The 57,671-nt window shown below is 44.4% G+C and carries 60 protein-coding genes and 1 other annotated feature (1 of these 61 running past the window's edge); of the genes, 54 read left to right on the forward strand and 6 right to left on the reverse strand.

The window, feature by feature from the left end; all coding sequences use genetic code 11:
* From hisD to ACEYCN_RS02525, 35 genes are all read left to right on the forward strand, one after another.
* On the forward strand, positions 1-956 hold a 956-nt coding region (gene hisD / locus ACEYCN_RS02355; protein ID WP_373712699.1), incomplete at its 5' end, for a histidinol dehydrogenase.
* Positions 943-1,587 (forward strand): phosphoserine phosphatase SerB, encoded by a 645-nt coding sequence (gene serB / locus ACEYCN_RS02360; RefSeq protein ID WP_373712700.1) that lies wholly within the window; start codon positions 943-945, stop codon positions 1,585-1,587. The genes hisD and serB, both read left to right, overlap by 14 nt.
* Positions 1,588-1,642: 55 nt before the next feature.
* Complete coding sequence (gene hisB, locus ACEYCN_RS02365; protein ID WP_018030091.1) at positions 1,643-2,227, forward strand: imidazoleglycerol-phosphate dehydratase HisB; 585 nt, start codon at positions 1,643-1,645, stop codon at positions 2,225-2,227.
* Position 2,228: 1 nt separating this feature from the next.
* Positions 2,229-2,834: an imidazole glycerol phosphate synthase subunit HisH gene (gene hisH / locus ACEYCN_RS02370; RefSeq protein ID WP_373712701.1), complete on the forward strand. Its 606-nt coding sequence runs from the start codon at positions 2,229-2,231 to the stop codon at positions 2,832-2,834.
* A gap of 54 nt (positions 2,835-2,888) precedes the next feature.
* Entirely contained in the window at positions 2,889-3,608 is a 720-nt protein-coding gene (gene hisA / locus ACEYCN_RS02375; protein WP_373712702.1) for a 1-(5-phosphoribosyl)-5-[(5-phosphoribosylamino)methylideneamino]imidazole-4-carboxamide isomerase, read from the forward strand.
* 3 nt (positions 3,609-3,611) lie between these two features.
* The gene (hisF, locus tag ACEYCN_RS02380) at positions 3,612-4,370 is read left to right on the forward strand and encodes an imidazole glycerol phosphate synthase subunit HisF (RefSeq protein WP_373712703.1); all 759 of its coding nucleotides are present in this window, start codon (positions 3,612-3,614) and stop codon (positions 4,368-4,370) included.
* Positions 4,367-4,696, forward strand: a complete 330-nt coding sequence (gene hisI / locus ACEYCN_RS02385; protein WP_373712704.1) for a phosphoribosyl-AMP cyclohydrolase — start codon at positions 4,367-4,369, stop codon at positions 4,694-4,696. Before hisF ends, hisI begins: the two co-directional genes overlap by 4 nt.
* A gap of 16 nt (positions 4,697-4,712) precedes the next feature.
* A complete protein-coding gene (gene hisE / locus ACEYCN_RS02390; RefSeq protein ID WP_373712705.1) occupies positions 4,713-5,027 on the forward strand; it encodes a phosphoribosyl-ATP diphosphatase in 315 nt (104 codons plus the stop codon).
* 100 nt (positions 5,028-5,127) lie between these two features.
* A complete protein-coding gene (gene cls, locus ACEYCN_RS02395) occupies positions 5,128-6,675 on the forward strand; it encodes a cardiolipin synthase (protein WP_373712706.1) in 1,548 nt (515 codons plus the stop codon).
* Positions 6,676-6,755: 80 nt separating this feature from the next.
* Positions 6,756-8,954, forward strand: a complete 2,199-nt coding sequence (recJ, locus tag ACEYCN_RS02400) for a single-stranded-DNA-specific exonuclease RecJ (protein WP_373712707.1) — start codon at positions 6,756-6,758, stop codon at positions 8,952-8,954.
* 19 nt (positions 8,955-8,973) lie between these two features.
* A complete protein-coding gene (locus ACEYCN_RS02405; protein ID WP_373712708.1) occupies positions 8,974-10,272 on the forward strand; it encodes a DUF3114 domain-containing protein in 1,299 nt (432 codons plus the stop codon).
* The gene (locus ACEYCN_RS02410; RefSeq protein WP_373712709.1) at positions 10,265-10,915 is read left to right on the forward strand and encodes a hypothetical protein; all 651 of its coding nucleotides are present in this window, start codon (positions 10,265-10,267) and stop codon (positions 10,913-10,915) included. Before ACEYCN_RS02405 ends, ACEYCN_RS02410 begins: the two co-directional genes overlap by 8 nt.
* 70 nt (positions 10,916-10,985) lie before the next feature.
* Positions 10,986-11,504: an adenine phosphoribosyltransferase gene (locus ACEYCN_RS02415; protein ID WP_373712710.1), complete on the forward strand. Its 519-nt coding sequence runs from the start codon at positions 10,986-10,988 to the stop codon at positions 11,502-11,504.
* 123 nt (positions 11,505-11,627) lie between these two features.
* On the forward strand, positions 11,628-12,569 hold the full coding sequence (gene metA / locus ACEYCN_RS02420; protein WP_373712711.1) for a homoserine O-succinyltransferase: 942 nt from the start codon (positions 11,628-11,630) through the stop codon (positions 12,567-12,569).
* 8 nt (positions 12,570-12,577) lie between these two features.
* On the forward strand, positions 12,578-13,252 hold the full coding sequence (locus ACEYCN_RS02425; RefSeq protein WP_373712712.1) for a DnaD domain-containing protein: 675 nt from the start codon (positions 12,578-12,580) through the stop codon (positions 13,250-13,252).
* Position 13,253: 1 nt separating this feature from the next.
* Positions 13,254-13,937 carry a tRNA (adenine(22)-N(1))-methyltransferase TrmK gene (locus ACEYCN_RS02430; RefSeq protein ID WP_373712713.1) on the forward strand — a complete coding sequence of 228 codons (684 nt, stop codon included), beginning with the start codon at positions 13,254-13,256 and terminating at the stop codon, positions 13,935-13,937.
* Positions 13,927-14,721 carry a Nif3-like dinuclear metal center hexameric protein gene (locus tag ACEYCN_RS02435; protein WP_373712714.1) on the forward strand — a complete coding sequence of 265 codons (795 nt, stop codon included), beginning with the start codon at positions 13,927-13,929 and terminating at the stop codon, positions 14,719-14,721. Before ACEYCN_RS02430 ends, ACEYCN_RS02435 begins: the two co-directional genes overlap by 11 nt.
* Before the next feature lie 39 nt (positions 14,722-14,760).
* The gene (locus ACEYCN_RS02440; RefSeq protein WP_373712715.1) at positions 14,761-15,585 is read left to right on the forward strand and encodes a ZIP family metal transporter; all 825 of its coding nucleotides are present in this window, start codon (positions 14,761-14,763) and stop codon (positions 15,583-15,585) included.
* Positions 15,586-15,888: 303 nt separating this feature from the next.
* Positions 15,889-16,758 carry a glucose-1-phosphate thymidylyltransferase RfbA gene (rfbA, locus tag ACEYCN_RS02445; RefSeq protein ID WP_373712716.1) on the forward strand — a complete coding sequence of 290 codons (870 nt, stop codon included), beginning with the start codon at positions 15,889-15,891 and terminating at the stop codon, positions 16,756-16,758.
* A complete protein-coding gene (locus ACEYCN_RS02450; RefSeq protein ID WP_373712717.1) occupies positions 16,758-17,351 on the forward strand; it encodes a dTDP-4-dehydrorhamnose 3,5-epimerase family protein in 594 nt (197 codons plus the stop codon). The genes rfbA and ACEYCN_RS02450 overlap by 1 nt, the downstream gene beginning before the upstream one ends.
* On the forward strand, positions 17,351-17,836 hold the full coding sequence (locus tag ACEYCN_RS02455) for a phosphoribosylanthranilate isomerase (protein ID WP_373712718.1): 486 nt from the start codon (positions 17,351-17,353) through the stop codon (positions 17,834-17,836). The genes ACEYCN_RS02450 and ACEYCN_RS02455 overlap by 1 nt, the downstream gene beginning before the upstream one ends.
* 191 nt (positions 17,837-18,027) lie before the next feature.
* Positions 18,028-19,074, forward strand: coding sequence for a dTDP-glucose 4,6-dehydratase (gene rfbB, locus ACEYCN_RS02460; RefSeq protein ID WP_373712719.1), 1,047 nt, complete (start codon positions 18,028-18,030; stop codon positions 19,072-19,074).
* 97 nt (positions 19,075-19,171) lie between these two features.
* Positions 19,172-20,128 (forward strand): glycosyltransferase family 2 protein, encoded by a 957-nt coding sequence (locus tag ACEYCN_RS02465; RefSeq protein ID WP_373712720.1) that lies wholly within the window; start codon positions 19,172-19,174, stop codon positions 20,126-20,128.
* 50 nt (positions 20,129-20,178) lie between these two features.
* Positions 20,179-21,030 carry a dTDP-4-dehydrorhamnose reductase gene (gene rfbD, locus ACEYCN_RS02470; RefSeq protein WP_373712721.1) on the forward strand — a complete coding sequence of 284 codons (852 nt, stop codon included), beginning with the start codon at positions 20,179-20,181 and terminating at the stop codon, positions 21,028-21,030.
* A 119-nt stretch (positions 21,031-21,149) separates the two neighbouring features.
* Positions 21,150-21,764 (forward strand): TVP38/TMEM64 family protein, encoded by a 615-nt coding sequence (locus tag ACEYCN_RS02475; protein ID WP_373712722.1) that lies wholly within the window; start codon positions 21,150-21,152, stop codon positions 21,762-21,764.
* A gap of 127 nt (positions 21,765-21,891) precedes the next feature.
* A complete protein-coding gene (cps2T, locus tag ACEYCN_RS02480; protein ID WP_373712723.1) occupies positions 21,892-23,040 on the forward strand; it encodes a beta 1-4 rhamnosyltransferase Cps2T in 1,149 nt (382 codons plus the stop codon).
* On the forward strand, positions 23,037-23,969 hold the full coding sequence (locus ACEYCN_RS02485; RefSeq protein ID WP_373712724.1) for a glycosyltransferase family 2 protein: 933 nt from the start codon (positions 23,037-23,039) through the stop codon (positions 23,967-23,969). Before cps2T ends, ACEYCN_RS02485 begins: the two co-directional genes overlap by 4 nt.
* Positions 23,970-24,776 carry an ABC transporter permease gene (locus ACEYCN_RS02490; protein WP_373712725.1) on the forward strand — a complete coding sequence of 269 codons (807 nt, stop codon included), beginning with the start codon at positions 23,970-23,972 and terminating at the stop codon, positions 24,774-24,776. It begins immediately after the preceding gene.
* On the forward strand, positions 24,776-25,999 hold the full coding sequence (locus ACEYCN_RS02495) for an ABC transporter ATP-binding protein (RefSeq protein ID WP_373712726.1): 1,224 nt from the start codon (positions 24,776-24,778) through the stop codon (positions 25,997-25,999). The genes ACEYCN_RS02490 and ACEYCN_RS02495 overlap by 1 nt, the downstream gene beginning before the upstream one ends.
* Positions 26,000-26,014: 15 nt before the next feature.
* Positions 26,015-27,418 carry a glycosyltransferase family 2 protein gene (locus ACEYCN_RS02500; RefSeq protein ID WP_373712727.1) on the forward strand — a complete coding sequence of 468 codons (1,404 nt, stop codon included), beginning with the start codon at positions 26,015-26,017 and terminating at the stop codon, positions 27,416-27,418.
* Positions 27,415-29,187 (forward strand): rhamnan synthesis F family protein, encoded by a 1,773-nt coding sequence (locus ACEYCN_RS02505; RefSeq protein WP_373712728.1) that lies wholly within the window; start codon positions 27,415-27,417, stop codon positions 29,185-29,187. The genes ACEYCN_RS02500 and ACEYCN_RS02505 overlap by 4 nt, the downstream gene beginning before the upstream one ends.
* Positions 29,188-29,257: 70 nt before the next feature.
* Positions 29,258-30,790: a hypothetical protein gene (locus ACEYCN_RS02510; protein ID WP_373712729.1), complete on the forward strand. Its 1,533-nt coding sequence runs from the start codon at positions 29,258-29,260 to the stop codon at positions 30,788-30,790.
* A gap of 37 nt (positions 30,791-30,827) precedes the next feature.
* A complete protein-coding gene (locus tag ACEYCN_RS02515; RefSeq protein WP_373712730.1) occupies positions 30,828-33,470 on the forward strand; it encodes an LTA synthase family protein in 2,643 nt (880 codons plus the stop codon).
* An 85-nt stretch (positions 33,471-33,555) separates the two neighbouring features.
* The gene (locus tag ACEYCN_RS02520) at positions 33,556-34,485 is read left to right on the forward strand and encodes a glycosyltransferase family 2 protein (protein ID WP_373712731.1); all 930 of its coding nucleotides are present in this window, start codon (positions 33,556-33,558) and stop codon (positions 34,483-34,485) included.
* 178 nt (positions 34,486-34,663) lie between these two features.
* A complete protein-coding gene (locus tag ACEYCN_RS02525; protein WP_373712732.1) occupies positions 34,664-35,152 on the forward strand; it encodes an EbsA family protein in 489 nt (162 codons plus the stop codon).
* Here ACEYCN_RS02525 and ACEYCN_RS02530 read toward each other — a convergent pair.
* Positions 35,141-35,335, reverse strand: a complete 195-nt coding sequence (locus ACEYCN_RS02530) for a ferredoxin (protein WP_373712733.1) — start codon at positions 35,333-35,335, stop codon at positions 35,141-35,143. The genes ACEYCN_RS02525 and ACEYCN_RS02530 overlap by 12 nt on opposite strands.
* Positions 35,336-35,385: 50 nt before the next feature.
* Here ACEYCN_RS02530 and ACEYCN_RS02535 point away from each other — a divergent pair, with 50 nt between their 5' ends.
* The 5 genes from ACEYCN_RS02535 to rplT all read left to right on the forward strand — a co-directional run bounded on the left by ACEYCN_RS02535 (position 35,386) and on the right by rplT (position 37,880).
* On the forward strand, positions 35,386-35,850 hold the full coding sequence (locus ACEYCN_RS02535) for an SAG1386/EF1546 family surface-associated protein (protein WP_373712734.1): 465 nt from the start codon (positions 35,386-35,388) through the stop codon (positions 35,848-35,850).
* 11 nt (positions 35,851-35,861) lie between these two features.
* Positions 35,862-36,539, forward strand: coding sequence for a (d)CMP kinase (gene cmk, locus ACEYCN_RS02540; RefSeq protein WP_373712735.1), 678 nt, complete (start codon positions 35,862-35,864; stop codon positions 36,537-36,539).
* Between the two features lie 26 nt (positions 36,540-36,565).
* Positions 36,566-36,690: a sequence feature (ribosomal protein L20 leader region), on the forward strand.
* Between the two features lie 16 nt (positions 36,691-36,706).
* Positions 36,707-37,237 carry a translation initiation factor IF-3 gene (gene infC / locus ACEYCN_RS02545; protein WP_018166500.1) on the forward strand — a complete coding sequence of 177 codons (531 nt, stop codon included), beginning with the start codon at positions 36,707-36,709 and terminating at the stop codon, positions 37,235-37,237.
* A 26-nt stretch (positions 37,238-37,263) separates the two neighbouring features.
* Positions 37,264-37,464, forward strand: coding sequence for a 50S ribosomal protein L35 (gene rpmI / locus ACEYCN_RS02550; RefSeq protein WP_027974444.1), 201 nt, complete (start codon positions 37,264-37,266; stop codon positions 37,462-37,464).
* Positions 37,465-37,520: 56 nt separating this feature from the next.
* A complete protein-coding gene (gene rplT / locus ACEYCN_RS02555; protein ID WP_373712736.1) occupies positions 37,521-37,880 on the forward strand; it encodes a 50S ribosomal protein L20 in 360 nt (119 codons plus the stop codon).
* 71 nt (positions 37,881-37,951) lie between these two features.
* Here the strand turns inward: rplT and ACEYCN_RS02560 are convergent, their stop codons facing one another.
* Positions 37,952-40,120 (reverse strand): LTA synthase family protein, encoded by a 2,169-nt coding sequence (locus ACEYCN_RS02560; RefSeq protein WP_373712737.1) that lies wholly within the window; start codon positions 40,118-40,120, stop codon positions 37,952-37,954.
* Positions 40,121-40,240: 120 nt separating this feature from the next.
* On the opposite strand from ACEYCN_RS02560, the gene ACEYCN_RS02565 reads away from it, so the two are divergent.
* The 9 genes from ACEYCN_RS02565 to ACEYCN_RS02605 all read left to right on the forward strand — a co-directional run bounded on the left by ACEYCN_RS02565 (position 40,241) and on the right by ACEYCN_RS02605 (position 48,915).
* Positions 40,241-41,404 carry a class I SAM-dependent rRNA methyltransferase gene (locus ACEYCN_RS02565; RefSeq protein ID WP_373712738.1) on the forward strand — a complete coding sequence of 388 codons (1,164 nt, stop codon included), beginning with the start codon at positions 40,241-40,243 and terminating at the stop codon, positions 41,402-41,404.
* Positions 41,401-42,072, forward strand: coding sequence for a type I 3-dehydroquinate dehydratase (gene aroD / locus ACEYCN_RS02570; protein WP_373712739.1), 672 nt, complete (start codon positions 41,401-41,403; stop codon positions 42,070-42,072). The genes ACEYCN_RS02565 and aroD overlap by 4 nt, the downstream gene beginning before the upstream one ends.
* 4 nt (positions 42,073-42,076) lie before the next feature.
* Entirely contained in the window at positions 42,077-43,243 is a 1,167-nt protein-coding gene (gene aroC / locus ACEYCN_RS02575) for a chorismate synthase (RefSeq protein ID WP_373712740.1), read from the forward strand.
* A 31-nt stretch (positions 43,244-43,274) separates the two neighbouring features.
* Positions 43,275-44,381, forward strand: coding sequence for a prephenate dehydrogenase (locus tag ACEYCN_RS02580; RefSeq protein ID WP_373712741.1), 1,107 nt, complete (start codon positions 43,275-43,277; stop codon positions 44,379-44,381).
* A gap of 20 nt (positions 44,382-44,401) precedes the next feature.
* Entirely contained in the window at positions 44,402-44,740 is a 339-nt protein-coding gene (locus tag ACEYCN_RS02585) for a YlbF/YmcA family competence regulator (RefSeq protein ID WP_373712742.1), read from the forward strand.
* 454 nt (positions 44,741-45,194) lie between these two features.
* Positions 45,195-46,160, forward strand: coding sequence for an ABC transporter substrate-binding protein (locus ACEYCN_RS02590; protein ID WP_373712743.1), 966 nt, complete (start codon positions 45,195-45,197; stop codon positions 46,158-46,160).
* 13 nt (positions 46,161-46,173) lie between these two features.
* A complete protein-coding gene (locus ACEYCN_RS02595) occupies positions 46,174-47,151 on the forward strand; it encodes an ABC transporter substrate binding protein (protein WP_373712744.1) in 978 nt (325 codons plus the stop codon).
* Positions 47,152-47,205: 54 nt separating this feature from the next.
* On the forward strand, positions 47,206-48,102 hold the full coding sequence (locus ACEYCN_RS02600; protein ID WP_373712745.1) for an ABC transporter permease: 897 nt from the start codon (positions 47,206-47,208) through the stop codon (positions 48,100-48,102).
* Between the two features lie 9 nt (positions 48,103-48,111).
* Entirely contained in the window at positions 48,112-48,915 is an 804-nt protein-coding gene (locus ACEYCN_RS02605; protein WP_373712746.1) for an ABC transporter ATP-binding protein, read from the forward strand.
* 51 nt (positions 48,916-48,966) lie between these two features.
* Here the strand turns inward: ACEYCN_RS02605 and aroB are convergent, their stop codons facing one another.
* Genes aroB through ACEYCN_RS02625 form a run of 4 tightly spaced genes read right to left on the reverse strand, consistent with a single transcriptional unit; the run spans position 48,967 to position 53,025 of the window.
* Positions 48,967-50,034 carry a 3-dehydroquinate synthase gene (gene aroB / locus ACEYCN_RS02610; RefSeq protein WP_373712747.1) on the reverse strand — a complete coding sequence of 356 codons (1,068 nt, stop codon included), beginning with the start codon at positions 50,032-50,034 and terminating at the stop codon, positions 48,967-48,969.
* 24 nt (positions 50,035-50,058) lie between these two features.
* Positions 50,059-50,934: a shikimate dehydrogenase gene (locus ACEYCN_RS02615; protein ID WP_373712748.1), complete on the reverse strand. Its 876-nt coding sequence runs from the start codon at positions 50,932-50,934 to the stop codon at positions 50,059-50,061.
* Positions 50,935-50,968: 34 nt separating this feature from the next.
* Positions 50,969-51,994 carry a 3-deoxy-7-phosphoheptulonate synthase gene (locus ACEYCN_RS02620; protein WP_373712749.1) on the reverse strand — a complete coding sequence of 342 codons (1,026 nt, stop codon included), beginning with the start codon at positions 51,992-51,994 and terminating at the stop codon, positions 50,969-50,971.
* 11 nt (positions 51,995-52,005) lie between these two features.
* Positions 52,006-53,025, reverse strand: a complete 1,020-nt coding sequence (locus ACEYCN_RS02625; protein ID WP_373712750.1) for a 3-deoxy-7-phosphoheptulonate synthase — start codon at positions 53,023-53,025, stop codon at positions 52,006-52,008.
* 188 nt (positions 53,026-53,213) lie between these two features.
* Here ACEYCN_RS02625 and ACEYCN_RS02630 point away from each other — a divergent pair, with 188 nt between their 5' ends.
* The 5 genes from ACEYCN_RS02630 to ACEYCN_RS02650 form a co-directional block, all read left to right on the forward strand.
* Positions 53,214-54,128 carry an L-lactate dehydrogenase gene (locus ACEYCN_RS02630; RefSeq protein WP_373712751.1) on the forward strand — a complete coding sequence of 305 codons (915 nt, stop codon included), beginning with the start codon at positions 53,214-53,216 and terminating at the stop codon, positions 54,126-54,128.
* A 95-nt stretch (positions 54,129-54,223) separates the two neighbouring features.
* Positions 54,224-55,507 (forward strand): 3-phosphoshikimate 1-carboxyvinyltransferase, encoded by a 1,284-nt coding sequence (gene aroA, locus ACEYCN_RS02635; RefSeq protein ID WP_373712752.1) that lies wholly within the window; start codon positions 54,224-54,226, stop codon positions 55,505-55,507.
* The gene (locus ACEYCN_RS02640; RefSeq protein ID WP_373712753.1) at positions 55,500-55,991 is read left to right on the forward strand and encodes a shikimate kinase; all 492 of its coding nucleotides are present in this window, start codon (positions 55,500-55,502) and stop codon (positions 55,989-55,991) included. Before aroA ends, ACEYCN_RS02640 begins: the two co-directional genes overlap by 8 nt.
* Positions 55,982-56,809 carry a prephenate dehydratase gene (gene pheA / locus ACEYCN_RS02645; RefSeq protein WP_373712754.1) on the forward strand — a complete coding sequence of 276 codons (828 nt, stop codon included), beginning with the start codon at positions 55,982-55,984 and terminating at the stop codon, positions 56,807-56,809. Before ACEYCN_RS02640 ends, pheA begins: the two co-directional genes overlap by 10 nt.
* Positions 56,810-56,829: 20 nt before the next feature.
* Positions 56,830-57,671, forward strand: the 5' portion of a protein-coding gene (locus ACEYCN_RS02650; protein ID WP_373712755.1) for an LCP family protein. Its footprint extends 514 nt past the window's final position; only the first 842 of its 1,356 coding nucleotides appear in the window; the start codon lies at positions 56,830-56,832; the stop codon falls past the right edge of the window.

Genomic DNA, 57,671 nt, shown 5'->3' on the forward strand with positions numbered 1-57,671 from the left:
AAGGTGTCATTCGTGGGCAGCTCATTCGGCCCATCGAGCGGGTTGGGGTCTATGTCCCAGGCGGAACGGCAGCCTATCCATCATCGGTCTTGATGAATGTGATTCCTGCTAAGATTGCGGGTGTTAAGGAAATCATCATGATTACGCCCCCGCAGAAGAAATTTGTGCCAGCTATTTTGGTCGCAGCCAGATTGGCAGGCGTTGATAAGATTTACCAAGTCGGTGGTGCTCAGGGCGTGGCTGCCCTGGCCTACGGAACGGAAACCATTCCCAAGGTGGACAAGATTACAGGGCCTGGCAATATCTATGTTGCGACAGCCAAAAAACAGGTCTTTGGACTTGTAGGCATCGATATGATTGCAGGACCTTCTGAGATTGGCATCATTGCGGATGAAACGGCCACTCCGGCCTATGTCGCGGCCGACCTTCTTTCCCAGGCCGAGCATGATGTTCTGGCTCGGGCCATTTTGGTCACCAATTCGGAGCAACTAGCAGATGCGGTGGAAGCAGAGATTGAAAAGCAGCTGCAAAGTCTGCCTCGAGAAGCGATTGCTAGGGCTTCTATTGAGGATAACGGCCGCATTATCCTGACCCAGGATGTGGACAGCATGTTTGAACTCATGAATTTGGTGGCACCGGAGCACTTGGAAATTGCCATGGAAAATGCCTATGACTACTTGGATAAGGTTGAAAATGCCGGTTCCATCTTCCTAGGTCATTATACCAGCGAGCCTATCGGGGACTACTATGCGGGGACCAACCATGTCCTGCCAACCACAGCCACCAGCCGCTTTTCTTCGGCCCTGGGGGTCCATGATTTTATCAAACGTATCCAGTATACGCAGTATAGCAAGGCTGCCATTCATGCAGCGGAAAAAGATATTACTAGCCTGGCTTATGCAGAAGGTCTGCAGGCCCATGCCAAGGCGATTGAGGTGAGAAATGACAAACGTTAAGGGACTCTTGGTCATGGATGTGGATTCCACCCTGGTTCAAGAAGAAGTGATTGATTTATTGGGAGAAGAAGCGGGTGTCGGCGAGCAGGTTGCTACCATCACCGATCGGGCCATGCGGGGCGAATTGGACTTTAAAGAGGCCTTGGAGGAGCGGGTGGCTACCCTTAAGGGCCTGCCCGAGTCCATTTTCGATAAGGTTTTTGCCCGCATTCATTTCAACAAGGGGGCCAAGGAATTGGTGGATGAACTCCATGCCCGTGGCTACAAGGTGGGCTTGGTTTCAGGTGGTTTTCATGAAACGGTAGACCGCTTAGCTAAGCAAATCGGCATTGATTATGTCAAGGCCAATCACCTGGAAGTAGTCGATGGATTTTTGACTGGAAAAACCTATGGCGACATCGTGACCAAGGATGTCAAAGTGGAAAAACTCTGTCAATGGGCGGAGGAAAATGGCTTGACCCTAGAGCAAACCATTGCCATGGGAGATGGGGCCAATGACCTGCCGATGATTCACAAGGCTGGCATCGGCATTGCCTTTTGTGCCAAACCAGTGGTCCGAGAGGAAGCTCCCTACCAAATCAATGAACCAGATTTGTATCAAGTGATTGAGATATTGGATGGACTTCAATAGAGTGGACGCTAATAGGCCATGCCAGTGACACCAGTAAAAAAGAAAAGGAAATACTATGAGAACAGCAAGCATTGAACGCAATACCTTTGAAACCAAGATTAAGCTGAGCATCAACCTGGATGCCCAGGAGCCTGTGGAAATTGATACGGGTGTCGGCTTTTTTGACCACATGCTGACCCTCTTTGCCCGACACAGCCGCCTTTCTTTGGTGGTCAAGGTGGATGGCGATCTCCATGTGGACAGCCATCACACCGTAGAAGATGTGGGCATTGTTTTGGGACAGGCCATCAAGGAAGCTCTAGGTGACAAGGCTGGTATCAACCGCTATGGAACCAGCTTTGTGCCCATGGATGAGACTCTGGGCATGGCTAGTTTGGACCTCTCAGGTCGCTCCTATCTCGTTTTTGATGCCAGCTTTGACAATCCAAAACTGGGGGCTTTCGACACCGAATTGGTGGAGGAATTTTTCCAGGCCTTAGCCTTCAATCTCCAAATGAATCTCCATCTTAAGATTCTCCATGGCAAGAACAGTCATCATAAGGCAGAAAGTCTCTTCAAGGCGACTGGCCGAGCTCTGCGCGAAGCCATTACCATCAACCCTGACATCAAGGGTGTCAACTCGACCAAAGGAATGCTCTAATATGCTGATTGTCATTGATTACGATGCTGGAAATACAGCTAATGTGTTACGGGCCTTGGAAAAAATCGGAGTGAGGGCAGAGCTGTCTGCGGACCCTGAAAAAGTCTTGTCGGCCACTGGCTTGATTTTGCCAGGCGTAGGGGCCTACCCTGCTGCCATGGCCGAGCTGGAAAAAAGAGGCTTGGTCTCTGTCATCAAGGAGGCTGTTGCCAAAGGTACGCCGCTTTTGGGGATTTGTCTAGGCATGCAGATTTTGACTGAAAAGGGCTTGGAGCATGAGGAAACTCAGGGTCTTGGCTTTATTCCTGGTGTCTGCAGGGCCATTCCTGCCAGCAAGAACAGGCCAGTTCCCCATATGGGCTGGAATAGTTTGCAGCTTGAGCAGGAAACCGCTCTGACGGCTGGTCTCTCGGGGCAGGATGTTTATTTTGTCCATTCCTATTTTACGGATGTGCCAAAAGAATACATAGATGTAACAGCTGATTATGGCCTGAAAATCCCTGCCATGATTCATAAGGATAAGGTCTTTGGTGCCCAGTTCCACCCAGAAAAATCGGGGGATGTCGGCCTAGGCATTCTGGGAAAATTTGTGGCCTTGTGTCAGTAGGTGACGGGCTCCGACTGAGTAGTGTAGAGAAGATTTTTGAAAAGGAGTAAGGAAATGAACATACTTCCTGCAATTGACATTCGGGATGGGCAGGCTGTCCGTCTCTTCAAAGGGGACTTTAACCAGCAGACGGTGGTCAATCCAGATGTTCTGGGACAGGCCCGTATTTTTGCGGATGCTGGGATTGCATTTATTCATGTGGTGGATTTGGATGGAGCATTGGATGGTAAGGCCACCAATCGGGATCTGATTGCGGCCCTCAAGGTGGCGACTGGTCTGGGCGTTGAGGTCGGAGGCGGTATTCGGACCCTGGAGCAGATTCAAGACTACCTCAATGTCGGCATTGACCGGGTCATCATCGGCTCCATGGCTGTGAAAAATCCATCTTTTGTCCAAGAAGCCATTGACCGCTTCGGGGCCGAAAAGATTGTGGTTGGCATTGATGCCAAAGATGGCTATGTGGCGACAGAAGGCTGGTTGGAAACCAGCAATGTGGACTTCATCAGCCTGGCCAAGGAAATGGAAAAAATGGGGGTTCAGCTCTTTGTCTACACCGATGTGGACCGGGATGGCACCCTGATCGGTCCAAACTTTGACCATTATGAGCAGCTGGTGTCTGAGCTGACCACGGCCAAGGTCATCGCATCTGGTGGCATTGCCCAACTATCTGACCTGACCAAGTTGGCGGAGATTGGAGTGGCTGGTACCATCGTCGGAAAGGCCTACTACAATGGCAATATCAGTTTGGATGAACTGAAAAGGTTTGGAGGCTAGGCCATGTTGAAAAAAAGGATTATTCCCTGCCTGGATGTCAAGGATGGTTGGGTGGTCAAGGGGGTCAATTTTGTCAATCTGACCGATGTTGGTGACCCTGTGGATGCAGCCCGTGCCTACTACGAGGCAGGATGTGATGAGTTGGTCTTCCTAGATATTACCGCAACACATGAGGAGCGGGATACCACGGTGGAGATGGTTCGCCATGTGGCAGACCAGGTCTTCATTCCCTTTACAGTCGGCGGCGGTATTCGCTCGGTGGAGGACATGAACAAGATGCTCAAGGCTGGGGCGGACAAGGTAGCGGTCAACTCATCTGCCGTGACCAATCCCCAGCTCATCAAAGACTGTGCGGAAAAATTTGGCAGCCAGTGCGTGGTTGTAGCCATTGATGGTCGCAGAGAAGCCGATGGCAGCTGGCATGTCTATGTGGCAGGCGGTCGAAAAGACACGGGCAAGGACTTGATCGAATGGGCTAGGGAAGCTGTCGATTTGGGGGCGGGGGAAATTCTTCTGACCTCCATGGACAAGGACGGAACCAAGTCAGGCTTTGATTTGGACATGCTCAATGCTGTCGCTAGCGTGGTGGATGTACCCATTATCGCCTCTGGCGGTGCTGGCAATAAGGAGCACATGGTCGAGGTCTTCCAAGAAACCCCAGCGACTGGTGCTCTTGCAGCCTCCATTTTCCACTTTGGGGAGGTTTCCATCGCTGATACCAAGCAGGCCATGAAAGAAGCCGGAATCGAGGTGCGTCTATGACAGCTATCCAACTAGATTTTGACAAGCAGGGAGGTCTGATTCCCGTCATCGTGACCGATCATGAAACAGGTCAGGTCCTCATGCTGGCTTATATGAATGAGGAAAGTTTTCAGCTGACCCTGGAAACAAAGACCATGCATTACTGGAGCAGGTCCCGAAAGGAACTCTGGCACAAGGGAGCCACCAGCGGCCACTATCAGTACGTCAAGTCCATCAAGACTGACTGTGATTGTGACACCCTGCTCATCTCAGTTGAACAAGTGGGAGCGGCCTGTCATACAGGGGCATACTCTTGTTTTTTTGAGGAAATTTACAGTGAAGAATAGGCAAAAAGGAGAAACTATGCTAGAAACCTTATACAAAGAAGCCTTGAACCGTAAGGAAAATCCCAAGGAAGGTTCGTATACCAACTACCTATTTGACAAAGGCTTGGATAAGATTTTGAAAAAGGTTGGTGAAGAGGCCACAGAAGTGGTCATCGGAGCCAAGAATGCGGACCAGGCAGAAATCGCCAATGAAACAGCAGACCTCCTCTACCACTTAGCCGTTATGCTGGTGGAAACAGGGGTCAGCCTGGATGAGGTGGAAGCAGTGCTTCAGGCCCGTCAAGGCAAGCAGAGCAAGGTTCAGGATCGGCCTGAAATTGCAGATTATTAAGCGCCACTAGGTGCTTTTTTCGCTTTCTTGGCTTTTTTTGGTCAAGCAGACTGAATTTTGGTATAATAGGCAAAATACACAAATCAAGTGGGAGGTTTTTGTGAAAAAGATTTGGAGACTGATATATAGCCGGGCCTTTATTGTCCTGCTCTTAATGTTGGTGACCATTGTGACCATTCTTTGGGTCGTAACTTCGGTAACAACTTACTTCCCAGCCTTTTTAGTATTTTTACAGTTGTTTTCAATCATTGTTGCTATCTCCATCGTCAACCGCCCCATGAATGCCAGTTTCAAGCTGACCTGGATTCTCTTTGTCATGGGAATACCCATCTTCGGAGCCCTTTTCTATTTTATCCTTCAGTCCAACATTGAAACCAGACGCTACCGCAAAAATTTCCATAGGCAGGCCCAGATATTGAAAGAGTATGGTCACACTTCCTATAAGGTTATGAGTGGTTTGGGCGAGAAGGACAAGGAGCAACTTAAGCTGGCCCATTACATGAGTGAGCATGTGGGCTACGCCCTTCATGTCAACAGCGATGCCAAGTATTATCCATCTGGAGAAGCCTGGTTTGAAGACCTCTTGCATGACTTACGCCAGGCTGAAAAGTATATCTTCATGGAATACTACATTGTCGATTTTGGCTATATGTGGGACTCCATCTTGGAAATTTTGAAGGAAAAGGCTGCCCAGGGTGTGGAAGTTCGTTTCATGTATGATGGCATGAATTCCCTCAATACCCTGCCTTATAGTTACTACAAGCAGTTGCAGAAAATGGGCATCAAGGCCAAGGTTTTCTCCCAGATTATCCCAGCCCTGTCCACTGTTCAAAATAATCGCGACCACCGCAAGATTACGGTCATTGATGGCCGCATCGCCTACACAGGCGGAGCCAATCTGGCTGACGAGTACATCAATCGTATCGTGCGTTTTGGCTACTGGAAAGATGCCAATATCAAGGTTACAGGTGAAGCTGTTGCTAACTTTACCCTCATGTTCCTGCAGATGTGGAACTTTGATGAAAAAGCTGAAAATAGGGATTTAACCTATCTGGAAGAACATTACCACCGTGAAAGCGAAGTGGTCGAATCAGATTCCTATTTCTTACCTTACGGTGAAAGTCCATTTGATAATGACGCGGTAGCTAAGCGTGTCTATCTTGATATGTTCCAGTCAGCTCAAGAATCGATAAATATCATGACCCCTTACCTGGTCTTGGACGACGAAATGCAGGAGTCGCTCATCTATGCAGCTAAACGTGGCGTTAAAGTTCGTATTCTCCTACCCCATATTTACGACAAGCAAATGCCCTACTTGGTAGCTCGGACAGATTTTGAAATCTACCTGAGAGCGGGCATTGAGATTTACGAATTTTTACCTGGCTTTGTGCATTCCAAGGTGGTTCTGGTCGATGATAAGAAGGCCTCAGTGGGGACAGTCAATTTAGATTTCAGAAGTTTCTATCTCAACTTCGAATGCGGACTCTATGTCTACAATCACAGACAGGTCATGGCTGATATTTCCAGAGACTTTGAACAATCCTTTGCTCAGTCCCAACGCATTACCCTGGCAGGATTTAGGAAATACTATCCTTGGTACAAACGGGCTGCTGGTGCAGTGATTGCCATGATTGCACCTCTCCTATAGATTATGAAGACAGGTTCTTTGCCTGTCTTTTTCTTGCTTTCATGATATAATGGAAGGTGACGTTTTAAAGGAGTGAAGCTGTGATTTCATCAAAATATAGCTGGGAATTGTTGCCTGGTTTTTCAGATCAAACATTTACAAAGGCTGCTAAAAAAGAAGGTTTGGATAGTTTAGCAGCGGAGATATTATACGAGAGGGGGATTCAGACGCCAGCGGCTCTGAGCGCCTTTTTAAATCCCTCTTTGGACCACCTGCATGATCCTTATTTGCTACATGATATGAAGAAGGCTGTGGAGCGGATTCGCAGGGCTATTGAGAACTATGAGCAGATTTTAATTTACGGAGACTATGATGCTGACGGCATGACCTCTGCCTCTATCTTGAAAGAAACCTTGGAGGAGCTGGGAGCAGAATGTCAGGTTTATCTGCCCAATCGTTTTACTGATGGCTATGGGCCTAATAAATCTGTGTACAAGTATTTCATTGAGCAGCAGGCAATATCCTTGATTGTCACAGTGGACAATGGGGTAGCAGGTCATGAAGCTATCTCTTATGCTCGGGAAATGGGGGTTGATGTGATTGTCACAGACCACCATTCTCTGCCTGACCAGTTGCCCAATGCCTTTGCCATCATTCACCCAGAGCACCCGTCAGGCAACTATCCTTTCAAGCATTTGGCTGGATGTGGGGTTGCCTTTAAGCTGGCTACTGCCCTCTTAGAACGGGTTCAGCCAGAATTGCTGGATCTGGTTGCTATTGGGACCATTGCGGATATGGTCTCCCTGACCGATGAAAACCGCATCATGGTTCAATATGGTCTTTCCTTGCTCAAACAGAGTGAGCGGATGGGTCTGCAGGAATTGATGAAATTAGCTGCTGTTGAAGCGAGCCAAGTCAATGAAGAAACGGTCGGATTCCAACTTGCGCCCCGCCTCAACGCCCTAGGAAGATTAGATGATCCTAACCCCGCTATCGAGCTTTTGACCGGCTTTGATGAGGAAGAAGTGGCTGCAATTGCTGTCATGATTGATGAAAAGAATGCTGAGCGTAAGGATATCGTTCAGACTATTTACAAAGAAGCAAAAAGTAGAATTCAGCCAGATAAACCTGTCCAAGTTTTGGCAGCTGAATGTTGGAATCCAGGGGTCTTGGGCATTGTAGCTGGCCGCCTTTTGGAAGAATTGCAACAACCCGTTATTGTTTTATCGATTCAGGATGGCTTGGCCAAGGGATCAGCTAGATCAGTGGAGGCAGTTGATATTTTTCAAGCGCTCAATGACCATCGCGAACTCTTTGAGGCCTTCGGTGGCCACAGCGGAGCGGCAGGGGTGACTCTGAAGGTTGAGAATTTGGAAGCCTTGTCTGAGGTTCTTACAACCTTTATCCAAGAAAACCAACTGGATTTGACCCAAAAACCCAAATTGATCCTCGATGAGGAATTAAATCTGTCTGATTTGACCTTGGAGACAGTAAAATCCTTAGAAAAATTGGCTCCTTTTGGCATGGATTTCACCAAACCAACCTTTTATCTTAGAAATTTTCAGGTAGAATCCACCCGCACCATGGGTCAGGACAATCCCCATCTCAAACTACGGATTATAAAGGATGCTGTCAGTGTGGATGTTGTGGCCTTTGGTCAAGGAAGATTGGCCCAGGAATTTAGTCAGGTAAAAAATCTGGAATTGGCTGTTCAACTTTCTGTCAACCAGTGGAATGGCAATACGACAATCCAATTGATGTTGGTGGATGCCCGTGTGCAAGGTGTGCAGCTCTTCGATATTCGAGGCAAGAACCATTCGCTACCAGAAGCAGTACCTGTCTTGACTTCAGAAGTCAAGAGTAACAGTGTAGTTCTGCTAGACATCCCTGAGAGTCCTCAAGAATTGCAGGAGCTATTTGCTCATCAAGATTTTGAGGCAATATATTTCAAAAATCATATCAAGCAGGCATACTATCTGACGGGCTATGGCAGTCGTGAGCAGTTTGCCAACTTTTATAAGGCCATCTACCAATTTCCTGAATTTGATGTTCGCTATAAGCTCAAGGATTTGGCGGATTATCTCAAAATTCCGTACATCTTGCTAGTGAAAATGGTTCAGATTTTTCAAGAATTGGGTTTTGTAACTATTACCGACGGTGTCATGACCGTCAACAAAGAAGCTCAAAAACGTGAGATTGCCGAAAGTCAGATTTACCAAGAATTGAAAAAAACAGTCCAATTTCAAGAGTTGATGGCCTTGGGCACCCCACAAGAAATCTATGATTGGCTAAAAAAATAAGTTATTAAAGGAGTGACTGATGAAAAAGAGAAGAATCTTATTCATCCTAACCTTGCTCATTTCACTAGTAGGAATCTACTTTTATTGGTTTCAGACTTCTATTGGTCTGGAGACTGATAAATTCTACGAAGTAAAAATTCTCAGTCTAGACAAGCAGATTGCAGCTGTTTGTAAGGACTACCAAGAGAAATTATCCCAGCCGGACTTGCTGAAACTGGAGAAAACCCTGCAAGAACAGACGACAGCCCTAAAAACAAGCGGCTGGTCTGATAGGAGTATTGCAGGTGGTTATCTTATCTTTTTGGAACCACAGAAAGATGCTAATAAGCTTTTTACATACTTGGAGCAACGTTTTCAATCCTGCCAAGTATTTGGGAGCCCTGTCTTCCAAGATCTTTGGAATCTGGAAACAGATTCCTTGGACCGCACAGGAGCTAGAAAACTCTTGGCATATAGCCTCAAGCTGACCCATTTTCCCCAAGAATTGTCTGGTCAGCATGAAGAAACTGCCAAGTTGATTGCTAACTTTGATCAGGATTTGGAGCCAGATGCTTATTTCTGGGCTAGCTTTGCGCGGGTCGTACAGAAGGCTTTTCCTAAGAAGCAATTATCTCAAAAAGATGATTTGGCCAAGCGTATTCATCAATTTCGCTATCTGATTTCTGCCCAACAGGCCCAATGGGTCAGAGACCATTATCGTAAAAAAGGTCAGACAGACCGGGATGCATTGGTAGCCTATCTTGCCAGCAAATACAATAAGGAAGAAGCAAAAGATGAGTTTGGCTTGGACAATTACCGCTATTTTGTTGATTATGATTTGGAAGAATCCTCGCGCCTCCACAACAAGGCGGCCAGCCTTCCAGGACAATCGGGGTCTATTGTCATGCTCTATCCAGATTTTGAGCCTGTGGTCAATATTAAGATAGTTATGGGTTTTCATACAGAATTTATCCTAGCTAGCAATGGTCGTTTTGCCAACGAATTGGATTCAGAAGGTGTTGATGAAAATGGCTTGGTCAACGGTGCTTCCTTCAACTATGCCAATAAAAACAATAAACGGCACCGAACCCTAGATGTTCAACCTGTTGGGCCACATGACCCAGCCTATCGCAAGCAGGTGATTACGACAGAGGTCTTTGCTTTTCAAGCTCCCAACAATCGACGGCTTTCCTTCCAATCCTCCCAGTTTGACGATTGGATTCATTCTTATTTCAACAGTAAAGGTATTTTTTCAATGAGAGGTAAGAGTTCCTTTGAACGAATCAGGCTAGAAATTGAAAGTTTGAAAAAAGATATTCAGGAGAGGGCAAATGCGTAAGAAGAAAATCATTTTATGTATAGTCATCCTCCCTTTGCTTGCTATTGGTGCAATCACTGCCTATGGCTACTTTTTTCCAGAAGCATTATATCAATTGGTCTATCGAAGCATTCAGGATATAGCTGGAAATCGAGCCCAGCAACTTGAAGCTGGTCAGTCTTATCGGATAGATGATCGAGTTTTTCGATTTGTGGATGACAAACACTTTTTCTATCTCAAAGATTTTGCTGATTATGAGAATCAAGAAGAGTTAGAGGACTACCGTTGGGAGATGGAAGATGAGTCGATTGTCCCCTATCTCATAGTAGTAGAGGGTGATTATAGCCGTAAGGGAGATGCCATCTACATCAAGGAAACGAGAGGAGTACTATTGACCTTTGACCGAGTTCAAGATGTCAAGGATAGACATTATTCCTCGCTGGAAGAGATTGACTATGTGGAGACAGGTTATGTGACAGAACCTCAACTCGTCAAAACAGAAAAAGGCTACCAATTCAACCAGAGCCTCTACATCCCCAATTCCTCAAATACTTTCGAGAAAATAGGGCAACTAGACAGTTTTCCTGTTTATGAAACTAATGAGAAATTGCCTGACACTATTGAGCAATTTTTGAGCGACTATCAGGCTAAAAAGGATGGATAGACAGATTTTGCCAAATACCAATTTCGTGGTATAATGAAGAGTACATCAAAAATTTAAAAGTGAGAATAAAATGAACTTAGAAAACTACATCGCGTCCATTGAAAACTACCCACAAGAAGGTATCACCTTCCGTGACATTTCCCCTTTGATGGCCGATGGCAATGCATATAGTTATGCCATTCGTGAAATTGTGCAGTACGCTACCAACAAAGAGATTGATATGATTGTTGGTCCAGAAGCGCGTGGTTTTATCGTCGGTTGTCCAGTCGCTTTTGAGCTAGGGATTGGTTTTGCACCAGTTCGTAAGCCAGGCAAATTGCCACGTGAAGTCATTTCAGCGGACTACGAAAAAGAATACGGTCTAGACACCTTGACCATGCATGCAGATGCTATCAAACCTGGCCAACGCGTCCTGATTGTCGATGATTTGTTGGCAACAGGTGGTACCGTAAAGGCCACTATCGAAATGATTGAGCGCTTGGGCGGAGTGGTAGCAGGATGTGCCTTCCTCATTGAATTGGATGGACTGGGTGGCCGTGAAGCTATTGGTGATTATGACTTGAAAGTCTTGATGAATTTCCCAGGCTAAGCACTGCATCGTGTGTTTGGGTATAGTTTCAGATTATAACTTGTCCTAGTTTCTACCTCATTGAAATGACTGGTGGCCTGCTGTATAATGAAACTATAAATTGAGATAAAGGGGAATTAGTCTATGCCGATAAAAATTGAAAAATCCTTACCAGCAGTAGATATCTTGCGAACTGAGAACATCTTCGTGATGGACGACAGCCGGGCCCAGCACCAGGACATCCGTCCCTTGAATATCCTCATTCTCAATCTCATGCCCCAGAAAATTGTGACTGAAACCCAGCTTTTGCGGCTCTTGGCCAATACCCCCTTGCAGCTGGAAGTTGAATTTTTATATATGGCTAGTCATCGTTCCAAGACCACCCATGAGGGACATATGGAACAGTTCTATAAAACCTTTGACCAAGTCAAGGACAAGTTTTTCGATGGTTTGATTATTACAGGTGCCCCTGTTGAGAACCTTCCCTTTGAAGAAGTGGATTATTGGCAGGAATTGGCAACTGTTTTGGACTGGTCTAAGGAACATGTCTATTCCACCCTTCATATTTGCTGGGGAGCCCAAGCAGGTCTCTATGCCCGCTACGGCATCAGCAAGCACAGTATGCCAGCCAAATTATCTGGCGTATACCAACAGGAAGTGGTAAAAACGGACAGCCCCCTTATGCGCGGTTTCGATGATGTCTTTTCTGCCCCCCATTCTCGTTACACCGAAGTACTGGAGGAAGAACTGGCCACCGTTCCCCAACTAGAAATTTTGGCTAGTGGCCAAAAGGTGGGACTCTCCATCTTGGCCAGCAAGGACTTGAGAGAAGTATACAGCTTTGGCCATTTGGAGTATGACCGTGATACCCTGGCAAAAGAATATCACCGGGATGTGGAAGCTGGACTCAAGCCCCATCTCCCAGAACATTACTTCAAAAATGATGATCCGAGCTTACAGCCTCCCCTGACCTGGAACCTTCCTGCTGCCCAATTTTTTAACAACTGGGTCAATTATGCAGTCTATCAAGGAACCCCCTATGATTGGAACATGGTGGAGCTGTCATCCCTATCTGCGAGTTTATAAGAGGAACTATGAAACTTTCACAACAATATCAGTCTGGCAACTTGGTTCTACCAAGTGCTTTGCTGTTTCATTTCAAGGACTTATTTCCATCGGCAGATGATTTTTTGGTCTGGCAATTTTTCTTTTTCCAAAATACCAGCAAGCTGGACGAAATAGCCTCCAGTCAGATTTCTCAAGCCATTGGCAAAAGCACGGCTGAAGTCAATCGTTCCATTGAAAGTCTGCAGGAAGCAGGCTTGCTCCAGTTCAAAACCATTGAGTTAGCAGGTGAAATCGAAATGATTTGTGATGCCTGGCCAGCCCTGGAAAAACTAGATCAACTCTTACAGCCAACGCCTGCAGAAAAGCCTTTTTCAGAACCCAATGATTTCAAGGTCCTGATAGGCGAATTTGAGCGAGAGTTGGGCAGACTCCTGTCCCCCTTTGAAATTGAAGACCTGCAAAAAACCATACAGGAGGACAAGACCTCCATTGAGCTGGTTCGGATGGCCCTGCGTGAAGCTGTCTTTAGTAACAAGACCAACTGGCGCTATATCCAGGCCATTTTGCGGAACTGGCGCCGTGAGGGAATTACAAGTCCTAACCAGGTCGAAGCCAAAAATGCAGAGCGGGAATCCCAGCAACAGAAATCAGTTCAGCTATCCCAAGATTTTATGGATGCAATGAATCTCTGGAAAGATTAAGATGGAAACAAGATTATCAAAACGCTTAGGAGCTGTGGCGAGCTATGTTCAAAAGGGCAGCCGCCTGGCAGATGTGGGGAGTGACCATGCGTATCTCCCTCTTTTTTTAGTAGAAAATGGCATCATTGATTATGCTGTGGCTGGGGAGGTCGTTCAGGGCCCCTATCAATCAGCATTGACCAACGTGGTACAAGCAGGCAAGGAGGAACTGATTCAGGTTCGTCTAGCCAATGGTCTGGCTGCCATCGAAAGTTCGGACCGGATTGATACCATCACCATTGCGGGGATGGGCGGCCGTTTAATTGCGGATATCCTAGAATCAGACCGTGATAAGCTGGAGAAGGTCAAGCGCCTCATTTTACAGCCCAATAATCGGGAGGATGAACTCCGCATCTGGTTAGAAGCGCATGGTTTTCAGATTGTGGCAGAAGAAATGGTCACAGAAAATCAAAAATTCTATGAGATTTTGGTGGTTGAAGCTGGGACAATGGAGCTGACTCCGTTAGAGCAGCGATTTGGCCCCTATCTCTTGCAGGAAAAATCTACGGATTTTCTAGCCAAATGGCAGACCGAATTGGGTAAATTGACCCAATCCTTGGAAAAAATTCCTGCCCAGCATCAGGAGGATATTCGACTTCTCCAAGATAAAATTTCAGCTATCAAGGAGGTTTTAGATGTTAGCTAATCAACTCATCGAACGCTATCAGGCCTTTTGTCCGCCAGAATTAGCTATGGAAGGGGATGTGTCTGGTCTCCAAATCGGCACCCTCAACAAGGAAATTAAGCGGGTCCTGGTGGCCTTGGATATTCGTGAAACAACGGTAGCAGAAGCCATTGACAAGCAGGTGGATTTGATTATTGTCAAACATGCCCCAATTTTTCGGCCCCTAAAAAACTTGGTTGCTGATGATTTGCAGACCCAGATTTACCTCAATCTGGTCAAACATGACATCGCAGTCTATGTTAGCCATACCGATATTGATATTGTAGAAGGTGGGCTCAATGATTGGTTTTGTCAGCTCTTAGATATTGAAAAGACTGAGATTCTCCATGAAACTGCCCCGGGCCGAGGCTTAGGCCGAGTTGGAGAAGTGGCTGAGCAAACGCTGGAGGAATTGGCCTTGAAGGTCAAGACGGTTTTTGATCTCGATGCAGTCCGCCTGGTGACCTATGCCCACCAGGCCCAGCAGTATGTTCGTCGCGTGGCTATCTGTGGCGGTTCTGGTGATGATTTTTACAAGGATGCGCTTGCAAAAGGAGCGGATGTCTATATTACAGGTGATATTTACTACCATACAGGGCAAGAAATGTTGACCCATGGACTGTTGGGCATTGACCCTGGCCATCATATTGAAGTGCTTTTTGTCAAAAAAATAGCAGAAAAATTGCAGGAATGGAAAGACGAAAACAAGTGGGATGTGGAAATTCTGGCCTCAACCGTGTCCACCAATCCCTTTAGGCACCTGTAATACTGGATTTTCAAAAAAATGAGAAAGTGAGGAAGAAGTATGTCTTGGTTTGCGGAGCAATCCGTAGTCTTGCAGGCTTTTCTAGCGGGGCTCTTTACCTGGACCTGTACCATCATTGGTTCAGGCATTGTCTTCTTTTTTAAACATGTCAGTCGAAAATTACTAGATACCATGCAAGGTTTTGCGGCTGGAGTCATGATTGCAGCTTCCTTCTGGTCGCTTTTGGCGCCATCCATCTCCTATGCAGAACCAATCTACGGTTCCTGGTCTTGGGTGCCAGCGGCGGTTGGATTTTTGCTGGGTGGCTATTTTTTGCGCTTTATCGATGCCATTATTCCGCATCTGCATCTTGGTCATGATATCGCCAAGGCAGAAGGCGGTAGCAAGGAAGAACGCAAGAAACTTTCCAAAACAGCCCTGCTTTTTTTGGCCATTACCATCCACAATATTCCAGAAGGTTTGGCCGTAGGGGTTACATTCGGTGCTTTAGCCAATAATTTCAGTCAGGCTGCCTATGTTGGTGCCCTGGGTCTGGCCTTGGGGATCGGCTTGCAAAACATCCCTGAAGGGTCTGCCCTCTCCATTCCGATTCGGACGGATGGCAAAACCCGCCAACAGGCCTTTTTCTGGGGAGCTATGTCTGCGATTGTAGAGCCAATAGCAGCTGTTATTGGAGCGGTGGCGGTTATCTATATGACCCCGATTCTACCCTATGCCCTCTCTTTTGCAGCGGGTGCCATGATGTTCGTTGTAGTCGAAGAGCTGATTCCAGAATCGCAGACAAATGGCAATACAGACCGTGCAACTCTAGGCCTCATGATGGGCTTTGTCATTATGATGATCCTAGATGTGGCCCTGGGTTAAGACAGTACTACAAGCTAAACCCTGACTGTTGGTTTTTCCAAGATTTCTCCTGATCAAGTTCCAGCCACCTCATGGACAAGTGGCTTACATGAAGCTTTTACTAGAGAGGATTCCTTAGGACTGCCAAGACTTCCAGGCCAGGAATCGATTTTGCATTTGCACCAAGGTATTTGTGATGCAATAAAACCCTAAAAAAAGAGGAACTGATCCTCTTTTTTTGTATAGAAGCATCTAGATTGCAAGATGACAGTCATTTCAAAGTATGGTATAATGGAGTGATTATAATAATGGAAGGTATCATTTATGAAAGGTATTATTTTAGCAGGTGGTTCAGGTACTCGTCTGTACCCACTGACACGCGCTGCTTCAAAACAACTCATGCCCATCTATGACAAGCCGATGATTTACTATCCGCTGTCCATTTTGATGCTAGCTGGTATCAAAGAGATTTTGATTATTTCTACTCCTCAAGATCTACCCCGTTTTAAGGACATGTTGGGAGATGGGGATGAACTTGGCATTTCCCTTTCTTATGCTGAACAACCAAGTCCAGACGGCCTGGCACAAGCCTTCATTATCGGTGAAGACTTTATCGGTGATGACAATGTGGCCCTTGTTCTTGGAGACAATATTTTTCATGGAAATGGCCTGACCAAGATGTTGCAACGGGCCTCAGCCAAAGAAAAAGGGGCGACTGTTTTCGGATATCAAGTCAAGGACCCAGAACGCTTTGGTGTGGTTGAGTTTGATGAGAATATGAATGCTATCTCCATCGAAGAAAAACCAGAAGTACCTAAGTCAGACTTTGCTGTTACAGGTCTTTATTTCTATGACAATGACGTAGTAGAGATTGCCAAAAATATCAAGCCTTCTCCTCGTGGAGAATTGGAAATTACAGATGTCAATAAGGCTTACTTAGAGCGTGGGGATTTGTCTGTAGAACTCATGGGTCGTGGTTTTGCTTGGCTGGATACAGGAACGCACGAGAGTTTGCTGGAAGCGGCTCAGTACATCGAGACCGTTCAACGCTTACAGAACGTTCAAGTCGCAAACCTAGAAGAAATTGCCTACCGCATGGGCTATATCAGTAAGGAACAGGTGTATGAGCTGGCACAACCTTTAAAGAAAAATGAATACGGACAATACCTGCTCCGTTTGATTGGAGAAGCCTAATGACGGAACAATTTTTTGATAAAGAATTAGCTGCTCGTGAGATTGAAGCCATTCCTGGAATGCTAGAATTTGACATTCCAGTTCGTGGCGATAACCGTGGCTGGTTTAAGGAAAATTTCCAAAAGGAGAAAATGCTTCCGCTTGGCTTCCCAGAGAGCTTCTTTGCAGAAGGAAAATTACAAAATAACGTATCTTTCTCTCGTAAACATGTTCTTCGCGGCCTTCATGCAGAACCTTGGGATAAGTACATCTCAGTAGCCGATGGAGGTAAGGTCTTGGGGACCTGGGTTGACCTGCGTGAGGGTGAAAGTTTTGGTAATACCTACCAAACTGTTATTGATGCTAGCAAGGGAATCTTTGTTCCGCGTGGCGTAGCCAACGGTTTCCAAGTCCTGTCAGACTTCGTGTCATACAGCTACTTGGTCAACGACTACTGGGCTTTGGAGCTCAAGCCAAAATATGCCTTTGTCAACTACGCTGACCCAAGTCTCGACATCAAATGGGAAAACCTAGAAGAGGCAGAAGTCTCAGAAGCGGATAAAAACCACCCACTCTTGAAGGATGTCAAACCTTTGAGGAAAGAGGACCTCTAATGTTTCAAGCTTTTTTGGAAATCGCAGAGCAGTTAAACAAGCTAGAAATCACTCCTTTGTTAATGGGCTCTGTCGGCCTGGAAAGGCGAACAGGAAGAGATTGGCAGGCAAGGGACCTTGATATTCATGTGCCCAGTGATCCCAGAGGATGGGAAGCACCTGATGAAGAGCGGATTTACCGTGCGGATGAGTTGATTGCTATGATGAATCAACTGGGTTATGTCCTGGTCGACCGCCATGAGCATGAATTCCAAAAGGATGGCCTGTCTGTTGAATTTGGCGGCCTTCATTCACTCCCTGACTTTGCGGGTGTGGAGCTAGAGGATTTGGAAGAATTGGAGACTCAGGGTGTTCACTATTATTTGCCGACACTCGAGCAGTACTTGAAAATCTATCAAGCCTCCTCCAAAGATTCTTATCGAGCAGACAATAATAACCAAAAAGATTTTGCTAAGATTGATTACTTGAAAGAAATGTTGAAGTAGTCTGGCAATCAAAGAGGGCGAGCAGAGCGAGCCTCTTCTGTGTGTCATCGCCGTAGTGAGAAGCTCCTTGGCTTTGTTAAGGAGCGGGGAAACCCATGAGGCCCCTAGGCTTATAGGTTAGTAATGAAACACCTTCGGCCTACTACCTAAGACGACACACAAAAAAAGAAAGAAATTTTTCGGAGAAAAAAATGTCAGAATTTAAAAATATTATCGTAACTGGTGGCGCTGGTTTCATCGGTTCAAACTTCGTACACTATGTTTATAACAACCATCCAGATGTTCATGTAACAGTCTTGGACAAACTTACCTACGCAGGTAATAAGGCCAACTTGGAAGCCATTCTTGGTGATCGTGTCGAGCTGGTTGTGGGTGATATTGCAGATGCTGAATTGGTAGACAAATTGGCTTCCAAGGCAGATGTCATCGTTCACTACGCGGCAGAAAGCCACAATGACAACTCCCTCAACGATCCAAGCCCCTTCATCCATACCAACTTTATCGGTACTTACACCTTGCTGGAAGCGGCTCGTAAATATGACATCCGTTTCCACCATGTATCAACGGACGAAGTATACGGTGACCTTCCTTTGCGTGAAGATTTGCCAGGTCATGGTGAAGGCCCGGGTGAGAAATTCACTGCGGAAACCAACTACAACCCGTCATCACCTTACTCATCCACCAAGGCTGCCTCAGACTTGATTGTTAAGGCTTGGGTTCGTTCCTTTGGTGTCAAAGCAACCATTTCAAACTGTTCAAACAACTACGGTCCTTACCAACACATCGAGAAATTTATCCCACGCCAAATCACCAATATCCTGTCAGGCATCAAGCCGAAACTCTACGGTGAAGGTAAGAACGTCCGTGACTGGATCCATACCAATGACCACTCAACTGGTGTTTGGGCGATCTTGACCAAGGGCCGTATGGGTGAAACTTACCTCATCGGTGCTGACGGCGAGAAGAACAACAAGGAAGTCCTTGAACTCATCCTTGAAAAAATGGGTCAACCCAAAGATGCTTACGACCATGTGACAGACCGTGCAGGTCACGATCTACGTTATGCTATTGATTCAACTAAACTTCGTGAAGAATTAGGCTGGGTACCACAATTTACCGATTTCGAGCAAGGTTTGCAGGAGACCATCAACTGGTACACCGAAAACCAGGACTGGTGGAAGGCTGAAAAAGCAGCTGTCGAAGCTAATTACGCTAAGACACAAGAAGTTATCAAATAATCATGAAACGGCATCTCAGAGCTGAGGTGCAGTTTTTATGATACGGGCAAAAGATGGCTGAATTGTATGGAATTTGGGGTGAAAGAGGAAGAAAGAAATGAAAGAAAAACCAATCTTATACATTGTGATACCATGTTATAATGAAGAGGCTGTCTTGCCTGAAACCAATCCGATGTTCTTAGGAAAATTACATGAATTGATGGAAAAAGGGATGGTTTCAGAAAATAGCCGCATCATGTATGCTAATGATGGCAGTAAGGATCGGACTTGGGACTTGATTGAAGAGTATGCGCAGGATCCGCATATTGTAGGTATTTCTCAGTCCAGGAACCGTGGTCATCAAAGTACAGTTCTGGCTGGTATGATGGAAGCTAAAGACTTGGCTGATATTGTCATTACTATTGACTGTGACGGTCAAGATGATATCAATTGCATGGATGATATGGTTGAAGCCTACCAAAATGGAGCAGAAGTGGTTTATGGTGTCCGTAAAAAACGGACTACAGATACTTTTTTCAAGCGTTCTACTGCAGAAGGGTTTTACCATCTGATGGAAAAATTGGGGGTTGAGATTGTCTTTAATCATGCAGATTACCGCCTCATGTCTAAAAAAGCCCTGAACGCCATGGCTGAATTTACAGAGGTCAATCTTTTCTTACGCGGTCTAGTTCCCTTGGTTGGATTTAACTATGCAGTGGTAGAATACGACCGTTTTGAACGCATTGCAGGTGAAAGCCACTATCCATTGAAAAAAATGTTGGGGTTGGCTTTTGATGGTATTACCAGCCTCAGTATCAAGCCTATTCGTCTGATTACTGGTTTAGGGATTTTAACCTCCCTCATTTCCTTCCTCTTCATCATCTGGAGCTTGGTCAGTCATTTTGTGGGCAATACTGTTTCAGGTTGGTCCAGTACAGTGACCATCGTTGCTTTTATCGGTGGTATTCAGTTGATTTCCATCGGAATCATTGGCGAATACATCGGGAAGATTTACCTTGAAACCAAACGACGTCCGCGCTATATCATTGATAAGCGTACTTCAGACGAAAACTAAATTCATGCTCTATTGCTAAAATGGGCACATACATAACAAAGGAGTCAACTATGATTTTAATTACTGGCGCAAACGGCCAACTGGGAACTGAGCTACGCTATCTTTTGGATGAGCGTGGTGTTGAATATGTGGCTGCCGATGTGGCTGAAATGGACATCACAGATGCGGACAAGGTGGAAGCCTTCTTCGCAGAAGTGAAACCGAGCATCATCTACCATTGTGCAGCCTATACAGCGGTAGATGCTGCAGAAGATGAAGGCAAAGAACTCAACTACAAAATCAACGTAACGGGTACTGAAAATGTTGCGAAGGCCGCTGCTAAATACAATGCGACCTTGGTTTATATTTCCACTGATTATGTCTTTGAAGGTCAAAAACCTGTTGGTTTGGAATTAGAAGTCGATGAGCCTACTAATCCACAGACAGAATACGGTCGGGCCAAGCGTCTGGGTGAAGAAGCAGTGGAAAAATACGCTGGCAAGTTCTACACAGTTCGGACTGCTTGGGTCTTTGGAAATTACGGCAAGAACTTTGTCTTCACCATGCAAAACCTCGCAGAAACAAGAGATGCCCTTGGTGTGGTGAATGACCAATTTGGTCGTCCAACTTGGACTAGGACCCTGGCTGAGTTTATGACGTATCTGGTGGAAACCAAGCAGGAATTTGGCTACTATCATTTGTCCAATGATTCGGAAAAAGGTATTTCTTGGTATGATTTTGCCAAGGAAATCTTGAAAGATAAGCCTGTGACAGTCAATCCAGTATCGTCAGACCAATTCCCCGCCAAGGCCAAACGCCCACTCAATTCAACCATGAGTTTGGCAAAAGCCAAGGCTACAGGATTTGTTATCCCGACCTGGCAAGAGGCTCTAGAAGCCTTTTACAAACAGGGGCAGAAATAAAATATTCAAGAGGAGATTGATTCTTCTCTTTTTGCTATAATGAAAATTCATCCTCAAGACCTATGTCTTTGTACTAATTCAGTGGTACAATAAAGATAAATCAAGGAGGTGAATGTGATATGGTCCTAAAATTCCCTTTTAAATTAACCAACAAACAATGGATACAGATTGTGACAGTTCTGGGAATTTTATTTTCCATTTGGATGGCTGTTTATATTAAAACAAATCCCAGTGTCTTTGCTGTAGGCGGCAGTTTCCAGTCTTTCCTCAATGAGCTGGGAGTCTTTGGTCCCATCCTCTTCATTTGCATTCAAATCATTCAGGTTCTCTATCCTGTCATTCCAGGCGGGTTGACCTGCGTGGTTGGTCATGTGCTCTTTGGTCCACTCATGGGCTTTATCTACAATACTACTGGCATCTTTATCGGATCGGTCTTGGCCTTTCTCTTGGCGCGACGCTATGGCGAAGTTTTTGTCAAATCCTTTGTTTCTGACCAAGTATATGATAAATATATTGTTTATTTGGATAAGGGCAAGTTTTTTGAGCGTTTCCTAGCTATGGCTTTCATCTTGCCAGGCTTCCCGGATGATTTTCTCTGTATGGTTGCTGGGATGAGCAAGATGACCTTGAAAAAATTTATCTGGATTACCCTCTTGACCAAGCCAGCGACCCTCTATCTCTATACAGTATTGAGCTACCATGGGCTTCAAATGCTCAATCAATTCTTTTCTTAAAAGGCTGGGAATGCGCAGTTGTTTGACCAGCCATAAGGGCGGATGTTTATCCGCCCTTTTTCCATGAACTCTCTAGCTTTTTATGGTATAATAGCCTGATTAGACATTTTAGAGAACAGAAGAAGATATGAAACATGTTTTTATCATTGGTAGTCGTGGATTACCAGCAAAATATGGTGGTTTTGAGACCTTCGTCAACGAATTGGTTTCCCGCCAAGTATCCGATAACTTGCGGTATCATGTAGCTTGTTTATCGGATGACAGTCACCACCAGCATTCAAACTACAAACAAGTGGATTGTTTTACCATCAATCCGCCCAAACTAGGTCCAGCTCGGGTTATTGCCTATGATATGATGGCTATTTCTTATGCCCTTAAGCTGATCGAAAAAGAAGGCATTGAGAAGCCGGTTTTCTATATTCTAGGCAATACCATCGGTGCCTTTATTTCCCCCTTTGCTCGTCGTATTCACAAAATTGGCGGTCAGCTTTTTATCAATCCTGATGGTTTGGAGTGGAAACGATCTAAGTGGAGCAAGCCTGTCCAGACCTATCTCAAATATTCAGAGAAGGTGATGACCCAGTATGCAGATTTAGTGATTTCGGATAACGAGGGGATAGAGACCTATATCCAAGAAGCCTATCCTTGGTCTAAAACGACCTTTATTGCCTATGGAACGGACCTTGCTCCGACCAATTTTTCCAAAGACAGTGTGCAGGTTCGGTCTTTCTTTGACCAGTGGGGCATAGAGGAAAAGGGTTATTATTTAATTATTGGCCGCTTTGTTCCTGAAAACAATTATGCAGCCGCCATTCGAGAATTTATGGCCTCCAACACCAGAAGGGACCTGGTTATTGTCTGTAACCATGAGGGGTCTAGCTACTTTGAGCAGTTGAGGCAGGAAACCCGCTTTGATCAGGATAGCCGCATCAAGTTCGTGGGAACAGTCTATGATAAGGACTTGCTCAAATACCTGCGGCAGGAATGTCGGGCCTACATCCACGGTCATGAAGTGGGCGGGACCAATCCCAGCCTCCTGGAGGCCTTGGCGCAGACCAATGAAAATCTGGTCTTGGGTGTGGATTTTAACCGCAAAGTGGCCCTCAATACAGCTCATTACTGGTCTAAGGAGACAGGAAGTCTGACTAGCTTAATCCATCAAGTAGACAGTCAGCCAGAATCACTGAATCTTGGTCAGGCTGCCAAGCGTCACATGCAGGCACACTACACATGGGAGGAAATTGTCCGTCAGTACGAGGACTTGTTTTTGAAATGAAGGTAAATATTCTCCTGTCCACCTACAATGGTGAGCAGTTTCTAGCAGAACAAATTCAAAGTATCCAAGAACAGTCATTTCAAGACTGGAAACTCCTGATTCGTGACGATGGTTCCACAGATAAAACACAGGAAATCATCGCAGCATTTGTAGCTCAGGATAGTCGGATTCAGTGGGTAAATGAAAATGAGTCGATTAATCTGGGAGTGGTCAAGAGTTTTCATAGGCTAGTTCAGGAGGAGCAGGCAGATGTCTATTTCTTTAGTGACCAGGATGATGTCTGGCTTCCAAACAAACTAGAACAATCTCTAGCTGAAGCTAATAAATATCCTTCTGAGCTGCCGCTCATGGTCTATATGGATTTGACAGTGGTCAACCAGGACTTGCAGGTCCTGTCAGACAGTATGATTCGCAGCCAATCTGGTCATGCTAATACAGAATTGGTTCAGGAATTAACGGAAAACACGGTGACGGGTGGAGTGACCATGATAAATCATGCCTTAGCCCAACTATGGGACCAAACAGAAGACATCCTCATGCATGATTGGTACCTAGCTCTTTTAGCAGCATCCTTTGGGAAGTTAGTCTATATAGACCAGCCTGGGGAGCTCTATCGTCAACATGAAAACAATGTTCTGGGAGCCAGAACCTGGTCAAAACGCATCCAAAAATGGCTACGACCACGTTTACTCTTTCGTATGTATTGGGACTTGATTGAACACAGTCAGAAACAGGCATCCTTTTTACTGAATATGCCCTTGTCGGCTGAGAAGAGAGAGCTGGTTTCGGCATTTGTTACCATAATGGATCAGCCCATGCTTAAGCGCTGGCAGCTCCTCAGATACTATGGTCTGAAGAAAAACAAGGCCTTTCATACCTTGGTTTTCACCACACTTATTATTAGCAAGTTTGCTTATAGGAGAAAATAAATGAATATCTTTAACGGTAAAAATCGGATTTTGTTACGAGAAATGATTAAAACCGATTTTAAGTTGCGCTATCAAGGCAGCCTGATTGGCCATCTCTGGTCAATTTTAAAGCCGATGTTGCTCTTTACCATCATGTATTTAGTCTTTATTCGCTTTTTGAGAATTGATGATGGGACCCCTCATACCGCTATCGGAGTTCTGTTTTCCATGGTTACCTGGAATTTCTTTGCAGAAGCGACAAACATGGGAATGTTATCCATTGTCAGCCGAGGTGATCTGCTTAGAAAACTAAACTTTTCTAAGGAAATTATCGTGATTTCGTCTGTTGCCAGTGCAGGTATCAACTATTCGATCAACTTATTAGTGGTGCTCGCATTTGCCCTGATTAATGGTATTTCCTTCAACGTCAATTTTTTGATTCTAATTCCTCTATTTATTGAATTGGTCTTGTTGGCCTCAGGGATTGCCTTTATCCTATCTAGCCTTTTTGTCAAATACCGTGATATTGGACCAATTTGGGAAGTTATCATGCAGGCAGGGATGTACGGAACACCCATTATCTATTCCATTACCTATATTTTGCAAAAGGGGCAGGAGTCAGTCGCTAAGGCCTTGATGCTCAATCCGATGGCCCAGATTGTTCAAGATATTCGTCACTTCATTGTTTTTGACGGAAATGTTCGAGGATGGGATTTGATTAATAATAAACTGATTGCCTCCATTCCCTACATCTTGCCAATCATTGTCTTTGTGGTTGGACTCGCTATCTTTAAGAAAAATTCTAAGTACTTTGCGGAGATTTTATAATGTCAGATAAGAAAATTGCAGTAAAGGTTGATCATGTTAGCAAGTTTTTTAAGTTGCCAACCGAAGCAACTCAAAGTTTGCGCACAAGTCTGGTCAATCGGTTTAAGGGAATCAAAGGCTATAAAGAACAGCATGTATTGAAGGATATTTCCTTTGAAGTGGAAGAAGGGGATTTCTTTGGGATTGTTGGACGAAATGGTTCTGGAAAATCTACCCTCCTCAAAATTATTTCTCAAATCTATGTTCCTGAAAAAGGTTCTGTAACCGTAAATGGGAAATTGGTCTCTTTTATTGAGCTTGGGGTTGGTTTCAATCCAGAGTTGACTGGGCGTGAAAATGTCTACATGAATGGCGCAATGTTGGGATTTTCTCCCAAGGAAATCGATGAAATGTATGACGATATTGTCGAGTTTGCCGAGCTCTCAGAATTCATGAACCAGAAGCTTAAAAATTATTCCAGTGGGATGCAGGTGCGTTTGGCCTTTTCAGTAGCGATTAAAGCCCAAGGAGACATTTTGATCTTGGATGAAGTTCTGGCCGTTGGTGATGAGGCTTTCCAGCGCAAGTGTAATGACTATTTCATGGAGCGTAAAAAAAGTGGGAAGACCACCATTTTGGTTACCCACGATATGAGTGCGGTGAAGAAATATTGCAATAAGGCGGTCTTGATTGAGTATGGTTTGGTCAAGGCTCTGGGCAACCCAGAAAATGTGGCCAACCAGTATAGTTTTGACAATACAGCCCCCCTTCATCATGATAATTCTGAGGAAGGTCAGGCTGTTGAAGCTAAGGAGGAAGAAGTTTATGTTGAAAACTTCAACCTGCAACTCTTGACGCCAAACCGTATCAGCCCAGCAGATGAGATTCGTTTTCAAATTGATTTTGATGTTCTGGAAGATATCGATACCTATGTTGCCCTATCTTTAACAGATATTGACCGAAATATTTGGATTTACAATGACAATTCCATGGATGAGATGATGAGCGGTAAAGGCCATAAGACGGTATTCTATACTTGCTCTTTGCCGACTGTCAATGACTTGAAATTGAAATTGGAAGTAACGGTTCGGGATGAGGACGGGCGGATGCTGGCCTTTTCGGATGCCACTCAAACCCCCGTCATTCTCATCAACCGTGACGATATCGCCCAAGATGATAAGTCAGCCCGCGACTCGGCTACAGGCTTGATTCAACGCAATGGAAATTGGAAAATGAAAGACTAGTGAAAGGATGCTACTATGATGACAGAGCCTCTTGTATCGATCCTCTGTACCGTTTATAATAAGGAACCTTGGTTGGTGCAGACAATCGAGAGTTTTTTGGCGCAGGAGACAGATTTTTCTGTCGAAATTCTCTTGATTGATGATGCTTCGACAGATGGATCTAAATCGATTATTGAAGATTACCAAGCAAGATACCCTGAACGGATTCGCGCATTCTACAATGAAGAAAATTTGGGTATCGCGAAAACCTGGGTTGCAATCTGTCAAGAAGCACGCGGTTTTTATATTGCCCGTTGTGATGGGGATGATTTCTGGCTCGATCAGCATAAGTTGCAAAAGCAAGTAGCTCTCCTGAGAGACTATCCCCAGTCCCGTTGGTCAAATACCGACTTTGACCTTTACAACGAAAAAGGTCAACTGATTTCTCAGGCAGGTTTTGAGAACGGAACGATTCCTTTAGCAGATAGTTTTGAGAAGATGCTGGCAACACGCGGCTTTACCATGGCCTCTACATGGCTGGTGGAGCGGGACTTGATGTTAGAAGTCAATGCGGAATTAGATTTGACAACATCTGATGACACTTTCAACCTCCAAATGGATCTTTTCCAACGTACTGAATTGGCCTATTTGCCAGAAGCGACAGTTGCTTTTGTCATCAATCAGGGATCAGACTCCAGGCCCAAGGATTTTGAGCGTATTGCTCAGCGTTTCAACAGGCTGGTGGAGACGCAAAACCATTACTTGGACAAGTATCCCAATAGCAATTACCGAGAGATGCTGAGTTTGCTGCTGGAACGGGTCAATCGCTTTGAATTGGATTTGACGAGGAAAGAAGCAGGATTGGCTCAAATCGGTTTGCAGCTAGTGACAATCTATCTTGACCGTGCTGGAAAAGGGTTTAATGAGGAAGATATTTTACAATTTCCTCTGGCCAAAGCAGATTCCATTGTGTTGAACTTACCAGAAGATTGCACGACGATTCGGGTAGACTTGTCTGAAATTCCTAATTTCTTCCAGCAGGCTCGCTTGCTTGTCCGCGATTCACAAACAGAGATTCTACCAAGTTTCACCAACGGAATTATCTTAGGAGAAGCTGTTGTATTTCCGAATCCTGACCCTCAGCTGGTTTACACTATCCCAAGGGAAGTTGTTGGTCATCAACTGCAATTGGACTACCAACTCTTTGAGCTGGATAACCTATATTCGGATGCATACATCGGTAAAGTGCTTGCCCAGGATTTATCAGCTGCCAAGGCTAAACTAAATGAGCTACAGCGCGAAAGTATTGACGTACAGGAGCGGAATTCACGACTGCAAAAAGAGCTTGAAGACATCCATCACCTCTACAACTCTGTCATCCATTCGCGCCGTTGGACCATACCGACCAAAATCATCAATTTTCTCAGGAGAAAACAATGAGACGCCTATTATTATATGTTCACTTTAATAAACACGATCGCATTAGCCCACATGTCCACTATCAATTAGAAAAAATCAATTCAATTTTTTCAAAGGTGGTTTTTATTTCCAATAGCCAGCTAGTAGCAGAAGAAGTTGAGAAATTACAGAACCGTGGCTTGATTCACCATTTTATCCAAAGAGAAAATGCTGGTTTTGACTTTGCAGCTTGGCGAGATGGAATGGCCTTTGTTGGCTTTGAAGAACTCAAAGATTACGATTCTGTCACACTGATGAACGATACCTGTTTTGGTCCTCTCTGGGATTTGCAGGAACAGTATGACAAATTTGAATCTGATCCAGAAGTCGATTTCTGGGGAATGACCAACAATAGAAAAACGCATTTGTTTGCCGAGCACATTCAAAGTTATTTCATCAGTTTTTCCAAGAGAGTTGTCCAATCGGATGTTTTTCAAGATTTCTGGACTAGTGTACAGACAATCGAAGATGTTCAGTCGGTTATCTATACCTATGAGGCCCCTGTTACGACCCGATTGACAGATGCTGGCTTCAAGTACCAGGTTGTTTTTGATACGGTAAATGAGAGCTTGGACGGCATGCCACATCCAGATTTCTCCTTCTATAATCCTACAATGATTTTGAACAAACGGGTTCCATTGTTGAAAGTCAAAGCCTTTTTAGGTAATCAAGTCATAGCTCCCTTCCTATTTGGAGAAATTGAACGAGTGTCTGACTACCCTGTTGATTTGATTGTCAACCACATGTCTGCAATACATGGACCAACAGAGAATTATCTCTTGAGCAGAAAGTACATGAAGGCTGCAGAACTGGACTTAGAACTGGTTAAAGACAAGAAAATTGCCATCCATCTCCATACCTTCTATGTCGATTTGCTTGGGGATTTCTTGAGTATTTTCAAGACCTATCGTTTTGACTTCGACTTGTTCATTACGACCAATACGCAGGAAAAGGCAGCTGAAATCCAAGAGATTCTGGATCGTTATAACAGACCAGCTCTGGTCAAGGTAACGGGCAATATTGGACGTGATGTCCTGCCTATGTTGGAACTGAAAGACGAGTTGGAGAAATACGATTATGTCGGTCATTTCCATACGAAAAAGTCTAAAGAAGCGGATTACTGGGCTGGTCAGTCTTGGAGGACAGAGCTGATTGATATGTTGGTGAAGCCAGCCAATGAAATTATAGCGAACCTGTCTCAAAGAGATGACCTGGGTCTCGTTATTGCGGACATTCCAAGCTATTTCCGTTTTGTCAAAATGGATCCTTGGGTGGAAATGGGCATGTTGCCATGGATGGAGGATTTGTGGAAACGCATGGGGATTGAAAAAGATATGCCTTTCTACGAAGCTCATGTTTTTGTCATGAGTTATGGAACTTATATGTGGTTTAAGTATGAGGCCCTCAAACCTCTATTTGACCTAGGACTTTCAAAAGAGGAAGTACCAAAGGAACCCCTTCCTCAAAACACTATTTTGCACGCCTTTGAAAGAATGCCAGTCTATGTGAACTGGGCCAATGGATTTGATTTTAAAATTGTCGAAAGTCCAAACCATCTAACCCCTTTTATTGATAACAAATTACTGAACAGACGACATGAAAACCAATTTAGTCCATACGCCTACGTTGACTTTAATAAGCATGGTGGTCTGAAGGGGGCCTTTAAGTTTATGCGGACATCCTTTGTCAACTCCTCAAAGTACATTTTAAAGAGAATCTATCTTAGAGTCATCGGAAAGAAACACATGTAGTAGGGACAAGAAGCAGGACAGTCGCATTCAATACAGATACAGCACTATCAAATTGCAGGAGAAATAATTTATGAAAAAATTACTACAGTTTGGGAATACAATCTTTTTTACGATGACTGTCTTATGGCTTTATTTTGCCTTTAGATATGCTTTTGAATTTGTCTCGATTGACCTGGTCAATATGAATCCAATAACTGCAGGGATAATGGTCGTTACCACGATCATTATCTTCTTGGTTTTTAGTTTCAAGAAACTTGTCCTTTCAGGTTTGAAGAAGCTGTATGGTTTGATTATTACTCACAAAGCATGGACCCTGGTCTTGTTAACAGCCGCTCAGCTGTTCGTCCTCTTTACAAGTGGGGGGCTGGCTCGATCGGATACCACTATCCTCTACCAGCTGACAACAGACCCAAATTTCGCAAAAGAGAGCATCTATATTTCAAATTACCCAAATAACTTTTTGTTTTTAATCTATTTGAAAATCATTTATAAGATCTCTCCTGAAAACTTGGTTTTCAACCTTTCTTTGCTCAATATTTTCTTTGTCAACAGTTCCTTGATGCTCTCCTATCAACTGGTAAAAGAATATTTTAAAGGAAAAATAGCCAATATCTACTTTGTGCTCTACATCTGTTTGTTTGCGCTGCAACCCCAATTTATTTACACCTATACAGACCTAATTACTTTATTTTTTATCGTTCTTTTATTTGTAGTCTTGTCTTATTTGGTGAAAAATTGGAACAAAATGAAGGCCTTCTACATGGCCAGTTTAGGTCTAGGTTTGATTATCGGAATCTGCTACAATCTGAGACCGCCGACAGTTATTTATATCATTGCCTTGTTCGCAGTTTTGATTTCGGTAAAAAGGAGCTCGGTCTTCTCCCTTAAGAAGATTGCAATGGTGAGCCTTATCGCCTTTTCGATGTTCTATATCAGTAATAAAAGTCTAAGCATTTTGCTTGAAAAACAGGATTTTGTGCTGTATAAAGATAATTACAGTCGCAGTCTGCTCTATTATGTCGATCTAGGCTTGACTTATGGTGGCAACTATCACCATGAGATTCCTCAAGAAATTGTCGCAGCGACAAGTGATGATCTCAACGATCTGGTCAAGAAAGATATTCAAAATCGTCTGGATGCTTATACTCCAAGTAGCTTTATCGGCCACTTATACTACAAATATTATTGGATTACCGGCGAAGGCATGTTTGGTTGGAATCAGGAGAGAGTCCTATCTGAAGAGACTAGGCTGCAGATGCCCTGGATTCAAGGAATCATCAACACTGGCTTTGCACAGAAAGTTCGTTCAATCGTCTATGCTACTGGTGAAAATTTCAAGATTCAAGCCATCCTGTTCCAAATGATTTGGATTGTGGCCGTTATTGGAATCCTAGTTTATTCTTTCACTTTTAAATCCAGTCCTTATCATGTAGCACTATGGCTTCAGGTTACCTTATTTGGTGGCTTCCTCTTCCTGATGATTTTCGAGGGAGGGCGGACCCGCTATCTAATCCAGTTCTTGCCAGCAATCCTTCTCTTGTCGAGCTTGGGCTGGGAGCAGATACTGGCTTTTGTTCAGCGGGCAAATCAGTCAAATAGTTAAAAAACACTGAGTGACACACTCAAGAAAGTTGGAAACATTGGAACATTTTAAAAAATATTCTAATCACCTCATTTTTATCGTATTAATCGGTTTACTCATCGGTTTTGGTTTTTCAATAAAAGAAGAACTAAAAGTGGGAAATAATGACGGTACGCTAAGAATTCAAGCAGAATATGACAAGGCAGAAAAATCAAGCGGTTATACTCAAAAAATTCATGATATTACAGTCAATGGTATCAGCATAAAAGAAGACGATGTCGTCAAAAATGACTGGGACTATTCTGCTCTGGATATTGTTGAGCCTTATTACAATACAGGCGGTCTGAACCAGGAAGAATTGGTTATTAAAGTTAGTGAACCAATAAAAACGATATCCTTTTATTATTCAGAAAATATCCATCGGGGAAAATTTAGTGTTTATATAGGTGATCACCTAGTTTCTAAAATCGATGCCTATTCCAGTGATGCGGAAACGAAATTTGTAACATTTACTACTCCAAGCTATTATGGTGTTTCCTGGGGAAATGTCCTCTGGTATCTGATGCTCATTTGCTTTGCTCTGGTGAGTTTCCTCTTTAGTTATTTTCCTATTTACAAAGAATTTGGCAAAAAGGACCTTATTAAACTAGCTTTGACCAGTTTGGGGACATCCCTCTTGTTGTATCTAACCTCGCAGTTTTTATCAGAGAACTATGTCAATATCTTTAGTTTGAGCTTTTACCCTCGCTACAAGATTTTCATTCCCGTGATTTTGGCGATCTTTTTCACCCAGATATCGGTTATTACACTCAGGTATTTCATCAGTAAGAATACTTGGGAGAAGGATGAAGTAGATGATTCAAGGGAGGCGAGCGACTCCCTGCCGTTCAAAAATAGGCTAGGGAAGTTTTCCAAAGGATTGTATGATAGAATACTTTATCATCTGATTTACCTTCTTGGTCTCATCAGTCCATTATTTTCCTATTTTCTACTTCAAAATTCCTATTCAAGAATTGGAAATCTCAACCCAACATCCCACATCTATAATTTGATGGTGATGTACATCCTCTTTTTACTGATTGTTTGGATCTCAACCTCACTGAGATTTAGTATTGTTTTGATCATTGCTATTGGGCTTGTCATTGGGATTCTCAATAAGATTATGATTGATGTGCGTGATGCACCATTGATGTACTATAATCTATTCCAAATTCAGGATGGACTCAACGTTGCTAACAAGGTTGATTTTGAATTCACACAAAGAATTTTTCAGTCTGTGATTTTAGGCTGTATCTTCCTCAGTTTTGCGACTTTCCTCCCTATGAAATATAAGAAAACTGATTGGAAAAAACGAATTATTATTAGTATTGTCGGGATTGCAGTGTCTGTCTTTTCAATACCAATAATTAGCAAAAGTATCTATGAGACAGCTCAGATTAAGCTCAGTTATTGGAGAATCGATTCCACTTATTCTAAAAACGGTTTTCCGCTTTCCTTCATCAGCTATTACGAAGATTCTAAAATTGTGAAGCCAAGCGGTTATAGTTCTGAAAAGGTTGAGGAAATTCTCACTGCTTATCCAGCGCGAGAAGAAGTGGCTTCAAGTCAGCTTCCAAATATTATTGTGATTCAAAATGAATCGCAGGCTGATTTCTCTCAACTACCAAATTTAAACCTAACACAGGATCCCTTGAGTTTCCAACATTCCTTAGATGAAAATACAGTGAAGGGAGAAATAGTGGTATCTTCCTTCGGAGGCGGAACAGCAAATACAGAATATGAGATTCTGACGAGTAACTCTCTGGCCCTCTTATCCTCAAGTGTCTTTCCTTATCAGCAGCTCATCCGCTCAGAAAGGAACAGTTTGGTCAGCTATTTAGATACTCTTGGATATTCAAGTATCGCCATGCATCCTCAACCAGCTAACAACTACAATAGGAAAAATGTCTACAACTATTTCGGTTTTGACAAATCCTATTTCTCAGATTCTGAACCAACAATTTTTACCTTGTTTGATCTTCAGTATGAGCGGAACTTTGTATCGGACAAGTCTCTCTTCCAAGGGATTATGAATCTCTATCAGAATAAGGAAGAAGGTAAACCTCTCTTTAACTTTGTCGTGACCATGCAAGGACACGGTGGCTACATCGATCCCGGTTATCCTACAGATGTTCAAGTGGTTAGCCAAGAAGGAAGAACCTTTGCTGCTGAGAATGAGTATTTCACATCAATCCGTAAAACGGACCAGGCTTTTGAACAGTTGATTACCTTCTTGAAAAACTATAAGGAACCAACTATTGTTCTCATGTATGGTGACCATCAGCCATCGCTATCAGATGCCTTTTATGACTCTTACATGGACGCGAGTGATCCAAGTGCCAAATATAAAACACCTTTCCTGATTTGGAGCAATTTTACACTTCCAAAAGTAGAAAATACTATCATGAGTCCAAATTATATGGTACCTTATTTAATGGAAATTCTGTCACAATCAGAGCATCCGCTACCGATTTCGTCCTACTACCAATTCTTGAATGCGACAAGAAAGGAAGTACCCATCATGACAACTTGGGGTTACTGGCAGGATGATCAATACGTCACACAACCCCAAAAATTACTAGATTTACTGAGTGATTATCACAAGGTTGAATACAATAATGTCGTAGATTTTAACACTCTCTCGCAATATTTTGTTCCCTAAGATAAAAAAACAGTATCATCGTTTTTGACCATAAGAGGTATCCTGTATAGGAACATTCGCACTTTTTGAAGAAGGGAGGAAGGCATTGGAAAAACTTTCAGTTGTAGTACCATGCTACAATGAAGAAGAGACCATTCGTTTGTTTTTAGCAGAAAGTCAATTAGTAGAAAGCAAGATGAAGCAGGAAGTTATTTTTGACTATATTTTTGTCAATGATGGTTCAACGGATGCGACCTTAGAAGTTCTAAGACAGGTTTCAAAGGAATTTGACAATGTCCATTACCTGTCCTTTTCAAGAAATTTTGGTAAAGAAGCGGCCCTTTTGGCAGGACTAGAAGCAGCAGATGGAGATTTTGTGACGGTGATGGATGTGGACTTACAGGATCCACCAGAAATGCTCGTAGACATGTACCAGAAAATCAAGGAAGGCTTTGATGTCGTTGGAACAAGGCGATCTGACCGCAAGGGTGAGCCAGCCCTGCGTTCCATCTTTGCGAAATTGTTCTATAAGATAATCAGCTCCGTTTCAGATACTGAGTTGCTGGACGGAACACGGGATTTTCGACTGATGACAAAACAGGTTGTTGAGAATATCTTAAGGCTCAATGAGGTCAATCGTTTTTCAAAGGGGATTTTCTCCTGGGTGGGTTTCAATGTGACCTATCTTCCCTATGAAAATCGACAGCGAATTGCAGGACGGACAACCTGGACTTTCTGGAGTTTAGTTCGTTATTCGATTGACGGATTTGTCAATTTTTCAGAAGCCCCTCTGAATCTAGCGACCTGGGCTGGAATATGCTCATTTTTCCTCTCACTTTTCGGGATCCTGTTTGTCGTTATCCGAAAAATAACATTTGGTGGGAGTATCTCGGGTTGGGCCAGTTTGGTGACAATCATTCTCTTTATCGGAGGTCTTCAGCTATTGGCCTTGGGCATCATTGGCAAATACTTGGCGAAAATCTTTCTAGAGACTAAGAAACGTCCCATTTATATCATCAAGGAAAAGAGTCAATAAAGATGTCTGCAAAAGCACCCCAAAAGTTAGACACAAGTGTTAACTAGTGGGGTGCTTTTTGTGAGGTCATGTCGTGTAGAATAATCAAATAAAAAGGGAGTCTAAAAAATCTTCTGGGCATCCAATTTTTCCATATCCATTTAATGGTTTTTGTGATAGAATAGAAAAGGAGGCACTCATGATAAAAATTTTTGGAAAGATCAGATACCACTGGCAGCCAGAACTGTCCTGGGCCATTATTTATTGGTCTCTATCGTTGACACCTATGTTTATTGGCTTAGCCCTTTTATATGAAAGAGCTCAGATTTCGACAGCTATTTTTGTCATGTTCTTTCTTTTCATCCTATTGTTAGGTATTGGTTTTCATCGTTATTTTCGGATCGATGAAAATCAGCTCTATATTGCCTCAGCCAATCCACTTGCCAGCCGTAAAATACAGATAAAAAGTATCTCTAAGATTGAGGTGACGATCCTCTTTATCAAAATTTTTTCGGTTGCTTTCCCCAATGGAAAGATTTTTTACATGCGTAAGTGGCCTAAGAAATATTTTATCAATGATTTGGTCCGAAACCCTCATTTCCAAGGAGAGATTGAGCTGACGGATCATATGATTGCCCAGGATTATTTTGAGGAATACTATTCAGATGAGGCCAAGTCAGTCCGCTAGAATGGCCTTGGTCGGACAAGATTTGGCTGCCAATAGGATGTTGGGGTCATCTGGAAATTGACCTTCTAATTTCGAGTGATCAGCAAAGATGACGATGCCGTCATCGTCGTAATCAAAAATAGTAGAATAGGTCTGACAAAGACCGCAGGCGATACATTTTTCGGGGATTAGTTGAATCTTCATATTGCCATTTTAAACAAGAATAGGAAAAAATACAAGGAGAAACAAAGCAGATGTCACAAGAACCATGGAATGATGAAATTTACAATTCAGGTGAAAAAAGCAGAAAAAACAAGACTGAGAATAGCAATGTTGCCAATAAGATTTTTACGGTTTTAGCAGTCCTTTTTCTAGTGATTATTGCAGGAATTACGGTTACAGCTATTTATCTGTCAAGTGGCGGTAGCAATACAGATTCAACAAAGGAGTTCTACAACACCAGTAATTCCAGTGCTGCTGAACAAAGCGCCGCTCCAGCTCAAACAACAATAGCGAGTACAACGGTTTCAAATGCTACAACTGAAGCCAGCACAGGCGCTCAAGAAGGAGAAACCGTAACTGTCCAGCCAGGTGAAGGGGTGGCTTCTATTGCTGCGCGCACTGGCGTTTCCATTGCTGATTTGGAACGGCTGAACCCTGAAAAGATGACAACTGGTTCATGGTTGGCCCACCCAGGTGATACTGTACGGATTAAGTAAGAAGAGGAATTATGAAAGCTATTCAAATTGCTATTGATGGACCTGCCTCGAGCGGAAAATCAACAGTTGCTAAAATCATTGCTAAAAACCTAGGATATACCTATCTGGATACCGGCGCCATGTATCGTTGTGCAACCTATTTAGCCCTAAAAAACGACTTGACAGCTCAAGATGTATCATCCCTCTTGAGCGAGTTAGCTGCTCATCCCATTTCTTTTGGAAAGGCCGCTGATGGCAGTCAAAAAGTCTTCTTAGGCGATTGTGATGTCACCTTGGCTATTCGCCAACACGATGTGACCAATAATGTTTCCTGGGTCTCAGCTCTGCCAGAAATCCGTGCAGAATTGGTCCGGCAGCAGCAGCGGATTGCTGAGATTGGCGGAATTGTCATGGACGGTCGGGATATTGGAACCGTTGTTCTTCCCAATGCAGAGCTGAAAATTTTCTTGATTGCCTCAGTGGAGGAACGAGCTTTACGCCGCTTCAAGGAGAATCAAGAAAAGGGAATTCCAACAGATTTGGAAACTCTCAAGGAAGAAATTGCAGCCCGTGATTTTAAGGACAGCAACCGCAAGGTTTCTCCCCTCAAGGCTGCCGACGATGCTATCACCTTTGACACGACGGGAGTGTCGATTGACGAGGTCGTTGCATTTATTTCAGAAAAAGCAAATGAAATTCTTGACAAGTAGGAAAACTCTTGTTACAATAGTAGCACTGAGAAAAGCAGAAGTGAGAGCTTCTCGCCTTGCGACTTCGGTTGTCTGGCCCTACATGTCAAATTTCCATTAGGAAGATTATGTGTGCGGGCTTGATGTATCAGGTCCGCCTTTGTTTTTCTCAAAAATAAAAAAATGAGGTGAAAGCCATAGCAAAGCAAGATTTGTTCATCAATGATGAAATTCGTGTGCGGGAAGTTCGTCTAATCGGTCTCGATGGTGAACAGTTAGGAATCAAACCGCTCAATGAAGCACAAGCATTAGCTGACAGTGCCAATGTTGATTTGGTATTGATCCAGCCGCAAGCTAAGCCACCGGTTGCGAAAATTATGGACTACGGTAAGTTCAAGTTTGAGTACCAGAAAAAACAAAAGGAACAGCGCAAAAAACAAAGCGTTGTGACTGTTAAAGAAGTGCGTCTGAGCCCTGTTATTGACAAGGGAGATTTTGAGACAAAACTTCGCAATGCCCGGAAGTTCCTTGAAAAAGGAAACAAGGTCAAAGTATCCATCCGATTCAAGGGTCGGATGATTACGCACAAGGAAGTTGGAGCTAAGGTCTTGGCCGAGTTCGCTGAAGCAACACAGGATATTGCCATCATCGAACAACGTGCGAAGATGGATGGACGTCAAATGTTCATGCAGCTGGCCCCAAATTCAGACAAAAAATAAGCTTTGAAAGCTAAAGGAGAATAAACATGCCAAAACAAAAAACACACCGCGCATCAGCTAAACGTTTCAAACGTACAGGTTCTGGTGGATTGAAACGCTTCCGCGCCTTCACTTCACACCGTTTCCATGGTAAAACCAAGAAACAACGTCGTCACCTTCGTAAAGCAGGTATGGTACATGCTGGTGACTTCAAACGCATCAAAGCGATGTTGACCCAAATGCGCTAATACCAACAGCATTTAGAACACAGATTTAATTAGAGACATATTCGGAGGAAATAGAAATGGCACGTGTTAAAGGTGGCGTTGTTTCACGCAAACGCCGTAAACGTATTTTAAAATTAGCTAAAGGTTACTATGGAGCGAAACATCTCTTGTTCCGTACTGCAAAAGAACAAGTGATGAACTCTTACTACTACGCATACCGCGATCGTCGTCAAAAGAAACGCGACTTCCGCAAATTGTGGATCACTCGTATCAATGCGGCTGCACGTATCAATGGTTTGGCTTACTCACAATTGATGCACGGTTTGAAATTGGCTGAAATCGAAGTCAACCGTAAGATGCTTGCTGACTTGGCAGTAAACGACGCTGCAGCCTTTGCAGCATTGGCTGACGCAGCCAAAGCAAAATTGGCTAAATAAGTTCATAGAAAAAAACAGGCTTGATAGGCCTGTTTTTGTATCATGCAAAGAGTCAAAAAAGAATAGGTCACCTATTCTTTTTTATTTGTTGTCGTTGTTGTGCCATCTGAAGAGTCGGAATCCTCTGTCTTCCCACCATGCAGTACTTGGTAACTTGGTGAGTTGAAGAGATCAACAGTAGATTTTTTCCCATTTTTGCTGTAGATACTAGTGGATTTATCCCCAAGTTTCTCTTCGATAGCTATCTCTGCTTCTAAGGATTGAATATAGGAGAATTGGCTGACATCCAGCGGTGGCAAATCATTCTTCTTGAAGCGAATAAGGTCCCCTGTTTGGATAGCATCGCTAGCAGCCAGTTGGGCATTTGCCGCTGCCTCTAGGGCCTCAACCTCCTTCTGAGTCGTTTCATCAGGATTGGTAATTTCTTGTCCATTCTCAGTATAATACAACTTCCCGCCATAGCTGGTGTATTTCGGTGTAATGAAGGAGCCAGATGTGCGAGTGGCAACGACCTGACTATGTTTTGGGGAAAGGAGATCTTGACCAACTTGAAGGTATTGTTTAGAATCAATGCCTAGTAGGTGTTCTAAGGTTGGAAGAGCATCTATTTCCCCACCGTATGTTTGGATGATACCACCCTTATTGGTGCCAGGGACCACAATCATATAAGGGACACGTTGCAACATAGCATTGTCATAATCTGTCCAAGTTTCTGAGTTTTTCCCAAGCAGGGGGGCAAGATCCAGATTGCGAGAGTTGGAGATGCCATAGTGGTCTCCGTAAAGTACGATGACTGAATTTTCATAGATACCAGTCGCCTTTAAATAATCAAAGAAGGATTTGATAGAGGCATCTAGATAGTTAGCGGTAGCAAAGTAACCATTGATGGTTTCATCACTGGTTTCGGCCAGTGGAAATCCAATCTCATCCCCAATCAAACTGGTTGTATAGGGATAGTGATTGGAAACGGTGATGAATTTCGCGTAGAAGGGTTGCTGCAAGCGTTCGAGATATTGGATAGAATCTGCAAACATAATCTTATCGTTCAAACCATATTGGAAGGAATTTTCTTCAGTGGCAGGAGAGAAATAAGATTGGTCAAAGAAATAGTGATATCCCCAGCTCTTATAAGTGTTGTTACGGTTCCAAAAGCTGGCAGAATTTCCGTGGAAGACAGCGGAAGTATAGCCACCGTGTTTGGACAGGATATAAGGAGCAGCTTGCTGAGTATTGCTGCTGCCATACTGAACCATGAAGGAACCTTGATTGAGACCAAATAAGGAGTTTTCTATCATGGTCTCTGCATCAGATGTTTTACCAGCCTTCACCTGATGGAAGAAGTTGGGGAAAGCAAAGGTAGACTTGGAGTGATAGAGTGAGTTCAGGAAGGGCGTAACTTCATATTCCTGATCGCCGACTTTTAACTTATAGTCAATGATAAACTGCTGTAAACTTTCCAAGTGCAGGTAAATCACATTGCGTCCCTTAGCTAGACCAAAAAGTTCTGGGTTGGGTGCAGCGTAATGCTGATCAATATAGGTTTGAACAGGTTCTAAATCCTTAGCTGTAGCTTCTGAGCGATCCCTATGAGCCGAATAGGTTTGGTTGGCATTGTAGCCTAGAAAGGCTGGAAGTCCAAGGGCACGAACGATGTAGGTGTTGGAAAATCCTCTGGATAATAACTCAGGACGATCAATTTCAGCTAAGAAAAGATTGGCTGAAAAGAGCATGACAGACAGAGCTGTGATGGCAAAGCTGGCTCTTTTGTTAAAAGCTTTTGCATCACACTTGATTTTTCTACGAATAGCTAGGAAAATCAAGGCAAAGAAATCAAGGAAATAGATGATATCTGTCAGGCGGAAGAGCTTAATTGCAGCTTCTCCTAGACCAGCGGATACGCTGGAGCTGGCCATCATGGTCGAGATGGAGATATAGTCTGTAAATTCACGATAATAAATCGAATTGGCAAAGAGCCAGGCAAAAAGCACGAAATAAATCAGACTTGCTGTAATATAAAATGCCTTGGTATTTTTGATATAAAGTGCCGCACCTATCAAGAGAAGGGCTATAGGCAAGGGATTAATGAAGGCAATGAAGTTTTGATAAAAACCCTTGGTATCTAGATTAAAATCAATCATGTAGGCCCACAAGGTTTTTAACCAGTAGATACTAACCAGTGTTAATACGAACCCTAAACGAGACTGGAGAAACTCGAATAGGTTAAATTTGATTTTTTTCACGAAAGAGTCCTCATACACGTTCCTTTGTAAAGATTAATCCATTATACCATATTTTCAAATTATCCTTCAAATAGGAAAGTTTTTTTGAGAACTGACCTAAATTTTGATATAATGAAAATTATGAATACAGTCAAAGTAAGCCGAATTGCAGAAAAGAAAATCAAGCAGGGAATCTGTGTTTTGGACGGAGCGGACTTTGCGGGTCTGAGATGGACAGACACAGAAGTAAACTTAGTTTCTGAACGAGGAAGCTTTCTTGGAACAGCCTATCTTTCCCAACAAAATAAGGGCATTGGATGGCTAGTAAGCCGTGAATCGATTGACTTGAATCAGTCTTTCTTTGAAAGAATTCTCTGCCAGGCTAAGCTCAAACGCCAACATTTCAAGGATTCAGCTACCACGACAGCTTATCGGGTTTTCAATCAGGATGGGGATGGTTTTGGCGGTTTGAGCATTGAACGGTACAATGACTATGCTGTCTTTTCCTGGTATAATCCATTTGTTTATAGCATCAAGGAAAAGATAGTGGAAGCATTTCGTGCGGTATATCCAGAAATTCTGGGAGCCTACGAAAAAATCCGCTTCAAAGGGTTGGCCTATGAAGCGGCCCACCTCTATGGTCAGAAAGCACCTGATACATTTTCCATTTTGGAAAATGGTGTCACTTATCAAGTTTTTCTGAACGATGGTCTGATGACGGGAATTTTCCTTGACCAGCACGATGTTCGTGCCAGTTTGGTTGACGGCCTAGCTGCTGGAAAGACCGTGCTCAATATGTTCTCATACACAGCAGCTTTTTCAGTAGCAGCGGCGATTGGAGGAGCCAGTCAAACGACTTCGGTGGATTTGGCCAAACGCTCCAGAGAACTATCAGCAGCTCATTTTCTAGCAAATAGCTTACCGATGGACCAGCATCAATTGGTGGTTATGGATGTCTTTGATTATTTCAAGTATGCCAAACGTCATGGGTTGAGCTTTGATGTCATTGTACTCGATCCACCCAGTTTTGCTCGTAACAAAAAACAGACTTTTTCTGTGGCAAAGGATTACCACAAACTGATTGCCCAGTCAGTGGAGATTCTCTCTTCAGGGGGTATCATCATCGCTTCGACCAATGCTTCTAATGTGAATCCTGACCGTTTTAAAAGAGAAATTGAAAAAGGCCTGGCTGGTGTGAAGCATCAGTATTTAGCCAGTCATCGCCTTCCCAGCGATTTTGTTTACAATAAAAATGACGAAAGTAGTAATTACCTTAAGGTCTTTACAATACAGGTACAAAAATGAAAATTGTAGTTTCTATAATGCCCAGAAGTCTAGCAGATGTGGAAACATTGGATTTAGACCGCTTGGCAGATGCGGACATTATCGAATGGCGAGCAGATTTTCTGCCTAAGGAAGAGATTTTAAAAGTAGCCCCAGCTGTTTTTGAAAAGTTTGTGGGCCGTGAATTGATTTTTACAATTCGGACAAAGACGGAAGGTGGCCATATTGAGTTAACAGGCCATGAATATGTCGCCCTGATCAAAGAAGTTGCTTCTCTATATCGACCTGACTTTATCGACTTTGAATATTATAGTCATAGGGATGTCTTTGATCAGATGTTGGATTTTCCGAATTTGGTTCTCAGCTATCATAACTTCCAGGAGACTCCTGAGAACTTTTTGGAAATTATGTCTGAGTTGACCAGTCTATCCCCAGCTGTGGTCAAGATGGCAGTGATGCCAGAGACAGAGCAGGATGTCTTAGATGTGATGAACTATACACGGGGCTTCAAAACCCTGAATACCGAGCAAGCATATGCTACGATGTCTATGGGAGACTTGGGGACTTTATCGCGACTAGCTGGCCGTGTGACGGGTTCCTGTTGGACTTTTGCAAGTCTGGATGAGGCTAGTGCACCAGGCCAGATTCCGTTGAGTACGCTGAAGAAATTTTTAGAAGTATTGGAGTAACGATATGAGATATTTGACTGCCGGAGAATCACACGGTCCGCGTTTAACAGCAATCATTGAAGGAGTGCCTGCTGGTCTCCCTTTGACAGCTGAGGATATCAATGTAGACTTGAAACGTCGCCAGGGCGGGTATGGCCGCGGTGGTCGGATGAAGATTGAATCTGATCAAGTAGAAATTACTGCTGGTGTACGCCATGGAAAAACAACTGGGGCTCCGATTACTCTCCATGTTATCAATAAGGACCATCAGAAATGGTTGGACATTATGGCGGTTGAGGATATTGAGGATCGTTTGAAATCTAAGCGTAGGATTACCCATCCGCGTCCGGGGCATGCAGACCTAGTTGGCGGTATGAAGTACCGCTTTGATGATTTGCGTAATTCCCTAGAGCGTTCCTCAGCCCGGGAAACCACCATGCGAGTAGCGGTTGGTGCGGTTGCTAAACGGATTTTAGCTGAGTTAGACATCGAAATTGCCAATCACGTAGTGGTTTTTGGTGGCAAAGAAATTGATGTGCCAGATGGTTTAACTGTTTCTCAAATCAAGAAACTGGCCCAAGAATCGGAAATTTCTGTGGTCAATCAGGAACGAGAGCGAGAAATCAAGGATTATATTGACCAAATCAAGCGCGAAGGCGATACTATCGGTGGAGTGATTGAAACAGTTGTTGGTGGTGTTCCTGTTGGATTGGGCTCCTTTGTTCAGTGGGATAAAAAGCTAGATGGCAAATTGGCCCAAGCGGTGGTATCCATCAATGCTTTCAAGGGCGTTGAGTTTGGTGCAGGTTTTAAGGCAGGCTATCGCCGTGGTTCTGAAGTTATGGATGAGATTCTATGGAATCAGGAAGAAGGCTATACGCGCCGGACAAACAATCTAGGTGGCTTCGAGGGTGGCATGACCAACGGACAGCCACTGGTGATTCGCGGTGTCATGAAACCTATTCCTACCCTTTACAAGCCCCTTATGTCGGTTGACATTGAGACCCATGAGCCTTATAAGGCAACGGTTGAGCGCTCAGATCCAACGGCTCTCCCAGCAGCAGGGGTTGTTATGGAATCTGTCGTAGCGACGGTCATTGCAACGGAAATTCTTGAGAAATTCTCATCTGATAATTTAGAAGAATTAAAAAATGCAGTGGCTGCCCACCGTGACTATGTTAAAAATTTTTAGTATCAAAGCTTAGAAAAAGGCGGAAGAAGCCATGAGTAAAAAAACTGTTTATATCGCCGGTCTTGGTTTGATTGGCTCTTCCCTGGCCCTGGGAATTCGACGGGACCATCCTGATTACCGGATTTTAGGCTATAATCGGGGAGAGAAGTCTCGCCTCATTGCTTTGGAAAAAGGTTTTGTGGATGAGGCGACTGATAATTTTGCTAGTTTTGCTGACCAGGCGGATGTCATTATTTTAGCTGTTCCAATTGAGCAAACTATTGATTTTATCAAAGAATTGGCACAGCTCCCGCTCAAAAGTACAGTTTTGGTAACAGATGCAGGCTCAACTAAACTGGCGATTTGTCAGGCAGCTGAAGCTCATCTGGGACCAGTAGGTATCAACTTTATAGGTGGTCATCCGATGGCTGGGAGTCACAAGACTGGAGCTATTGCAGCAGATGTCAATCTATTTGAGAATGCTTATTACATCTTTACAAGGACGAGTGCTACCAAGCAAGATGCCCTACCTCGTTTGATCGATCTCTTATCTGGCCTTCATGCCCGCTTTATCGAAATTGAGCCTCAAGAACATGACAGAGTAACCAGTCAGGTTTCCCATTTTCCCCATGTTCTGGCCTCCAGTCTGATGAATCAGGCAGGAGACTATGCCTTAGAACATCCTTTTACCAATAATTTTGCAGCTGGTGGCTTCAGGGATATGACCAGAATTGCAGAAAGTGAGCCAGGTATGTGGACTAGTATTCTCATGACCAATCCAGATGCTGTGCTTGAGCGAATTTCTGAATTTCAGAAGCGTCTGACAGAGATAGCCGACGCCATTCGACACCAGGATTCAGATCATATTTGGAACTTTTTTGAAAAAGGGCGTCAGATTCGCAAAGAGATGGAAATCCACAAACGAGCTGGTGTTGATAGTTTCTACGATATTTATATCAACGTTCCTGACGAGGAAGATGTTATCCTGATGATCTTGGAATTACTCAGGGGAACTTCTGTTGTTAACATTCGTATTAACGAGGAAAACCGGGAAGATATTGATGGAATTTTACAAATCACCTTTAAATCCAAGGAAGATCTGGATCGGGCTGCCCATGTAATCCGGGAAAAAACCCCTTATCAGGTCACGATTATATAAGCTTTTCTAGGAGGAAGACTATGACTCAAAATATCTATGATTTGGCCAATGAACTGGATCGCACTATCCGTTTGCTACCAGAGTATAAGGCTGTAGAAGAAGCCAAACAGGCCATCGAAGCAGATGCAGATGCTAAGGCTGTTTTTGAAGAATACTTGGCTTTTCAAACGGAATTGCAGGGTCTTATGCAGGCAGGTCAGATGCCTAATCCAGACATGCAAAAGCGCATGGAGGAGATTAGCCAGAAGGTACAAGACAATAGCTTGCTTGCAGACTACTTTGCTAAGCAACAGCAGCTTTCAATCTATATGGCAGATGTAGAAAAGATTATTTTTAGCCCTTTGAGAGACCTACTGTAAGGTTGATTTTCTGAGAGTAAAAAGTATTTTTAATCAAAATTGTCAGAAAAAAGCGAATCTTTAAACAGAATTTCTTGACAAATGAGTCAAAATGGTTTATGCTTTTACTAACCTTAAAAGAAATGAGAATAGGAGAGCTCGTATGTTGTTGACTTGTCAAGACCTTACGAATCATCAGACCTTTTACTACGGCTACTTTAGATAGTGTTTGTAGACATGGAAGCATGGATACAGACACGTGCAACGCAAAGTTTGTATCTATGTGGCTGTGGTTATTAAACGTGTGCCGACATAGATGAGAATCTTAAAAGGGCACCAGAGTCAATCTCTTTTCATTTTACGATTGAAAAAGGAACCCTTTAGATGCAGTCTAGGGTTCCTTATTTTTATGACCGCAGAACTTTTCTGTCTCATCTTTCCTTTAAGAAAAAAGAAACTATACAGGAGAAAAATGATGAAGTTAAAAAAAATAGCACTGGCATCTTTTGCCCTTGTCTCAGCTATGGCCTTGACTGCCTGCGGTTCCAACTCCTCATCTAAAAAAGAAGATGCGGTATCTGTGGGGATCATCCAATATGCGGAGCATGATGCCCTGTCCTCGTCTCGCAAGGGTTTTCTAGAAGCCTTAAAGGATGCGGGCTATGTAGAGGGAGAAAATTTGACCGTTGACTTCCAGAATGCCCAAGGAGATCAGGCTAATCTTCAGACCATGGTTGATCAGTTAGCGGGTCAAAATGATTTGAATTTTGCGATTGCTACACCAGCTGCCCAGGCCCTACTCAATGTGGACTCTGAAACGCCTGCGGTTTTTACAGCAGTGACAGATCCAGTTTCTGCTGGTTTGGTGGATTCACTTGAAACACCTGGAGGCAATATGACTGGTTCTATCGATGTGACAGATGTTGAAGGCCAGGTGGAGATGTTGCTCAAAGTAGTTCCAGAGGCTAAGACTGTGGGAATCTTCTACAACTCTAGCGAGGTCAATTCCGAGGTTCAGGCCAAACAAGCCAAAGAAGCCCTGGAAGCAGCTGGAAAAACAGTGGTCATCAAAACCGTGACTTCCACCAATGATGTGCAGCAGGTCATGACTTCTTTAGCTGGCCAGGTGGATGCCATTTACCTGCCAACTGACAATACAGTAGCTTCCACAGCAGCGACTATCGGTGAAATTTTAATGGACAAGAAAGTTCCAGCAATCGGTAGTGACGAAGCCTACCTGGAAGCAGTCCTCTTTACCTACGGTGTGGATTACCATGCGATTGGTGTGCAGGCTGGTGAGTTGGCTGTTGAAGTACTCAAGGGTAAAGATCCGGCAGACCTAGCAGTAAAAAAACCTGATACAGCAGCGATTGCGGTCAATGAGGAGATGGCCAAGGCCCTAGGCATTGATTCTGCCTCTATCGAAGAACTAAATAAATAAGTGAGGAAATAGAATGAAAAAGATAGTAAAAACAGCTCTATTAGGCTCAGTTGCGGCCCTATCTGCCTTGGCACTAGTTGCTTGCGGAAATTCGGAGTCCAAGGGGGCGGATAGCAAAGATACAGTTAAGGTCGGTATTTTACAGTATGTAGAACATGATTCACTGACTGCTGCACGTAAGGGTTTTATCTCTGAATTGGAAGACAATGGTTACAAAGAGGGCGACAAAATCACTGTAGATTATCAAAATGCTCAAGGAGATCAGGCCAACCTGCAAACCATCTCAGAGCAATTGACCGGTGACAATGACATCGTTCTAGCCATTGCTACACCAGCTGCCCAAAGTTTAGCCACTGTTTCAACAGAAACACCAATTCTTTTTACTGCTGTTACAGATCCTCTGTCTGCTGACTTGGTGGATTCAATCAAAAAACCTGGTGGGCTCCTGACGGGGACCAGTGACCAAGCTCCGATTGACAAACAAGTTGATTTACTGGGGCAAGCTCTTCCAGATGCTAAGACAGTAGGAATTCTATATACAACCAGTGAACGCAATTCAGAGGTTCAGGTAGAAGAAGCACAGAAGTTGTTGGAAAAAGCAGGCTACAAGGTGGTGCTCAAAGGTATATCAACGACAAATGATGTACAGGATGCCACAACCAGCCTGATGAAAGATGTGGATGCGGTCTTCGTTCCAACAGACAATACCGTAGCTTCTACTATGACGATGATTGGTGAGTTATCAGTGGAATATAAGGTGCCTGTTATTGGTGGTTCAACTGACATGGTGGATGCTGGCGGTCTCTTGACTTACGGTACAAATTACGAAGCCCTCGGCCGTCAAACGGCTAAAATGGCCATAAAAATCATTGAAGGGGCAGATCCAGCAGAAGTAGCGGTTGAATACCCTGAAACAGTGAATCTCCATGTCAATGAAGAGATGGCTAAAAAATTGGGCATCGATGTTTCAAAACTATCTGTCGAAGAATAATGAATCATGAAATCTGGTTGAGATCCAGCGACCAGGTTTCAAAAGGAGAAAATTGTGGATCTTATTTTATCAAGTTTATCACAGGGACTCTTGTGGTCTATTATGGCCATTGGGGTCTATCTGACCTATCGTATTTTGGATATTGCGGATTTGACAGCAGAAGGGGCCTATCCCCTGGGAGCTGCTATCTGTGCTACGGGAATCGTTAGTGGTCTTAATCCCTTGCTTGCTACCCTTTTAGCCTTTGTAGGAGGAATGGGAGCTGGCCTAGTATCTGGCCTCCTTCATACCAAGATGAAGATTCCAGCCCTCTTAACGGGGATTGTAACTTTAACCGGTCTCTATTCCATTAACCTCAAAGTTCTTGGTAAAGCCAATGTGGCCTTGCTACGACAAACAACCTTGGTGACCCAACTGCAAGACCTTGGCCTTAGCAAGACGAATGCGGTGCTTCTTATTGGCGGAGTCTTTGTTTTGGTGGTGATTGCCCTCTTGACCTTACTCTTGAAAACCCAAGTTGGTTTGGCTCTGCGCTCTACAGGGGACAATATTCCCATGAGTGAGGCCAACGGAATCAATGTGGACCAGATGAAGATTTATGGCTATATGCTGTCTAATGGCCTGATTGCCCTTTGTGGAGCACTCTTGACCCAAAATAATGGCTATGCAGACCTTAACTCTGGGACAGGGACCATTGTCATTGGCCTGGCTTCTGTCATCATTGCAGAAGTGATTCTGCGCAACCTCACTATTGGCTGGCGCCTGGCTTCAGTTGTTCTTGGCTCCATCCTCTACCGCATGATTATCTTGGCTATCTTGGAAATTCCTGGTATGGATGCGGATTTGGTCAAACTCTTCTCAGCCATTTTGCTGGCGGTGGTCCTGTTTGTGCCAGAGGTTCAGAAAAAAATCAAAATCCGTCCTTTAGCTGGTACGGACAAAACAGCTTAGGAGGACAGTATGACAACTATTTTATCAATCCAATCGATTCATAAAACCTTTGAAGCGGGAACCATCAATGAAAACCATGTCCTGCGTGGCATGGACCTGGATGTGCAGGAAGGGGATTTTATCTCCATCATCGGAGGAAATGGAGCAGGGAAATCTACCCTTATGAACTCCTTGGCTGGTACCCTGACAGTCGATCAGGGGGACATCCTCTTGGAGGGAAAATCTATCAAGAACGTTCCAGCAGCCAAGCGGGCTAAGGATATTGCCCGTGTTTTCCAGGACCCCAAAATGGGAACGGCTTCCCGCCTGACCATTGAGGAAAATATGGCCATTGCCTATCGCCGCGGCCTATCCCGTGGCCTGTCTTGGGGCGTGAAGGACAATGAGCGCCAGATTTTTCAAGAATCCTTGAAGGAACTGGGCCTCGGTCTGGAAAACCGCCTCAAGGTGGATACCCAATTCTTATCAGGTGGCCAAAGACAAGCACTGACCCTCTTGATGGCGGCTCTGGTGAAACCAAAACTTTTGCTCTTGGATGAACACACTGCGGCCCTCGATCCAAAAACCTCTGACATGGTCATGGAATTAACCAAGAAGATTGTCGAAAGCCATCAGCTGACCACCCTGATGATTACCCATAACATGGAAAATGCTATCGCCTATGGAAACCGATTGGTCATGCTCCATCAAGGCCGCATTGTTGTGGATGTCAAGGGAGAAGAAAAGGCCAACCTAACCGTTCAAGACCTCATGGAACTCTTCCATAAGAACAGTGGCCAGGCCCTAGCCAATGATGAATTGATTTTGAATTAAGCAAAAATAAAAGACTACAAACTCCATTGGGATTTGTAGTCTTTTATTGTCTTATTGTACCAAGTAATCCTTCATTTCTTCCATGGGGATGGAGTGAATAGTAGCAGAGCCCAGTTTAGGGACCAGGATGAGTTGAATCGATTTTCCACGGGCCTTTTTATCATGGGTAAGGGCTTCGTAGAGCTCATGAGCTTTCCAGGGCTGGTGTGAGGTTGGAAGGCCAAACTTTTGACACATGGCCACTACTTGGTCTGTGATGCCGGCAGGCATCAGGCCTTTATTCTCAGCCACTCGTGAAACTTGGACCATGCCGATTGCAACAGCTTCGCCATGCATGACTTGACCATAGCCGGCAGTTGCTTCGATGGCATGGCCGATAGTGTGGCCAAAGTTCAAGTACAAACGAACGCCCTTATCCAGCTCGTCCTCGACCACGATTTTTCGCTTGACTTCGCAGGAGCGATAAATGATATTTTCTGCATGTTCAAGGATACTGTCAATGCTCCCGTCCATCTGCTTCAAATCTTTCCATAGTTGGACATCATCGATGAGACCATATTTGACCACCTCACCCATTCCTTCGATCAATTCTCTTTTGCCGAGTGTTTTCAGGGTTTGGGGGTCGATGAGGACACCGTCAGGTTGATAGAAGGAACCGACCATATTTTTGGCGAAGGGGGTGTTGACCCCCGTTTTTCCACCGATAGAAGAATCAACTTGAGCGGTCAGGCTGGTCGGAACTTGCAAAAAATGAATGCCCCGCATATAGGTAGCGGCCACAAAACCGGCCAAATCACCGACAACTCCGCCTCCAAGTGCAATGATACCATCGCTCCGGGTCATGTCCTCCTTGACCAGAAATTCATAGGCTTGGTTGACGGTTTCCAGATTTTTGGAGCTTTCTCCTTCGGGGAAAACAAAGGCAATGCTTTCAAAACCTGCCTTTTCAAGGCTGGTTTTAACGGTTTCCAGATAGAGAGAGGCTACATGGTCGTCTGTAATAATGGCAATTTTCTGTGGTTTCCAAAGATCTTTGACCCAGTCGCCAACCTGGGCTAGGGAGTCTTTTTGGATGATAATATCATAGGGGTTTTTAGGGAGATTCACCGTTAGTTTCATGACTATCCTCTCTACTTTTAGCTCTTATTTTTTGTCTAGCTGGTATTTTTGAACTAATTTTTCCCAAATGTAGTCCGTAGGCATTTCCTTGCCTGTCCAAATCTGAAAGGCTTCAGCTGCTTGAAAGAGGAGCATGCCTAATCCATTGACAGATGTCGCCCCTTGCTGCTTTGCAAAATTTATGAAGGGAGTTTCAAAGGGTTGGTAGATGACATCAACCACCAGCAAATTTTGGGGCAAGATGGTCTCTTCATCAACCACCAAGCTTTTTCCATCCATTCCAACGCTGGTACCATTGACAAGGAGTCGGGACTGGAAAATCTTTTCTTGCAGAAGGGAGCTGTCCTCAAGGGGGAGGACTTCAATGGGCACCTGGGTTTCTTTACTGATTTTTTGAGCAGTGGCTGTATGTCTTTCTATGCTTTGGCTGCGACTAAAGACAAATATCTTTGCAGCGCCATCTAGGGCTGCCTGGGCTATGATGGCAGTAGCAGCCCCGCCACCTCCAAGGACGGTCATCACCTTGCCTTGGGCCTGGAAGCCAGCTAGTTTGTCAAGACTCTTGAAAAAGCCAATGCCATCTGTATTGTGGCCGATTAGTTGACCTCCACGTGGAATGATGGTATTGACAGCACCGATGAGTTGAGCGGATTTGGTTAGTTGGTCCAGGTAGGGGATGACTGCCTGCTTATAAGGCATGGAAATATTGAGCCCAAACATATCATAGCGTTTGACATTCTCCATTGTGACGGCCAAATCCTCTTCAGCAATCTCCCAGGCTAGATAAACCCCGTTGATTCCTGTGTTTTCAAAGGCTAGATTGTGGATGAAGGGAGAAATAGAGTGCTTGATGGGCTTGGCAACAACGGCAGCCAGTCTTGTATATCCGTCAATGTTCATAGAAGTCCTCATGTTTGTAGCTTCCAAGATTTACTTAAATGGTCTGGTGGATTTCACGAATCAGCTCTTCTGTCTTATCCCAGCCCAGACAGGGGTCAGTTATAGACTTACCAAAGACATCCGGGGTATCTTGGCGGCCATCTTCCAAGTAGGATTCAATCATAAAGCCACGGACATATTTGCGAATGTCTTCATTCCAAGCTCGGTTGATGAGGGTTTGGCGGACGATGCGGATCTGTTCCAGGTAGTTCTTGCCAGAATTATCATGATTGGTGTCAATAACGATGAAAGGATTAGCTAGGCCGAAGCGCTCATACTGTTTGATAGTCTTGACGAGAATATCGTAGTAGTAGTTGGGTTCATTGATACCCTGTTCGGTACTGGCGCCACGTAGGATGGCATGGGCCAGAGGATTGCCATCTGTATCTACTTCAGCATCTCGGTAAATGAAGTTTTGCTGGTTTTGAGCTGCATAGATGGCGTTGAACATGACAGTCAGATTGCCAGAGGTTGGATTTTTCATACCAGTTGGCATGTCGATGCCAGAAGCCACAAAGCGGTGCTCCTGATCTTCAACAGAACGTGCCCCGATAGCGTGGTAGGAAACCAAATCTTCGACCAGGGGAAAGTTTGCTGAATAGAGCATCTCATCTGCTGTGGTCAGGCCTGTTTCAGTAATAACACGGTAGTGAAGATTGCGCACAGCAGCGATTCCATTGATCAAATCTGGTAATTTGGAAGTGTCAGGCTGGTGGACTAAGCCCTTATAGCCCTCGCCATTGGTCCGTGGTTTGGCAGTATAGACCCGCATAACCATAAAGATTTTATCCTTTACTTCCTCCTGAAGCTTGGAGAGGCGACGGGCATATTCTATGACTGCTTCCTCATTATCAGAAGAGCATGGGCCGATGACCAGCAAGAGTCGCTGGTCTTCCCCGCGAATGACCTTTTTCAGCTCCTCATCCCGTTTTTCCTTGGCGATGAGGAAATCCCCTTCTAGTTTTGACAATTCTTTGACCTGAGCAATGTCAATGCTAGTACTTCTCTGATGAATTCCCATGGTTTTCTTCCTTATCTCTCGTAAATTTCTCGAATGAGTTCTTCTGTTTTTTCCCAACCCAGGCATGGGTCTGTGATGGATTTTCCGTAGACTTCACTGTTGTCCTGGCGGCCATCCTCAATGTAGGATTCAATCATAAAGCCACGAACATAGTTGCGGATAGACTGGTTCCAATCCCGGTTGATGAGGGTTTGGCGGACAATGCGGATTTGCTCTAGGTAATTTTTTCCAGAGTTATCATGGTTGGTATCGATAATGATAAATGGATTGTCCAAACCAAATTGTTGGTACAAATCAATGGTTTCCAGAAGGTTATCGTAGTAGTAGTTGGGCAGGTATTTGCCATTTTCCGTGCTAGCGCCGCGTAAAATCACGTGGGCCAGGGGATTGCCAGAAGTCTCCACCTCTGTATTGTTGAAGAGGAAGGATTGCTTTTTCTGGGCAGCGAAAATACCATTGAACATGACCTTGAGGTTACCAGAGGTTGGATTTTTCAAGCCAGTTGGTACATCGATACCAGAGGCGACGAATCGGTGCTGCTGGTTCTCAACGGACCGTGCTCCAACTGCGATATAGGAAACCAAGTCATCCACAAGGGGGAGGTTCTCTGGATAAAGCATCTCATCAGCGGTAGTTAGACCAGTTTCTGTAATGACCCGGTAGTGGAGATTGCGGACAGCCTTGATGCCATTGATGAGGCTAGGCGCTGCATCCGTATCCGGTTGGTGCATGAGGCCTTTATAGCCATCGCCATTGGTTCTTGGTTTGGCTGTGTAAACCCGCATGACCATGAAAATCTTGTCCTTGACTTCCTCTTGGAGCTTGGCCAGACGATGAGCATAGTCCAAAACGGCTTCCTCATTGTGTGAGGAACAAGGGCCGATGACCAAGAGTAGGCGGTCGTCTTCCCCTTTTAAGATGGCTTCTAGTTCGCGGTCACGTTTTTGCTTTTTGGAAAGAGTTTCAGGAGATAGTTTGGAATGTTCCCGGACCTGATCGATATCAATTTTTTCACTAATTGCTGTAAACACTGGAGGCTCCTCTATTTTTCATATTTTTAGTGTATTTTACTATTATACCATTTTCCTTAGAAAATTACAGAAATTCTTCGCCTTTTTGGGCATATTTTCAGTAAAATGGAAATTTTCAGCAAATTCTGACTGTTATTTTTTCCTTCAACATTGTATAATATAAAAAATGATGGACAAGGAGGCTTGAAATGGTACGAAAAGTTGGAATTATTGGAATGGGCCATGTGGGCTCTACGGTGGCCCATGGACTGATGGTGCAGGGGGCATTTGATGATTATGTCTTGATTGACCTTGATGAGAGAAAGTTGCAGGCGGATTCTATTGATTTTCAGGACTCTGCCATGAACGCTCTTTACCATGCCAAGATTGTCCTCAATGATTATGAGGCCTTGGCAGATGCGGATGTGGTCATTTCTGCCCTGGGAAACATTGCCCTCCAGGACAATCCAGATGCAGACCGTTTTGCAGAATTGCCCTTCACTGCGGTCCAGGTTCCCCAAGTAGCTAAGGAATTGGTGCGGGTTGGTTTTGATGGGGTCCTGCTCGTCATTTCCAATCCAGTCGATGTGGTGACTAGCCTCTATCAGCACTACACAGGTCTTCCCAAGGAGCGCGTGATTGGGACAGGAACCCTTTTGGATACAGCTCGGATGAAGCGGGCTGTTGGTCAGCATTTTCAGGTCAGTCCCCGCAGTGTCTATGGCTACAATCTGGGTGAACATGGCAATTCCCAGTTCACCGCCTGGAGCCAGGTCCGCATCAAGGGACAAGCTATTGCTGATTTGGTACCAGCCAGCTTTTTAGAGGCCTTGGCCACCGAATCCATTCAGGGCGGTCACCGTGTCTTTTACGGGAAAAAATACACCAACTTTGGCATTGCCAGTGCGGCCATTCGTCTAGCCTTAGCAGTAGTTTCAGACAGCCATGAAGAATTACCTGTATCGGTCTATTACCAGCCCCACGATACCTATCTCAGTTACCCCGCTATTGTGGGCCGAAAGGGCATCCTCGAGCAGGTTCAATTAAATCTGACCGAGGATGAGGAGGAGAAACTGGCCGCCTCTGCCAACTATATCAAGACAAAATTTGCAGAAAGTTTGTAAGCAAACAGACGAGACCAATAATTGATAGAGATTTTGGCACTTATATGCTAAAATAATAAGATACATGAAAAAGTTTTTTAAGAAGAGGAAATAGAATGAAATTAACGACACAATCACCAGGTTTGCAGGGAACCTTACGAGTACCAGGAGATAAGTCCATCAGTCATCGTTCGATTATGTTTGGCAGTCTGGCCAAGGGGAAAACCACTGTTCGCGATATTCTCCGTGGCGAGGATGTCTTGTCCACTATGCAGGTCTTTAGGGACTTGGGGGTCACCATTGAGGATGACGGTCAGGTCATCACCATTCATGGTGTCGGCTTTGATGGCTTAAAAGCTCCTCAAAACAAGCTGGACATGGGGAACTCAGGGACTTCAATCCGTCTGATTTCAGGCGTTTTGGCTGGTCAGGACTTTGAAGTGGAGATGTTTGGAGATGATAGTTTATCCAAACGTCCCATGGATCGGGTCACTATTCCTTTGAGCCAGATGGGGGTCACCGTATCTGGAGTGACGGACCGTCACTTGCCACCTTTGAAACTAAGGGGCAGCAAGGAACTCAAGCCTATCCATTATCAGCTTCCGGTTGCTTCTGCCCAGGTCAAATCAGCCCTCATTTTTGCGGCCCTGCAAGCTCAGGGAGAGTCGGTCATCATTGAGAAGGAAAAAACCCGCAATCATACAGAGGATATGATCGTTCAGTTCGGTGGCCAGATTGATGTCAAGGGCAAGGAAATCTGCATCTCAGGTGGCCAGGAATTGGTTGGTCAGGAAGTTGTGGTTCCAGGAGATATTTCCAGTGCAGCCTTTTGGCTGGTGGCGGGTTTGATTGTGCCAAATTCTAAGATTGTCTTGGAAAATGTGGGCATCAATGAAACCAGAACCGGCATCCTGGATGTCATCCAGGCCATGGGCGGAAAATTGACCCTATCTCAAGTGGATGAGGTGGCCAAGTCAGCCACCATCACAGTGGAGACTTCTGACTTGCAGGGGACTGAAATTGCTGGAGAAATCATCCCACGCCTCATCGATGAGCTTCCTATCATCGCCCTCCTTGCAACCCAGGCCAATGGTACCACCGTCATTCGGGATGCGGAGGAGCTTAAGGTCAAGGAAACAGACCGCATTCAGGTGGTGGCCGATGCCCTCAACAGCATGGGAGCCAACATTACCCCAACGGATGATGGGATGATTATTATCGGTAAAACGCCGCTTCACGGCGCTACCATCAACACATTTGGTGATCACCGAATCGGGATGATGACCGCCATCGCAGCCCTCTTGGTACAAGATGGAGAGGTCGAACTGGAACGGGCAGAAGCCATTAACACAAGCTATCCAAGCTTCTTTGCAGATTTGGAAGGATTGCGGCATGGCTAAGATTTTATTGGGTTTCATGGGATCTGGTAAAACGACAGTTGCCAAGTATTTAAAGGGGAGGGTGGTCGATATGGATGCCCTTATTGAAGAGAAAATTGGCATGACCATTTCAGATTTTTTTGCGGCGAAGGGGGAAGCAGCCTTTCGGGCCATCGAATCCGAAACCCTGGAAGAATTGTTGAAACTGGAGGGAGATACGGTCATCTCAACTGGAGGCGGAGTGGTTCTCTCTGAAAAAAATAGGGAATTATTGCGTCAGAACCGTAGAAACAATGTTCTCCTGACGACTTCCTTTGATGTGGTCTACCGCCGTATTCAGGAGGACACCCATGCCCAGCGCCCCCTGTTTCAGACTAAATCAAAAGAAGAGTTTCAGGACTTATTCCAGCGGCGGATGGCGCTTTATCAGGATTTAGCTGATTTGGTCATCCATACCGATAACCGCACACCAGAAGAAATTGCAAGGTTAATCACATGTATGTAGCTTATTTGGGGCCACGTGGCTCCTTTACCCATCAAGTTGCTCACCAGGCCTTTCCTGATGCTGAGTTGCTGGCTTTTGCCAATATCACGGAGGTCATCAAGGCCTTTGAATCTGGACAGGTTGATTTTTCGGTCATTCCAGTTGAAAATTCCATTGAAGGGTCTGTCCACGAAACGTTGGACTACCTTTTTCATCAAGCAGAGATTCATGCGGTGGCGGAAATCATCCAACCCATTGCCCAGCAGCTGATGGCGACCAGTCAAGGAAAAGACATTGAGGTCATCTATTCCCATCCCCAGGCCATTGCCCAGGGCAAGCAATACATTCGGGAACACTATCCCCATGCCCGAATTGAGATGACAGCCAGCACAGCCTATGCGGCCCGTTATGTGGCAGAGCATCCAGATGAAGCCTATGCAGCCATAGCCCCTCATGCGGCGGCAGAAGAATATGGTCTTGAGGTCATTGCTCAAGATATCCAGGAAATCGATGAGAATTATACTCGTTTCTGGCTCTTGGGCAAGGAGGCTCCTAAGATTCAGCTGCCCAGCCAGGCCAGCAAGGTATCTCTTGCCCTGACCCTGCCAGATAATCTACCAGGCGCTCTCTATAAGGCCATGTCCGTCTTCGCCTGGCGTGGGATTGATTTGACCAAGATTGAAAGTCGTCCTCTCAAAACAGCTCTGGGAGAGTATTTCTTTATCATTGATGCGGATAATTCTCAGCCAGAATTGGTCGACTATTCCTTAAAAGAATTGACAAGTTTGGGAATTTCTTATAAAATCTTAGGGAACTATCTTGTTTATAAGGCTAGATAGAGAAAAGGAAACGATGGAATATGTCTAGAAATACTGGCAACCTCAGCCATCATGAGGAATTGCGATTAGATTATTTACGAAAAAATATTTACTATCTTAACGACTCCGAGCAACGGGAATTAGACTATTTAGAACAGAGGGCTCAAGGCCTTGTTGGACCATCACGCAGGGCCAGCAGACCCAAGCCCTCTTATTCTGAGCTTCCTTCCTATCGAAATGACCATGAAAGGGAAGTCTACCATACTCCTGTTGAGGAGGGTGAGGAGCTTCTTCCAACCTATCCAAGGGAAGAACGGCGGCGGAAACAGCGTCGTCCTAAGCCTCAACCCAAGCCTAAGTTGAGTAAGCGGGAAGCTCCGCTTAGTGAAGAGATAGTCCAGGAACCTAAAGTCAAAAAACCGCGCAAGAAGGTTAACTGGTTTAAACGTATCTTTAAGCTGGCTTTTTGGACGATATTATTGACCTTGGCAGGGATGATTTTCATGTTTTTCAAGGGCTACAATAGCGTTGGGACAAAGTCTGAGGCCGAGGCTTTCAATGGCCAGGCTACAAAGGACGGTGTTAATATCCTGGTTCTGGGAACTGATGGTCGCCCAGAGAATAGCCCTGACATGATTCGGACGGACTCCATCATGGTGGTCAATATCAATAACTCCGATAAAAAAATCAAGATGGTCAGCTTTATGCGGGATACCTTGATCAATATTCAAGGAAATGATTATAAGATCAACGCAGCCTATACCTTGGGCTACCAAAATGACCAGCAAGGGGCTGAAAACCTGCGACAAGTCTTACAAGAGAATTTTGGTATTGAGATTCAACACTATGTTATGATTGATTTCTCTACCTTTGCGACAGCCAT

Origin of the sequence: Streptococcus sp. (assembly GCF_041802885.1) — a bacterium.
GTDB lineage: Bacteria > Bacillota > Bacilli > Lactobacillales > Streptococcaceae > Streptococcus.

Bases quoted from the DNA above. Each gene is read 5' to 3' on its own strand.
- ACEYCN_RS02510 (WP_373712729.1), top strand. From the start codon at position 29,258: ATGAAAAAATTACTACAGTTTGGGAATACAATCTTTTTTACGATGACT.
- ACEYCN_RS02435 (WP_373712714.1), top strand. From the start codon at position 13,927: ATGTTAGCTAATCAACTCATCGAACGCTATCAGGCCTTTTGTCCGCCA.
- ACEYCN_RS02500 (WP_373712727.1), top strand. From the start codon at position 26,015: ATGATGACAGAGCCTCTTGTATCGATCCTCTGTACCGTTTATAATAAG.
- hisB (WP_018030091.1), top strand. From the start codon at position 1,643: ATGAGAACAGCAAGCATTGAACGCAATACCTTTGAAACCAAGATTAAG.
- aroC (WP_373712740.1), top strand. From the start codon at position 42,077: ATGAGATATTTGACTGCCGGAGAATCACACGGTCCGCGTTTAACAGCA.
- serB (WP_373712700.1), top strand. From the start codon at position 943: ATGACAAACGTTAAGGGACTCTTGGTCATGGATGTGGATTCCACCCTG.
- hisA (WP_373712702.1), top strand. From the start codon at position 2,889: ATGAACATACTTCCTGCAATTGACATTCGGGATGGGCAGGCTGTCCGT.
- ACEYCN_RS02490 (WP_373712725.1), top strand. From the start codon at position 23,970: ATGAATATCTTTAACGGTAAAAATCGGATTTTGTTACGAGAAATGATT.
- aroA (WP_373712752.1), top strand. From the start codon at position 54,224: ATGAAATTAACGACACAATCACCAGGTTTGCAGGGAACCTTACGAGTA.
- ACEYCN_RS02565 (WP_373712738.1), top strand. From the start codon at position 40,241: ATGAATACAGTCAAAGTAAGCCGAATTGCAGAAAAGAAAATCAAGCAG.
- hisF (WP_373712703.1), top strand. From the start codon at position 3,612: ATGTTGAAAAAAAGGATTATTCCCTGCCTGGATGTCAAGGATGGTTGG.
- rfbA (WP_373712716.1), top strand. From the start codon at position 15,889: ATGAAAGGTATTATTTTAGCAGGTGGTTCAGGTACTCGTCTGTACCCA.
- rfbB (WP_373712719.1), top strand. From the start codon at position 18,028: ATGTCAGAATTTAAAAATATTATCGTAACTGGTGGCGCTGGTTTCATC.
- hisE (WP_373712705.1), top strand. From the start codon at position 4,713: ATGCTAGAAACCTTATACAAAGAAGCCTTGAACCGTAAGGAAAATCCC.
- aroB (WP_373712747.1), bottom strand. From the start codon at position 50,034: ATGAAACTAACGGTGAATCTCCCTAAAAACCCCTATGATATTATCATC.
- ACEYCN_RS02465 (WP_373712720.1), top strand. From the start codon at position 19,172: ATGAAAGAAAAACCAATCTTATACATTGTGATACCATGTTATAATGAA.
- rplT (WP_373712736.1), top strand. From the start codon at position 37,521: ATGGCACGTGTTAAAGGTGGCGTTGTTTCACGCAAACGCCGTAAACGT.
- ACEYCN_RS02495 (WP_373712726.1), top strand. From the start codon at position 24,776: ATGTCAGATAAGAAAATTGCAGTAAAGGTTGATCATGTTAGCAAGTTT.
- ACEYCN_RS02415 (WP_373712710.1), top strand. From the start codon at position 10,986: ATGAACTTAGAAAACTACATCGCGTCCATTGAAAACTACCCACAAGAA.
- ACEYCN_RS02620 (WP_373712749.1), bottom strand. From the start codon at position 51,994: ATGGGAATTCATCAGAGAAGTACTAGCATTGACATTGCTCAGGTCAAA.
- ACEYCN_RS02530 (WP_373712733.1), bottom strand. From the start codon at position 35,335: ATGAAGATTCAACTAATCCCCGAAAAATGTATCGCCTGCGGTCTTTGT.
- ACEYCN_RS02485 (WP_373712724.1), top strand. From the start codon at position 23,037: ATGAAGGTAAATATTCTCCTGTCCACCTACAATGGTGAGCAGTTTCTA.
- ACEYCN_RS02410 (WP_373712709.1), top strand. From the start codon at position 10,265: ATGCGTAAGAAGAAAATCATTTTATGTATAGTCATCCTCCCTTTGCTT.
- ACEYCN_RS02580 (WP_373712741.1), top strand. From the start codon at position 43,275: ATGAGTAAAAAAACTGTTTATATCGCCGGTCTTGGTTTGATTGGCTCT.
- ACEYCN_RS02595 (WP_373712744.1), top strand. From the start codon at position 46,174: ATGAAAAAGATAGTAAAAACAGCTCTATTAGGCTCAGTTGCGGCCCTA.
- ACEYCN_RS02430 (WP_373712713.1), top strand. From the start codon at position 13,254: ATGGAAACAAGATTATCAAAACGCTTAGGAGCTGTGGCGAGCTATGTT.
- ACEYCN_RS02605 (WP_373712746.1), top strand. From the start codon at position 48,112: ATGACAACTATTTTATCAATCCAATCGATTCATAAAACCTTTGAAGCG.
- ACEYCN_RS02630 (WP_373712751.1), top strand. From the start codon at position 53,214: ATGGTACGAAAAGTTGGAATTATTGGAATGGGCCATGTGGGCTCTACG.
- ACEYCN_RS02585 (WP_373712742.1), top strand. From the start codon at position 44,402: ATGACTCAAAATATCTATGATTTGGCCAATGAACTGGATCGCACTATC.
- ACEYCN_RS02615 (WP_373712748.1), bottom strand. From the start codon at position 50,934: ATGAACATTGACGGATATACAAGACTGGCTGCCGTTGTTGCCAAGCCC.
- ACEYCN_RS02505 (WP_373712728.1), top strand. From the start codon at position 27,415: ATGAGACGCCTATTATTATATGTTCACTTTAATAAACACGATCGCATT.
- ACEYCN_RS02640 (WP_373712753.1), top strand. From the start codon at position 55,500: ATGGCTAAGATTTTATTGGGTTTCATGGGATCTGGTAAAACGACAGTT.
- ACEYCN_RS02535 (WP_373712734.1), top strand. From the start codon at position 35,386: ATGTCACAAGAACCATGGAATGATGAAATTTACAATTCAGGTGAAAAA.
- aroD (WP_373712739.1), top strand. From the start codon at position 41,401: ATGAAAATTGTAGTTTCTATAATGCCCAGAAGTCTAGCAGATGTGGAA.
- hisI (WP_373712704.1), top strand. From the start codon at position 4,367: ATGACAGCTATCCAACTAGATTTTGACAAGCAGGGAGGTCTGATTCCC.
- ACEYCN_RS02475 (WP_373712722.1), top strand. From the start codon at position 21,150: ATGGTCCTAAAATTCCCTTTTAAATTAACCAACAAACAATGGATACAG.
- ACEYCN_RS02455 (WP_373712718.1), top strand. From the start codon at position 17,351: ATGTTTCAAGCTTTTTTGGAAATCGCAGAGCAGTTAAACAAGCTAGAA.
- rfbD (WP_373712721.1), top strand. From the start codon at position 20,179: ATGATTTTAATTACTGGCGCAAACGGCCAACTGGGAACTGAGCTACGC.
- ACEYCN_RS02450 (WP_373712717.1), top strand. From the start codon at position 16,758: ATGACGGAACAATTTTTTGATAAAGAATTAGCTGCTCGTGAGATTGAA.
- cmk (WP_373712735.1), top strand. From the start codon at position 35,862: ATGAAAGCTATTCAAATTGCTATTGATGGACCTGCCTCGAGCGGAAAA.
- pheA (WP_373712754.1), top strand. From the start codon at position 55,982: ATGTATGTAGCTTATTTGGGGCCACGTGGCTCCTTTACCCATCAAGTT.
- ACEYCN_RS02405 (WP_373712708.1), top strand. From the start codon at position 8,974: ATGAAAAAGAGAAGAATCTTATTCATCCTAACCTTGCTCATTTCACTA.
- hisH (WP_373712701.1), top strand. From the start codon at position 2,229: ATGCTGATTGTCATTGATTACGATGCTGGAAATACAGCTAATGTGTTA.
- rpmI (WP_027974444.1), top strand. From the start codon at position 37,264: ATGCCAAAACAAAAAACACACCGCGCATCAGCTAAACGTTTCAAACGT.
- metA (WP_373712711.1), top strand. From the start codon at position 11,628: ATGCCGATAAAAATTGAAAAATCCTTACCAGCAGTAGATATCTTGCGA.
- ACEYCN_RS02440 (WP_373712715.1), top strand. From the start codon at position 14,761: ATGTCTTGGTTTGCGGAGCAATCCGTAGTCTTGCAGGCTTTTCTAGCG.
- cps2T (WP_373712723.1), top strand. From the start codon at position 21,892: ATGAAACATGTTTTTATCATTGGTAGTCGTGGATTACCAGCAAAATAT.
- ACEYCN_RS02590 (WP_373712743.1), top strand. From the start codon at position 45,195: ATGAAGTTAAAAAAAATAGCACTGGCATCTTTTGCCCTTGTCTCAGCT.
- ACEYCN_RS02425 (WP_373712712.1), top strand. From the start codon at position 12,578: ATGAAACTTTCACAACAATATCAGTCTGGCAACTTGGTTCTACCAAGT.
- ACEYCN_RS02525 (WP_373712732.1), top strand. From the start codon at position 34,664: ATGATAAAAATTTTTGGAAAGATCAGATACCACTGGCAGCCAGAACTG.